We start from the raw sequence: 56,253 nt of genomic DNA, 5'->3' as shown, positions 1-56,253 counted from the left end.
AGAGCGCCGTACGCAACTGGCAGGAACCTTGTCGGGCGGTGAACAGCAGATGCTCGCCATGGCGCGCGCGGTGATGTTGAACCCTGAGGTTGTGCTGCTCGACGAGCCGTCGATGGGGCTCGCACCCATCCTGGTGGCCGAAGTGTTCCGAATCATCGAGCGGCTCAAGCAAGAGGGCGTGACGATGCTGCTGGTCGAACAGTTCGCGGCTGCCGCGCTTGGCGTGGCCGACTATGGCTACGTGCTGGAGAACGGCCGGATTTCGCTGCACGGGCCGGCCGAGAAGCTGAGGAATGATCCCGGAGTGAAGGCAGCGTATCTTGGAGGCGGGCACTGAGGATCCGGCGGTCTTGCCAATTTTTGCCAAAACTCGTAGGCTCTTCTGATGAGCACTATGAACGTATCGCTCCCGGACGCCATGAAGTCGTTCGTCGATGAGCAAGTGGTGGAGCGCGGCTATGGCACGAGCAGTGAATATGTTCGCGAGCTCATCCGCAAGGATCAACAAAAGCTTCAGTTGCGGACTCTTCTTCTCCAGGGAGGGCTCTCCGCGCCCGCCGCCACTGCGGACAAGGCCTACTTCGACGGTTTGCGCGAGAGAGTGCGCAGCGCCGGAAAAAAGGCGTCCCGGGCCGGCGGTAAGAGGTGAGGGCGAAAGCGGTCGTCCCCCGAGAACAGGCAAACCGCGACATTGACGACGTCATCGCGTACTACATGAAAGAGGGCGCGGAAAGCGCCGCCTTCGGCTTCATCGACGAGCTCGAGAGTGCCTACATCCACATCAGCCGAAACCCCGGAACGGGCTCTACACGCTACGCCATTGAGCTCGACTTGCCCGGCCTGCGTTTCTGGTCTTTGACCCGCTTTTCGTACCTTGTTCTTTACTTTGAGCAGACAGACTGCATCGACGTCTGGCGGGTCCTGCACGGCCACAGGCATATACCTGCGTGGATGCAGGAGCCGGCTTCCGGCGGACCATGAGCCGCTTTTCAGCAAATACGGCTCAGCGCAGCGTACGCGCCAGCAGCGACTCCAGCGTTTCCTCAGCGCCTTTCAGCAGCAACGCCTCTGTCGCCTGAGCCGCGGCGGTGGCATCCGCATAGCGCGCAAAGGCAAGCTGCTTGTCCAGCGGCGGCAGCATCACCGGCAGCGATTTCAGATCCTGCTGATTCAGGCTCGCTTGGTTGATCGCGCGCTTGGCGCGGGTCTGAAAATGCCGAGAGGTTCGGCGCGTCTGCAGCGCGGCGATCAGGTATTGCGGCAAAGCACGTTCGGTGTTCGGCACCAGCCGCATCATGTTCGATTCGAAGACCGTCGGTTCGGCCACGGTGCGGATCAAGACGCTCTTGCCGAGGTGCTCCGGGCTGTTGACGCGGTTGATCAGGATGTCTCCAGAGTCCAGCGCATAGCGCCTCGCTTCGTCGTCCTCGATCTGAAGGCGCTTGAGCGAGCCGGGTTCGCGCAGTTCGCCGTCGCGAAAGCTGTCGATGCGAACGATCGGCGTACCGGCGCCGTATGCGGACTTGTGCTTGTAGAGCCCGTTCTGCGGACCGGTCTTCAAAAGGCTTTCGAGAGGCACGACGGGCCACTGCCTGGGATTGCCGATCGAATCGCCGAATACGTCGGCATAGAGCGCCGGCACCATCTGGACGGTCCGCTCGCGGATTTCGCGACGCAGGCGGACGGCGCTCTGCGCGCACGACAGCAGGTCGACGATCCGGCGCTGTTCATTCAAGTCGGGCAGCGGGATCTTCTGGTCGAGGACGTGCGCATCCGACACCGCCGGATACAGCGCGCCGGTCGCGAGCTTGCACACGCCATTGACGAACAGCCTCGACCGCACGAAGAAGTAGATGTATTCGGGCAGCACGCGCGGGGTCGCACGCAATATGCAGAAGGCGGTGCTTGCAATTTCTCCGTCGAGTTCCGGCGGTACCAGCGCGACGGCGTTGAGCTTCGGCCGGACGGTTGAAACCAGCACGTCGCCAGTGCGGATCTGCCTGCGCGCGCGGCTGGGCGCTTCGGCGCCCATCATCTTGCGAGCGCCGGTGATGGTTTTCTTCTTGTTGTCGACGGCGGCGACATCGACGTAGGTGAATGGATCGCCCGGCCAGGCCGACGGGTTCATCGTGCCCGTCTTTGCCTCGACCACCTCCCGCAGCGCGATCCGTGGCGCCGTCATTCTTCTTCCCGCTCCGTGAGCAGGATTCGCAGGTTTTCCATTTCCTTGGCGAACTCCAGTTCGAGCGCGATGACCTCGTCGACCAGTTCGCGCGGGTTGCGATGCTCGGCTTGCGCTTCGGTCAGGGGTCGGTAGCGCGCCGCCGAGAGATTGAAGTCGTTGGCGCGCAGCGTGGCGGCGTCTGCGAACCACCATTTCTCGCCCCATTCGACTTCGGGTTCGCGCGCTTCCCAGCGGGCCAGCGACGTTTCGCGCTGCGCATAGGCTTGCGCCAGGCGCGGCAGGTCGTCGGCTTCGATGGGCCGGTCGTGATTGGCATCGGGTGCATAGCCGTCATCTTCGACATGCAGGAAGAGCACATGCTCGGTGTTGCCGCACTTGCGAAAGAAGAGCACCGAAGTCTTGACGCCCGAGTAGGGCTGGAACACGCCGCCCGGAAGGCTCAGTACCGCATCGACCTGGTTGTTCTCGACGAGCTGGCGGCGCAATTCCTTGTGCGCCGTGGTCGAGCCGAACAAGACGCCTTCCGGCACCACCACGGCGGCCCGGCCCTCGGCGCGGAGGCTGTCCATCATGTACTTGAGAAAGAGCAGTTCGGTGCTGCTGGTGGTGCCCACTCGCACGTCATCGATGATGCGGTCCTTGTCGACGCGCCCGGAGAAAGGCGGATTCGCCAGGACCACGTGAAAGCCTTCGGGCGGCAGGTCGAGCTCGGCCTTCTTTGAATGGTCGAGCGCCGAGGTCAACACGTTCCGCTGGAGGATGCGCACGTTGGCGAGGCCGCGCAGCGTGAGGTTCATCGTCGCGAGGCGGACCATCTTCGGGTCGACGTCGTTGCCGTAGAAGGTCTTGTCCTGGAGGATCGCGAGCTCTTCGTCCGTGAGCTTGTCGCCGAGGCCGCGCCTCAGGAGCTTGCCGTCGGCTTCGGCCTCCACGATGGCACCGGGCGATGAATGAGCGAGGCGGATGTGGTTGTAGGCCGCCACCAGGAACCCCGCAGTGCCGGCCGCCGGGTCGTAGATGGTTTCGCCGATGGTCGGGTCGACCATCTCGACGATGCGGCGGATGATGTGGCGCGGTGTGCGGAACTGGCCCAGTTCGCCCGCCTGCCTGATCTGCCGCAAGACGTGCTCGAAAAGGTCGCCCTTGGTGTCGGAGTCCGCGTCGGCCAGCCCGAGGCCATCCACGAGCCGAACGACCTGCGACAGCACGGTCGGCTCGCTGATGCCCAGGCGCGCACCGCGCATGAAGTCGTGCGCGCCGGCCGCGCCAATTTCGGAGAAGAACGGAAAGACCTCGTCGCGCACGAAGTGCACGAGCGCATCGCCCGTCAAGTCGGTCGCCCAGGCGGACCACCTGAAGCGCGAGCGCGGGATCACGGACGTGCCGGTCTGGAGGACCGTTGCCGTCAGCACGCCCTCGCGCGCGGAGGGCAGAGAAGCGTTGGACGCATTCCTGAGGGGCCAATCGCCGCTGAACATGCTGGTGTAGGGCTCGTTCAGCGTCTTGGCACGCAGGGCGTTTTCGTCGTCGATGGTCTCCAGCAGATAGAAGAAGAACAGGAACGACAGTTGTTCGGCGTTGCTGACAGGATCGGGGTAGCCGCCGCCAAAGAGATAGTCGCGAATCTGGTCGATGGACCGTCGCATTTCAGCGGTCAAAGGCATGGGGACAGGGCTTGGGCGATTCGCATGATGAGCCCACGAGTCTAAGAGGCAAATTGGAGCAAACTCCGGGGACCCGGCGAATGCCGCCATGACCAGAGAAACGCAGGAAACGCAGCCTCATGACCCAGGATCTCCCCGCATTCGAAGTGCTCCCGCGCGACATTTCCGCCTATCGCCACGGCAACACCGGCATTGACTACGTCCACCGCTTCGAATCCGGCCAGCCCGGTCCGCACGTGCTGATCAATGCGCTGACGCACGGCAACGAGATTTGCGGCATGGTCGCGGCCACGCATCTGCTGGACACCGGCGTCCGCCCCAAGATCGGCACGCTGACCGTGAGCTTCGCGCACGTGGAGGCCTACAACGCCTTCGCGATCGAACGGCCCTTCGACAACCGCCAGATCGTGCACAACCTGAATCGCGTGTGGTCCGATGAGTGGCTGGACGGGCCTGAGGACAGCCCCGAACTGCGCCGCGCCCGCGAATTGCGGCCGGTGGTCGCGGCGGCGGACCACATCCTGGACATCCATTCGACGAGCCAGGACGTGGTGCCTTTCTGGGTCTATCCGGCATTCGAGCGCAATGCCAGCGTGGCGATGGCGATCGGGTTGCCGCCCGTTCACCTCGCGATGCCGAGTGGGCTGGGTTCGGGCACGCCGCTGATCCAGCATGGCCTGCATGCCGGAGCGGATGCGCCCGGCGCGGCGGTGGTCGTCGAATGCGGCCAGCATTTCAAGAAGGCTGCGGCGGACCTCGCGACCGAAGTGTCGCTGCGCTTTCTGGCGCATTTCGGGCTGATCGAGAGAGAACCGGTCGCCGCGCCCGAGCCGCAGCGGCGCTTTGAATTGCTGCAGACGCACGTCATCCAGTCGGAGGACTTCCATTTCGTGCGCCCGCTGATCGGCTTCGAGACTTTTGCGAAAGGCGAGCTGATAGCAATCAATGGCCCGGACGAAATTCGCGCGCCATGCGACGAATGCACCGTGTTCATGCCGGCGCAACGGGTGATCGTGGGGCGAGAGGCCGTCTACCTGACGAAGCCTCTCTGAAAGCGGGCAGCCGCGCGGCTACTTGCCCCAACTGTCGCGCATGCCGGCTGCGCGATTGAATACACGCCCGCCCGATGCGTTCGCGCGGGAGTCCAGCACGAAATAGCCGTGACGCTCGAACTGATAGGGCGCGCCTTGCACCGACACGCCAAGTGAGGGCTCGGCATACGCCTGCGTCGTCTGCAGGCTCGCTTTGTTGAGTTCTTCCAGCAACTCGCCGCTGCCCGGCTGGGACGCGGCGAACAGGCGCTCGTAAAGCCGAACTTCGACCGGCACCGCGTCGGCCACCGCAACCCACGTGATGTTGCCCTTCACCTTGATGGCATCTGCGCCTGGTGTGCCGCTCTTGGTGTCCGGCACCAGCCTGGCCTGCACTTCGACCAGTTTGCCGTCCGCGTCGCGGGTGCCGCCGGTGCATTCGACGACATGCCCGTACTTGAGCCGCACCTTGTTGCCCGGGAAGAGCCTGAAGAAGCCCTTTGGCTGCACGTCTTCGTAGTCCGTGCGCTCGATCCACACTTCGCGCCCCAGCTTGAAGTCGCGTCGGCCCATCTCCGGGTGGTGTGGATGCACGGGCGCCGAGCAGTCGTCGAGGACGTCGTCACCGCCCATCAGCTCACCCCAGTTGGTAATGACCAGCTTGACCGGGTCGAGCACCGCCATGGCCCGCGGCGCGATCGGATCGAGCGTGTCACGCAGCGCGGCTTCGAGACTGGCGTAGTCGATCCATCCGCCCGACTTGGTGACGCCCGAACGCTCGCAGAACAGCCTGAGCGCCTCGGGTGTGTAGCCGCGGCGGCGCAGCCCGGCAAGCGTCGGCATGCGGGGGTCGTCCCAGCCGTCGACGTGGCCTTCCTCCACCAACTGGCGCAGCTTGCGCTTGCTGGTGATGACGTGGGTCACATTCAGCCGCGCAAATTCATACTGGCGCGGATGCGGCGAGGCGATCAGGCCCCCTTCGGCGAGGCGGTCAAGCAGCCAGTCGTAGAAGGGCCGCTGGTCTTCGAATTCGAGCGTGCAGATGCTGTGGGTGATCTGTTCCAGCGCATCCTCGATCGGGTGCGCGAAGGTGTACATCGGATAGATGCACCACTTGTCGCCGGTGTTGTGGTGCGTGGCGCGGCGAATGCGGTAGAGCGCAGGGTCGCGCATGTTGATGTTGGGGCTCGCCATGTCGATCCTGGCGCGCAGCACGGCGGCGCCGTCTTCGAGCCGGCCGTCGCGCATGGCGCGGAAGCGCAGCAGGTTCTCCTCGGGCGTGCGGTCGCGGAAAGGGCTGTCGGTGCCGGGCGTGTTGAAGTCGCCGCGAGTCGCGCGGATTTCGTCGGCGCTCTGTTCGTCCACATAGGCAAGGCCGGCGCCGATGAGGTATTCGGCCGCGCGATACATGAAATCGAAGTAGTTGCTTGCGAAGTACACGTGATCGTTCGGTGCGCCGGGGTGGGCGGGATCGTCCGTCATCGTGGTGCTGTAGCCCATCCACTTCACGGCGTCCCGGATGGCGTCGACGTATTCCTGTTCTTCTTTTTCGGGATTGGTGTCGTCGAAGCGCAGGTGGCAAATGCCGCCGTATTCCTTGGCAAGCTCGAAGTTCAGCCAGATGCTCTTGGCATGGCCGATGTGCAGGTAGCCGTTGGGTTCGGGCGGAAAGCGCATGCGGACCTTGGCCGGGTCCTGCATGCCCTGGCCGTGGTGTGCGGCATCGCCTGGGGTGCCGCCCCATTTACGGGTCGAATAGGTGCCCTGTTCGAGGTCGTTTTCGATCACGTGGCGCAGGAAATTGCTTGGCTTGGCGGTGTCGTTGTCGGCTGCAGGGGAGGTCATTCGCCCATTCTAGGGGGCGGTCTGCGGGCGTTACTTTTGGCAACTTTCTTCACAGTGCGGCGTACACCACATTGACACTTGCCGCGTTCAATACCTACATGGCGGCCAACACCGCTTCAACAGGAGATCCAGAGATGACCACGACCCGATCCACTCTCTTCAAATGGGCTGCTGCCGGTGCGGTTGCCGCAGGTGCGCTTTTTGGCATGGCTTCGGCCAATGCAGCCAACTGGTCCGTCGGCGTGAACGTCCCCGGCATCGCCGTGGGTGTTGCGTCGCCGCAACCCTATTACGCGCCGCCGCCGGTCTACTACGCACCGGCCCCCGCGTACGTCGCGCCCGCACCTGTGTATTACCGGCCCGCACCGGTGTACATGGCACCCCCGCCGGTCTACTACCGTCCGGCGCCTGGGTACTACCATCGTCACCACCGCGGACCGTACTATCGCTATTGAGCGCGGTTGAAAGTTAATGAGCGTTAGCCGTCAGCAATTTGCCTGCTGTCACATGAAAAGCCGGCCTCTGTCACAGGGGGTCGGTTTTTTCATGGACGGCTACATCGCGCGGAAGAGGTGAGCGTAGAGCCGGCTGACCGGGATCCTTTCCGGGCGGCCCCGCAAGGTGAGGTGCTGCCTGCCGGCGTCGTCGCGGCAAACCGATTCGATCGCGTCGCTGCGCACCACCACGGCCCGGTGTACCTGCCAGAAGACGTTGGAATCGAGTTGAGGCAGCAATTGCTTGAGCGGCGTGCGGATCAGGTATTCATTCCGGACGGTCAGCACCCGCACGTATTTGTCGGCAGCCTCGAAATATTGCACTTCGTCGATGGGCACCATGCGCACGCTGTTGCCCGACGAGCCCGCTTCGCTGGCCGGAATTAGCTTGAGCGGTGCTCCGGCTGTCGCGCCTGAGGGCAGGATGCCTTCGCTGGCTGCGGCCAGAACCTTGTGCCACTGCGCCAACGTGCTGGCGAGCGCATCGGCCGGCGCCGCGGCGGGCGATGGGGTGGATTGCAGGGTCTTCCGCAGTCGTTCCACGGTGCGCCGCAGGCGGTCGGGCTGCACGGGCTTGAGCACGTAGTCGATGGCTTGCGCATCGAATGCGCGCGCAGCGTATTCGTCGTAGGCCGTGACGAAGACCAGCTGCGGAATCGGCGCCTCGTCGCCGGGCCATGTATCGGCCAGTTCGGCGGCGACACCGAGGCCGTCCATTCCCGGCATGCGGATGTCGAGAAAAAGCACTTGCGGCAACTTCGCCAGAGCCTCGCGCACCGCGCTGCGCCCGTCGCCCACGACAGCGATGATTTCGAGCTCGGGCCATGCGGCGGCCAGCTCGGCCCGCAGGGCCTGTGCCAGCAACGGTTCATCTTCGGCAATCAGGGCAGTCGTCTTCATGTCGGCGAGGGAAAGCTGATGACGGCGCGCGTGCCGCCGGTGTCGAGAGGGGTCAGGATCATCGTGCTTTTAGGGCCATACACCGTATGGAGCCGCTCGCGCACCTGGGCCAGCCCGAAGCCGCCGGTTCCATCAGAAGCGCTATCGCCGTCGATGCCGACACCAGAATCGGTCACCTCGATGACGAGCTGCGCGCCTTCGCGCTTGGCCCGCACGGTGATTTCGCCGCCTTCCACCTGGGGCTCCAGGCCGTGGCGGATGCTGTTTTCAATCAGGGGCTGAAGCATCAGCGGCGGCACGGGCACATCGCGGAGGTCGGCGGGCAGATCGAGCCTGTAGCGCAGGCGCTCGCCCATGCGCACGGACATCAGTTCGAGGTAGTCGCCGAGCCGGTCGAATTCGGCGGACAGCGGATGCGAGAGCGCCCGTGAGCCGGTGAGCGTGACGCGCAGGTAGCTGTTGAGATGGTCGAGCATGGCCACGGCGCGTGGCGGATCGGTGGTGATGAGCGCGCGCAGATTGGCGAGCGTGTTGAAGAGCATGTGCGGCTCAAGCTGCGTTTCGAGCAGCTTCAGCTTGGCCTCCGTCGCATCGCGTTCCGCTGCGCTGATCTGGGCGGCCAGCGCCGCGGTTTGTCCGCGGGCATGAAAGAAGAAGCTGGCAATGGCGCCTGCGAAGATGGTGATGGCGAGGCTGATCGAGCTGTCGCGCGGCGTGCCGACGCCGCCGTCACCGAGGAAGAAATCCGCCAACCGGTCGCCAAACAGGAATCCGCAGGCGATGCCGACAGCGGTCAACACCACGCCGCGCCAGCCTTTGGGCCACCCATGTCCGCCGCTGCTGCTGTGGTGGCAGTTGCGCTCGTCGACGAAATAGCGGCCGAACTCGATCACGATCCACGACACGAAGCCGATCGTCAGCGAATATCCCAGCTGCACCAGATAGGTCTTGCGCGGCCAGATCAGCGTCGTCAACACAGCGACCGCGCAACAAAACGCCGCCACTTGAAGGCCGTGGCGGGCGGCGTCGCTCCATCGGATGTTCATCGCTGCAGATTCTGGACGAAGAATTGCGTGATCGCCGCGTAGACGCCTGGCAGCGTTGCTCGGTCGAAGCCCGGCGGGTCATCCAGCAGGGCAGCCAGGCGCGGGGGCAGATCGGGCACCTGGGGCGACAGTGTCGAGCCGTGGCCGCCGCCCGGCATGTCCGCGACCAGCACGCACCGCTTGCACGCGGCACGCACCGCGTCGATGTGCCATTGGGGCGCCAGCCACGCATCCTTGCCGCCTCGCACCAGACCGAGCGGAATTCCCGGCGTCGCGAGAGAAGCCATGTCGATGGCCGCGGCCATGGGCACCGCGGCCACGGCGGCGGTGATGCGCGGATCGGTCCAGCCTTCGAGGGTGGTCTGGCTGCCCAGCTTGAAATCGATCACGCGGCGGGAAACCGCGAGGCGCAACGGGTCGAGCACGCCGCCGGTGAGGGACGTCGCCAAGCCCACGCAGGATGGAAAGTCTTCCGCCAGATGCGCCTGGCAATGCGCGTTCAGCAAGGCCGGCGACCAGCGCGCACCTGCCAGGGTCAGCGCGGTGAGGCCGCCTGCCGACATGCCGTAGATGCCGACATGCTGAAAGTCGAGCAGCGGCGCGAATCGGGCATCCCCGGCCATCGCGTCGATGGTTTGCGACACCTCTTTGGGACGGCGGCGCCAGGTCCTGGGGCCGACGTCGCTCATGTCGTGAAAATTGTCGCCAGCATGTTCCGGCATGGCGACGGTGAAGCCTGCGTTCACCAGCGTGATCGCCAGATCGGCCTGCGGCCAGGCGGAGCCGCCCGAGCCGTGCGACACCACGATCAAATGGCCGTTGCCCGCGACAGGAGCGGCGTCGACGGCGGCGCTCAGCGTGAAGGGGCCGCGATGCACCGTCTTAGGAGGCGCATCGGTCGGATAGAACACCGTGATCGGCCCCGAACCTGCGGGCGCCGCGAGCACTGCCAGTCCCGTGGCTGCTTGCGCAGCCGAAGCGAGCGCGCAGACCGCGACGAGCGCCAGGGCGCGGAGGTACCGGGCGCTCACCACCGGTCTCCCTTGGCACCGGACAGCCTGGCGCGTTCGCGTTCGACCATGCGCTCGAGCATGTTGCTTCCCGGCGCAAAGAGCCACACCGCTGCGCCGTGCAAGGCCAGACCCACCCCCCAGCCCAGGAGCGGAAAAATCGCCCAGCGATGGCCGCTTGCGAACGAGAGCACGACGAGCATCAAGTTGACCGCCAGATAAGCGGCGAGATGGATGAACCAGCCGATCTTGGCCTTGGCGCGTCGGCGGGCCAGTCGTTCGATGTCATTTGAGTCCATGGCGAATATCTCCGGATGTATGGGTGGATTTATGGGTAAATGGAATGTCAGATGGCGATGGTTGCAGTGCGGTCGGCATGGATTGCCAGGCGCCAGAGGCGGATCGCCCGGCCGGCAAATATGCCCGTGAAAGCGCCATAGAGCGCGCTGATGCCGATCTCGAAAGTGGCTTGGTGTCCGAGTTCCGGATGCATGGCGAGCAGTACACCCACGACGTATTTGGTGAAGAAGATGCCCATCATGAGCATCAGCGGCACGGCCGTGCCTGCGAGATGAAAGCGGCGCGCCGCGGCGTCATAGCGCGTGCTCGCCGGCACGGGCCGCTGCACCACAAGGGCTAGCACGGCAAGCGCCGCTGCGGCCCAGGCCGGCAGAGCCATCAAGGATTCACCGAAAGCCGAAGCGACGCCGAAGAGCGACAGGCAGATCATCACGGCGGGCACGATGGTGACGCGGGTCAGGCTCACGCTGCTTGCGAGCAACTGCTTGGCGCCGAACCAAAGCAGGAGAGCAAAGGAGACGAACACCCACTTGGGCGTGTGGATCAGGATCTGGGTCAGCATCGTGTTTCTCCGTAAGGATGGGGGATGAGGGGTCAGGGATGAATGTCGATGGGCGGACTGTGCCGATCGATTCACGGACTCGCCATCGCTGTGCGACGAAACGCAAGCTGGCGGCGCCAATTGCGATCGGGCGGCGCCAGACGCAGACGTCAACCTGTGCTTTACCGTCCCTTTACGGTTCGTCGCGGTGGAGCGCTACGATTCGGCGATCAACTACAGGCAACCTGCATTTCTGCATACCTGCCCAAAAGCACCGATGTCGTCACCCTCCGCCGCCGAGCCCGTTCCCGCCCCCCAGCCCAACCATCGCGCTCCCTCCCGCAAGCGGCGCTGGCTTGGCAGCCTGTTGGCCGTTCTGGTGACGCTCGCGCTGATCGGCGGCGCCGTCTATCTCATCAAGCGCCCGCCCGCGCCCACAGGCGGTGCCGGCGCTTTCGGTGCTGCTTCGACCGTCGGCCACGCGGTGGCACGGCGCGCCGACCTGCCGATCCTCATCGACGCGCTCGGCACGGTGACGCCGCTGGCGACGATCACTCTCCGGCCGCAGGTCGGCGGTGTGCTGACCGAGGTTCACTACACCGAAGGACAGATGGTTGCCAAGGAGCAACTTCTGGCGCGCATCGATCCGCGCCCTTACGAGCAGGCGCTGGCGCAGGCCCAGGGCACGCGGGTGCGCGACGAGGCGCAACTGGAAGCGGCGCGCGTCACGCTGTCGCGCTACCGGACGCTGCTCACGCAGGATTCGATCGCGCGGCAGGACGTCGACACGCAGGCCGCGCTGGTCAAGCAACTCGAAGGGGCCGTGATTACCGACCGCGCGGCCGAGGCCGCTGCCAAGCTCAACCTCGAATACACGCGAATCGTCGCGCCGGTTGCCGGACGCATCGGACTGCGCACTGTGGATCCCGGCAATACCGTGACCGCCAACGCGACCACGGGCATCGCGATGATCACGCAGATGAACCCGATCGATGTGCAGTTCGCCGTGCCGCAGGACCGCATTCCCGACATTCAGGCGCAACTCTCCAAGGGAGAGAAGCTGCCCGTGAAGGCGCTGGACCGCGTTCGCAGTTCGACACTCGACACCGGCTTTTTCTCGACGCTCGACAACGTGGTCGACACCAGCACAGGCACGGTCAGGGCCAAGGCGCGTTTTGCGAATGCCGGAACACCGCTCTTTCCCAACCAGTTCGTCAATGTGCAGATGACGCTGCGCACCGTGAGCGCCATCGTCGTGCCCGTGACTGCCGTGCGCACCGGCCCCAACGGCACCTTCGTCTATATCGTGAACGACGACCGCACGGTGTCGATGCGCGCTGTGAAGCGGGGCGACGCGACCGTCGACCTGGTGTCGATCGTCGATGGCGTCAAGGAAGGCGACATCGTCGTGACCGAAGGTGGCGATCGCCTGAAGGACGGCGCGCGCGTGCAATTGCAGGGCGACAAGCCCGCCGCGGCAAAGCCTCCGGGTCAGAAGGGCCCGCGCGGCGAAGGCCAGGGCCAGGGCCGTCGCCAGCGTCCGCCGCCGCAGTGAGGGGACCGAGATGATGAGTCCGTCGCGCGCTTTCATCGAGCGGCCGGTCGCGACCGCGCTGCTCATGGTGGCGATCGTCCTCGCGGGGCTGGTGGGTTTTCGCTTCCTGCCGCTTGCCGCGTTGCCCCAAGTCGACTACCCGACGATCCAGGTCCAGACGCTCTATCCGGGCGCCAGTCCGGAGGTCATGAGCCGCACGGTGACGGCGCCGCTCGAGCGCCAGTTCGGGCAGATGGCCGGACTCGACCGCATGAGTTCGACCAGCGCGACGGGCGTGTCGATCATCACGCTGCAATTCGCGCTCGACCAGACGCTCGATGTCGCCGAACAGCAGGTGCAGGCCGCGATCAACGCTGGTGGCTCGCTGCTGCCGGCAGACCTCCCGGCGCCACCGGTGTATGCCAAGGTGAATCCGGCGGACGCGCCCATTCTCACGCTGGCGGTGAGTTCGGAGACGATGCCGCTGACCGAGGTGCAGAACCTCGTGAACACGCGCCTTGCGCAGAAGATCAGCCAGGTCAGCGGGGTGGGGCTGGTGTCGCTCTCGGGCGGCCAGCGGCCAGCCGTGCGTATCCAGGCGAACACCGATGCGTTGGCATCGGTAGGCATCGGTCTCGATACGTTGCGCACGGCCATCGCGGCGGCCAATTCGAACAGCGCCAAAGGCAGCTTCGACGGGCCGAAGCGCGCCTACACCATCAACGCAAACGACCAGCTTGCAACCGCCGCCGACTACAAAAACCTGATCATCGCGTGGAAGAACGGCGCGCCTGTGCGCATGAGCGATGTCGCGCGCGTGGTCGACGGCGCCGAGAACACGCAGCTCGGCGCCTGGGCGGCGCTGCGTTCGGATGCGAAGCCGACTGGTACGACGCCAGGGGCGCAAGAGACCCAGGAGGCCCAGGAGGCGCAACCCAAGCTCTATCCGGCGATCATCCTGAACGTCCAGCGGCAGCCGGGTGCCAATGTGATCGGCACGGTCGACGCGATCAAGCGGCAGTTGCCTGAGCTCGAGGCATCGCTGCCCGGCTCGATCAAGGTGGAGGTACTGAGCGATCGCACGACGGGCATTCGCGCGTCGGTGAGCCATGTGCAACTCGAACTCGCGCTGGCGGTGGTGCTGGTCGTGCTGGTGATCTTCTTCTTCCTGCACAGCCTGCGCGCGACGGTGATCGCGAGCATCGCGGTACCGATCTCGTTGATCGGCACTTTCGGGCTGATGTATCTGCTCGGCTACAGCCTCAACAACCTGAGCCTGATGGCGCTGACCATTGCGACAGGCTTCGTGGTGGACGACGCGATCGTCATGATCGAGAACATCGCCCGCTATCTGGAGAAGGGCGAACCGCCGTTCCAGGCAGCACTCAAAGGCGCGACGCAGATCGGGTTCACGATCATTTCGCTGACGGTTTCGCTCATCGCGGTGCTGATTCCGCTGCTCTTCATGGGCGATGTGGTGGGGCGGCTTTTCCGCGAGTTCGCGGTGACGCTGGCAATCACGATCCTGATTTCGGCGGTGGTCTCGTTGACGCTGGTGCCAATGATGTCGGCGCGCTGGTTGAAGCCCGAATCGGAAGAGGGTGGCCGTTTCGGCGTGAGCGTGCAGCGATTCTTCGACCGGGTGATCGCACGCTACGACCAATGGCTGCAGTGGGTGTTCCGGCATCAGCCGCTGACGCTCCTGGTCGCGGCGCTGACGCTGGCGCTGACAGTGCTGCTTTACGTCGTCATTCCGAAGGGGCTCTTTCCGACGCAGGATACGGGTCAGCTCCAGGCGCGCATCCGGGCGGCGCAGGAGGTGTCGTATGTGCGAATGGCCGAGCTGCAGCAATCGGCGGCGAATGCGATCCTGGCGGACCCTGACGTCCAAAGCCTGAGTTCTGTGGTGGGTGTGGATGCTGCCAACAACACGGCGCTCAACGCCGGAAGCATGCTGGTCAACTTGCGCAAGGGCCACGATTCGCAGAGCACTGTGATGCAGCGTCTGCGCGACCGCGTCAATGAAAGCGTGGCGGGCGTGAGTCTGTATCTGCAGCCGACGCAAGACTTGACGATCGATGCGGAGACGGGGCCGACGGAGTTCCGCCTGTCGCTCGAAGGCGTGGACACGGCGACGGTGAACGACTGGGCGCGCAAGCTGGTCGAGCGTCTGCGCACTGTGCCGGAGGTGCGCAATCCGACGACGGATGCAGGGGCGCAGGGGCTGGCCGCTTATGTGGACATCGACCGCAATACCGCATCGCGGCTGTCGGTGACGGCAAGCTCGGTGGACGACGCGCTCTACAGTGCCTTCGGGCAGCGGATCGTATCGACGATTTTCACGGAGACGAATCAATACCGGGTGATCCTCGAAGCGCAGCGCGATGCCTTGTCTTCGCCGGAGCTGCTGGGGAACCTGCAATTGCGCACGGGCACGGGCGCGCCGACGCCGCTGTCTTCATTGGCGACGGTGCGCGAGCAGTACGCGCCACTGCAGGTGACGCGGGTGGCGCAGTATCCGGGCGCGACGGTGGGCTTCGATACGGCGCCAAACCTGGCGCTCGGAAAATCGGTGGCGGCGATCCGCACGGCGGCCAAGGAGATCGGCCTGCCGCCGAGCGTGACGATGACTTTCCTCGGCGCGGCTGGAGCCTATGAGAAGTCGCTCACCAATCAGTTGTGGCTGATTCTTGCGGCGGTGGTGTGCGTGTACATCGTGCTGGGGGTGCTGTATGAGAGCTACATCCATCCACTGACGATTTTGTCGACGCTGCCTTCGGCGGGTGTGGGTGCGTTGCTGGCGCTGATGGTGACGGGCAACGACCTGGGGGTGATCGGGATCATCGGGATCATCCTGCTGATCGGGATCGTGAAGAAGAACGCGATCATGATGATCGACTTCGCGATCGATGCGGAGCGCCATCAGGGCAAGTCGCCTGAGGAGGCGATTCACCAGGCCGCGCTGCTGCGCTTTCGGCCTATCTTGATGACTACGTTGGCTGCGCTGTTTGCGGCTGTGCCTCTGATGTTCGGATGGGGCGAGGGGGCTGAGCTGCGGCGGCCCTTGGGGCTGGCGATATTTGGTGGGCTGGTGGTGAGCCAGGTGTTGACGCTGTTCACTACGCCTGTGATTTATCTTGGGTTTGATCGGTTGGGGCGGCGGTTTGGGCGGGGGGCTGAGGTGTGACTGTCTTGGTTTGCGGTCCGCTGGTTTGGTGGGTCCGCCCGGTATGCGGTGCGGGCTGCACAACCCCGCTGCGCCGGCCCTTCGGGCTTCCCTGCAGTGCTCACGTCAGGCGGGGTCCGCGTGAAACTCGCTGCGCTCAAACACACGCGGCCCTGATCCGCCTGACGCTCCGCGCTTCGGCGGTGCAGAGGGGTTGTGCAGCCCGCACCGCATACCGGGCTGCGTTGTTTTGCGAAGGCGGCTGGTGCTTCGACGGGCTTTCGGGGGGCGTGCTTTGAATCTCTCCAAGCCATTCGTCGAGCGGCCGATCGCTACGGTGCTGCTGACCATTGGGGTGGCACTGGCGGGGATCGTCGCGTTTCTGGTGCTGCCTGTTTCACCGCTTCCGCAAGTCGACTTTCCGACGATTTCGGTGCAGGCTCAGCTGGCCGGGGCCAGTCCCAGCACGATGGCTTCAAGTGTGGCGACGCCGCTGGAGCGCAGGTTGGGGATTATTCCGGGGGTCAACGAGCTGACTTCGACGAGTTCCAACGGGTCGGCTCGGGTGACGTTGCAGTTCGATCTGAGCCGCAATATCGACAGTGCGGCGCGCGAGGTGCAGGCGGCCATCAATGCGGCCCGTGTCGATTTGCCGGCGACGCTGCGGAGCAATCCGACTTATCGAAAACGCAATCCGACGGCAGCGCCGGTGATGATTCTTGCGCTGACGTCGAAGACGCGTACGCCGGGGCAGATCTACGAAGAGGTTTCGAACATCGTCAGTCAGCGCCTGTCGCAGGTCGAAGGCGTGGGCGAGGTGGAGATCGGTGGCGGCTCGCTGCCGGCGGTGCGGGTGGAACTGGAGCCTTTCTCGCTGAACAGGCTGGGCATCAGTACGGAGGACGTGCGCGCGGCGATCCAGGCCAACAACGCGAATCGGCCGAAGGGCGCGATCGAAAGCGGCGATCGCAAGCTGCAGATTTACACGCCTTCGCCCGGAAGGCGCGCGGCGGACTACAAGGATCTGGTGATCGCCTGGCGCAACAACGCGGCGGTGCGCCTGGGCGATGTGGCGCGTGTGATCGATGGGGTCGAGAACACGCGCACGCTGGGTCTGTTCAATGGCGCGCCGGCGGTGATCGTGCTGGTGACGCAGGCGCCGGGTGCGAACATCATCGAGACGGTGGACGGCGTGCGAAAGCTGCTGCCGGAGTTGCGCGCGCAGTTGCCGCAGGACATCGACATCCAGGTCGCCTCTGATCGCACGAACTCGATCCGCGCGTCGCTGCGCGAGATCGAGGGCACGTTGATGATTTCGATCGTGCTTGTGGTGCTGGTGGTCGGGCTGTTCTTGCGAAAGGCACGCGCCACGATCATTCCGGCGGTGGCGACGGTGGTTTCGCTGCTCGGCACCTTTGGGGTGATGCATCTGCTGGGCTATAGCCTGAACAATCTGAGCCTGATGGCGCTCACGGTTGCGACGGGCTTCGTGGTGGACGACGCGATCGTGGTGCTCGAAAACACGATGCGGCATGTCGAGAAGGGCATGAATCGTGTCGAAGCGGCACTGCGCGGGGCGCGCGAGGTGGGCTTCACGGTCTTGTCGATCAGCATTTCTCTCGTGGCGGTGTTCATTCCGCTGCTCTTCATGGGCGGGCAGGTCGGGCGGCTGTTCCGCGAGTTCGCGGTGACGCTGTCGGTGTCGGTGCTGATTTCGCTGGTCATTTCGCTGACCACCACGCCGATGCTGTGCGCGTTGTTGCTGCGCAGCGAATCCGAAGAAGCCGGCAAGCCGCCGGGCAAGGTGCGCGCGTGGTTCATCCGGGTCTCGGAGCGCATGTGGGACAGCACGCTGCGCACCTATGCGCACAGCCTTGACTGGGCGCTCGCGAGCAAGGGGATCGTGATCCTGGTGCTGTTGGCGGTGATCGGGCTGAATGTCTATCTCTTCGGCGCAATTCCGAAGGGCTACTTTCCGCAGCAGGACAACGGGCAGCTCAATGCGGGCTTGCGGGCCGACCAGAGCATCTCGTCGGAGGCCATCAACGAGAAGCTGCGGCAGGCGGTGGACATCATCAACAAGGACCCGGCGGTCGACAGCGTCGTCGGCTTTGCGGGCGGCAGCCGCGCGGGTGGCGGGTTCATGTTCGTCAACCTGAAGCCAGTGTCCGAACGCACGGAGCGCACCCAGGCAGTCATCGATCGCCTGCGGCCGCAGCTCAACCAGCTGACGGGACTGCGGGTGTTCCTCAGTCCGGTTCAGGATCTGCGCATGGGCGGCCGGTCGAGCAATTCCACCTACCAATACACGCTCAAGAGCGACAACCTTGCCGATCTGCGGGCGTGGTCGACCAAGCTGGCCGACCGCTTGCGGCAGGAGACCTTGCTGACGGACGTCGACAGCGACGATGCGGACAACGGCGTCGAAACCTTCGTCGACGTGGATCGCGAAGCCGCCGCTCGGCTGGGCGTGACGTCGAGCGCGGTGGACAACGCGCTCTACAACGCCTACGGCCAGCGCTCGGTGGCAACCATCTACGACGAGCTCAATCAGTACTCGGTGATCATGGAGTGGGCACCGCGATTCCAGCGCTCGCCGATCGTGCTGAAGGACCTCTACGTGCCATCGACGCTGGCGACCACCACGGCGGCGAACGGGGCGTCGATTGTCAGTTCGCTCGATGAAAACAGGGATGCGACCACAGGCACGTCGACCCTCACGTCGGCCAACCCTTCGTCGCGCACTGCCTCGACCGGCCAGCAGGTGGCGACCGACACGACGCTGATGGTGCCGCTGTCCGCCTTCGCGAAATTCAGCGAGCGCGCCGTGCCGACGTCGATCGATCACCAGGACACCGAGCTTGCCAGCACGGTGTCGTTCAACCTGGCCGATGGCGCCAGCCTGAGCGATGCGAAGCGCATCGTTGCGCAGGCCGAGGCGGACATCGCGATGCCGGTCAACGTGCGCGGGAGCTTTCAAGGCACTGCGCTGGCGGCGCAGCAATCGCAGGCGCAGCAATGGTTTCTCATCGTCGCCGCGCTGGTGGTGATCTACATCGTGCTCGGCGTGCTGTATGAAAGCCTGATTCACCCCATCACCGTGCTGACCACGCTTCCGTCCGCAGGGGTGGGGGCGGTGCTGGCGCTGCTGCTGTTCCGCATGGAGTTCTCGATCATTGCGCTGATCGGGGTCTTCTTGCTGATCGGCATCGTCAAGAAAAACGCCATCCTGATCATCGATTTCGCATTGGAGGCCGAGCGCTCGCGCGGCCTCACCGCGGTCGAGGCCGTGCGCGAGGCCTGCCTGCTGCGTTTCCGCCCCATTCTGATGACGACGCTGGCTGCGGCGCTCGGTGCGTTGCCGCTCGCCATCGGCTTCGGGCTGGGTGCGGAGTTGCGGCAGCCGCTGGGCGTCGCGATCATCGGCGGACTGATCGCGAGCCAACTGCTGACTTTGCTGACCACGCCGGTGGTCTACGTGCTGCTGGACAAGCTGCGCCGCCGTCCGGCCAACGAAAAATTCCTGAGCCGCGCCGCCGACGCGTCCCCGACATCATGACCGTATCGAACCGACTTTTCTTTCGTCGTTCTCAGCACCGCGCCGTTGTGCGCACCTGCCTGGCAGTGGCGATAGCTGCGGCCCTGGCCGGCTGCGCGGTAGGCCCTGCGTATGTGCAACCAACGACAGCGGCGCCGGCTGCCTGGAAGTCCGCGCCTGCCGCCGAGGGCTGGCTTCCCGCAGCACCCGCCGATGCGCTGGATCGTGGCGAATGGTGGAAGCTTTTTCAGGACCCTGTTCTCGACGACCTCGCCGCACGCGTGCAAGTGTCCAACCAGAACATCGCGACGTCGGTTGCCAACTACGCGCAAGCGCAGGCGTTGGTTCGGGGAGAGCGCGCGGCGCTGTTCCCCAGCATTTCGGCAGGTGCGGGCGCGGATCGCAGTGGCGCTCGCAACAAGTCGCCGGTGACGAGCACCACCGCATCGTTGAACGCGGATTGGGCGCCCGACGTCTGGGGCCGCCTGCGCGAGGCGGTCAACAGCGCGCAGGCGAATGCGCAGGCGAGCGAAGCCGATCTCGCGCTGGCGAGGCTGTCGGCTGTCGGCGCAGTGGCGACCAACTACTTCTCGTTGCGCGAAGCCGACGCCGGAATCCATATCCTCGACGTCACGATCGAAAGCTACAAGCGCAGCCTCGAGATCACGCGCAACCGCTATGCGGCCAGCATCGCCGCGCAGAGCGACGTCTTGCAGGCGGAGACGCTCTACGCGTCCACTCAGGCGGAGCGCCAGCAACTGCAGAGCACCCGCGACACGCTGGAGCATGCCATCGCCGTGCTGGTGGGCGTAGCGCCGGCGGACTTCTCGCTGCCCGTGGCCGAATGGAAGCCGGTCATCCCAGGCGTTCCAGCGGGCGTGCCGACGACGCTGCTGCAGCGTCGGCCGGACATCGCTGCGTCCGAGCGCGCAGTGGCTGCCGCCAATGCCCAGATCGGCATTGCGCGGGCTGCCTACTACCCGAACTTCACCCTCAACGGCGGAGTCAACAGCGCGGCGAGCAAGGTCGGCGATCTGTTCAATGCTTCGAACACGCTGTGGTCGCTGGGCCTGTCGGTGGCGCAGGTGGTGTTCGATGCGGGTGCGATCGGCGCGAGCGTCGATGCAGCCAAGGCGGGTCACGATTCGGCAGTGGCACGCTATCGGCAGACGGTGCTGGCCGCGTTCCAGGACGTCGAAGACCAGCTCACGTCGGGCAGCAGCCTCGCGCAGCAGGAAGTGAATCGCCGGGTATCGTCCGTCGCCGCCGATCGCACCGAACAGCAGTTCCTCAACCGCTACCGCGCAGGGACGATCGACTACACCAGTGTCGTGGTCGCCCAGGTTTCCGCGCTCAATGCGCGGCGAACGTTGCTCCAAGTGGAGTCGAACCGTCAGATCGCCGCAGTGGCGTTGATCCAGTCGCTGGGCGGCGGTTGGCAGGCCGAATGGATGGCGCAGGGCACCGCGCAGCCGGTCGCCAAGTCGGGCTCCTGAGTTGGCTGCAAGGGTTGGCAAAACGATGAAGACGCTGCTCGACAACCTCGCATGGCACACCCTGGCCGGGCCTCACGCAAAGTACGCCACCGGCACCGACCGAGCTCGCCGCTACGCGCAGGGCTTTTCGCCGATCGTCGGCTTTGCGGACACTCGCCATCCTGATTTCGACGCGCTGACGCCGTACTGCGATCCCGGCGAACACTTCTATTGCATGGACTGGTCAGGCGCGGCACCCGCCAACTGGCGGATCGAAGTGGATTCGACCATGTTCAGGATGGTGTGGGACGGCGCAATTCCCGATGAAGACGAATTGCTCGCTGCCGTTCCGCTGAGGCCGGAGCACGCCGCGCAAGCAGTCGAACTGGCGACGCTGACGCGCCCCGGCCCTTTCGGTCCGAGAACGCTCGAACTCGGTGATTACTTCGGTTGCTTTCAAGGAGATCGCCTGATCGCGATGGCAGGCGAGCGCATGTGCGCCGGGACCTTGCACGAGGTCAGCGGCATCTGCACGCATCCTGATTTTCAAGGACGGGGCCTTGCGCGCCGCTTGGCCGCAAAACTGATCCGCGGCCAGTTGCTTCGTGGCGAAACACCGTTTTTGCACGTCATGCACGACAACGACAGCGCGCATCGGCTCTACCTTCGCATGGGCTTTCGGGACCATTGCGAAACGGTGGTCCGGGTCATTTCGCCGTGCTGAAACTGACGAGGTCCTGAACGCGGGCATCGCGATAATCGACGCTCTTTCAAGGAGCGCGCGTGGATATCGTTTTGCTGGTCAAGGCCGCCATCATGGGCATCGTGGAGGGGCTGACCGAATTTCTTCCCATCTCATCGACCGGCCATCTGATCCTCGCGGGCTCGCTGCTCGGTTTCGACGACGACAAGGCCAAGGTATTCGACATCGCCATCCAGACCGGCGCCATCTTCGCGGTCGTCCTCGTCTACTGGCACAAGATCCACTCGACCATCGTGGCGCTGCCGCGGCAACCCAAGGCGAGGCGCTTTGCACTCAACGTACTGATCGCCTTCCTGCCCGCGGTGGTCCTCGGTTTGTTGTTCGGCAAGGCGATCAAGGCGCATCTGTTCATTCCGATCGTCGTCGCCAGCACTTTCATCATCGGCGGCTTCATCATCCTATGGGCCGAGAAGCGGCCGCCCGGATCGGTGCGCATCGAGAACGTCGACGACATGACGCCATGGGATGCGCTGAAAGTCGGGCTCGTTCAGTGCCTGGCGATGATTCCGGGGACCAGCCGAAGCGGAGCGACCATCATCGGCGGCATGCTGCTGGGGCTCTCGCGCAAGGCGGCGACGGATTTTTCGTTCTTTCTCGCGATTCCGACGCTCATCGGGGCGGCGGTCTACAGCCTCTACAAGGAACGTGCGCTGCTGTCGGCGGCGGACATTCCGTTGTTTGCGGTGGGCCTGGTGTTTTCGTTCATCAGCGCGTGGCTTTGCGTGCGGTGGTTGTTGAGGTACATCAGTACGCACGATTTCGTGCCGTTTGCGTGGTACCGGATCGCTTTCGGGATCGTTGTCCTGGCCACCGCGTGGAGCGGAATGGTGGTCTGGGCTGAATAAGGCTCGCCCCCAGGCTACGCGCACTTCGTGTCGCTTCGCCTACCCCCTACCGGGGGCAACACCGGCGGCCTGGCAAAGCCAGTTCCGCGGTGTTTCTGGAAGGGGGCGGGGCGTGCCGGGGGGCGGCGAGGATTAGGGGAGTAGGTTTCTCAGGGATGCTTCTACTGCGGCGGCGGTGGCTATGGGCTTTTCCATGGGGAAGAGGTGGGACCCGTCCAGCATCATGATGCGGCCCTTGGTGACCTGGTGGGTCATGGTCATGCCTACTCGGCGCATTTCTACGGACTGGCGGCCGCCGATGAAAGCTGCGGGGCACTTGAGGGGATGGGCGCGCAGGAGTGCGCTCAGGTTGTGCGGGATGGTGTCGTAGATGGCGGTTTCGACGTCGCGATCGAAGCTCAAGGCGCGGGCGTCCTCGATGTCGAAGGTGCCGTGCTCGATGTAGTCGCGCAGCACTCGCTCATCCCATTTCGCGAAGGCCTTCTTGCTGCGAAAGTGCTCGAAGACGGCCTCGCGATGCTCCCAGATGTTCTTGCGCTTGCGGCTGATCATGCCGGGCGACACGCTCTTCATGAGCGGCGTGCGCTTCATGAGGTTGATGGTGCCGGCGCGCCATCCGCCGATGATGGGGGAGTCGATGAGCACCACGCCGCGCGCGAGCTCGGGATGTCGCGCGGCGCACATGAGGCTCAGGAAGCCGCCGAGGGAATGGCCGACGAGAAATAACGGTTGCCCGGCCTGCTTCATGCGTTCGCGCGCGAAGTCGGCAAGCTGTTCCACCAGGTGCGGCCAGTTGTCGGTGACGGGATACTTCGAATCGTGGCCGAATTTCTCGATGGCATCGATGTCGAAGCCTCGATTGCGCAGGCTGTCGAGCATCACGCGATAGGTGCTCGCCGGAAAGCTGTTGCCGTGGGAGAAGATGACAGGAGGGAGCATGGGCATCACTGCCGCCGCATCGAGCGCGCGCGGCCAAGACCGGGAACCCCGCGGAACCGGCTTTGCCGGGCCGCAGGGGTTGCCCCCGGAAGGGGGGTGGCGGCCACACGAAGTGGGCAAGCCTGGGGGAGAGCTCTCACCTCAGATCAACTTTTCGTCGGGCGTGGAAATCTTGCGCAGCGCACCGTGCCGCGTGGCCGGCATCTTCAGCGGATGCTCGGTGTAGGCGTCATCCCAGACCGGGTCCTCGATGCTGTCGAAAACTTCGCGCAGCTTCTGTCCCCAGCTGTTGTGCATCATCCGGTAGTAGGGGTTGTCCGCGTCGATGCAGATCACCTTGTCGGTCTGCAACTGGTTGGCCTCGTACACGACGAGGTCGAGCGGCAGTCCCACCGACAGGTTCGACTTCATCGTTGAATCCATCGACACCAGCGCGCACTTGGCGGCTTCGTCGAGCGGGGTGTCGGGTGTGAGCACGCGGTCCAGCACTGGCTTGCCGTATTTCGATTCGCCGACCTGGAAGTAGGGCGTCTCGGTCGTCGCCTCGATGAAATTGCCGGCGGCGTAGACGAGGAATAGGCGCATGCCTTCGCCCTTGATCTGCCCGCCGAAGATAAAGGAGACGTTGAAGTCCAGCCCCGCATGCTTGAGCGCCTCGGCGTCGCGGTCGTACACGTGGCGCACGGCGGAGCCGAGAACGCGGGCCGCATCGAACATGCTCTTGGCGTTCCAGATGGTGATGGGCGTGCCGTCCTCGCCGTCTTCATGGGCTTCGCGCAACTCTTCGATCTGGAGGATTTCGCGTACCGATTGCGAGATGCTCAGGTTGCCGGCCGACAGCAGCACCATGACACGGTCGCCTGGCTTTTCGTAGACGATCATCTTGCGGAAGGTGCTGATGTGATCGACGCCCGCATTGGTGCGCGAATCCGAGAGGAACACCAGTCCGGCGTTGAGTTTGATGCCTACGCAGTAAGTCATGAGATGTTCTTGCACGAAACGGACCACGACGGCCTAGCCGTTTTCGCGCATCTGGAGTTTCTTCAAAGAGTAGAGCGCTTCGAGCGCCTCTCGCGGGCTCATCGCATCGGGATCGATCGCGGTCAGCGCGGATTCTACGGCGCTGATCGTCGGCGCCTCCTCCACCGGAGGGGGGGCAAAAAGGTCGACCTGAGCGCGCGCGTGGGTCTGCTGCGCCTCCAGCGCTTCGAGCGCCTGGCGGGCGTGATTGACCACCGCAGCGGGCATGCCGGCCAAGCGCGCCACCTGGATGCCGTAGCTCTTGCTGGCCGGCCCGGGCTGCATCTCGTGCAGAAAGACGATGTCCCGGCCGGCTTCAGTCGCGCTCACGTGCATGTTGACCGCGCCATGATGGGTCGCCGGGAACTCGGTCAGCTCGAAGTAGTGCGTGGCAAACAGCGTGAATGCGCGCGTGCGGTCATGCAGTTGCGCCGCAATGCCGGCCGCCAGCGCGAGGCCGTCGAAAGTGCTCGTGCCGCGGCCGATCTCGTCCATCAACACGAGCGAATGGGCACTCGCGCCATGCAATATCTGCGCGGCTTCGGTCATCTCGAGCATGAAGGTCGATTGCGCGTTCGCCAGGTCGTCGGCCGCCCCGATGCGCGTGTGAATCGCATCGATGGGGCCGAGTCGGCACGCCTGTGCCGGCACGTGCGAGCCGATCGAAGCCAGCAGCACGATGATCGCCACCTGCCGCATGTAGGTCGATTTGCCGCCCATGTTGGGGCCGGTGATGACCTGCATGCGCTGCTGCGGGCCCAGCCGCGTGTCGTTGGCGATGAATGCGCCTGACGACTTTTCGGCCAACCTCGCTTCGACCACTGGATGTCGTCCCTTCTCGATCTCGATGCACGGGTGCGCGACAAAGCTTGGCGCGCGCCAGTGGAGCGTGTGCGACCGTTCGGCAAGCGTACAGATGGCATCGAGTGTGGCCACGGCAGTGGCGAGCCCCGTCAGATCGGAAACAAAGGGCTGCAGGGCATCCAGCAGTTGCTCGTAGAGCCACTTTTCGCGGGCCAGCGCGCGGTCTTGCGCCGAGAGCGCCTTGTCCTCGAAAGCCTTGAGCTCGGGCGTGATGAAGCGCTCGGCATTCTTCAGCGTCTGGCGGCGACGGTAGTTGTCGGGTACGCGGTCGAGCGCACTCTGTGTGACTTCGATGTAGAAGCCATGCACCCGATTGAATTGCACGCGCAGATTCGTGATGCCCGTGCGTTCGCGTTCGCTGACTTCGAGCTTCAGGAGGAAATCGTCACAGTTCTCGCTGATGGCGCGCAGTTCGTCCAATTCGGCGTCGTGCCCCGTGGCGATCACTCCACCGTCGCGCACCAGCGCGGCCGGCTCGGGGTGGATGGCGGCGACGAGCAATTCGACGCAGCCCGTGGGCGGCGCAAGGCGCGATGCGATTTCGCCGAGCAGCGCTGCCGAAGCGGGCAAGGCGGGAGCAAGCTGCTCGGCCTTGGCGAGCGCCATGCGCAGCGCGACGAGCTCGCGCGGCCGCACCTGGCGCAGCGCGATGCGAGCGGCGATGCGTTCGACATCGCTCGTGTTCTTCAACTGCTCGCGCAAGGTGCGCCAGGGCGCCGCAGTGCTGCCGAAGGGTGCCTCTTGGAGCGCCGCGATGGCGTCCAGGCGCGCCTGCGCATCCGCACGTTCGCGGCGCGGTGCGAGCAGCCATCGCTTCAGCAAGCGGCTGCCCATGCCCGTCATGCAGGTGTCGAGCAGAGAAAACAGTGTGGGCGAGTCTTCGCCGCGCAAGGTCTGCACGAGTTCGAGATTGCGGCGCGTGGTCGGCGGAAGTTCGATCAGATCTCCGTCACGCTCCACCGAAAGCCGCTGCACGTGCGACAGCGCACGTCCCTGCGTGTGTTCGGCAAAGCCCAACAATGCGGCCGCGGCGGCGTGCGCGTTGGTCAGCGACTCGGCGTTCCAGGCGGCCAGATTGGTGCTGCCCATCTGCTCGCACAGCTTGCGCTCGCCAAGGCCGCCGTCGAATTGCCACGCCGGCCGGACAGAAAGCGTGAAAGGCGTGGTGCTGCGCGCGGCCTTCAGCCGGAGTTCGAAGGCGGGCGTGACTTCGGCGCTATAGAGCAGTTCGCTGGGTGCAATGCGGGCGATCCAGGCCTCGAGCGCATCGGCGGGACATTCGGCGAGGCGAAGCTCGGCGCCCGTGACGCTGAGCCACGCCAGACCGCAGAAGTTGCGAGATCCGGCGTGTACCGCGAGCAGCAGCGATTCGCTCTTGTCGTTCAGCAGTTCGGCGTCTGTCAGCGTGCCAGGCGTGACGACGCGGACGACCTTGCGCTCGACAGGGCCCTTGGCCGCGCCGACCTCACCGACTTGTTCGCAGATGGCGACCGATTCGCCAAGCTTGATCAACCGTGCGAGGTAGGCGTCGACCGAATGGAACGGCACGCCGCACATCGTGACGGGTTGCCCGGCAGATTGGCCGCGTTGCGTGAGGGTGATGTCGAGAAGGCGCGACGCCTTTTCCGCGTCGGCATAGAAGAGTTCGTAGAAATCGCCCATCCGGTAGAAGAGGAGGGTCTCGGGATGGTCTGCCTTGAGGCCCAAGTATTGGGTCATCATCGGCGTGTGGGGTGCGGTCGCGGGGAAGTTCATCGAAAGGAAAGCTGCGCGCGGCGATGCGCCGGCAAGTACGCATCATAAGGAACGCCCACCCGGCGCAGCCGTGCGGGACGTCCAATCGAAGCGGGGGTATCCGACCGCTCAATGCTCGCCGCGCCGGCGGCGCGCGACACGCACGGCTTCCACCCACGTGTCGACGTTGAAGCGCTGGCCCGAGTCCGCGATGCGCGCGGACGTGATCCGGTGCAGAGGCAGGCGCCTGATTTCGCCAGGCAGTTCGCAGTGGCCGAGGATGATTTTTTTCTGCAGATCGAGATGGTCGACCTGCATCACGGATTCAACCTTCTTGTCATGCGAATCCATGTAGCGGACGCGAATGCGCGGATGTTCGTCCACCACCGCGTGTTCGCCCTTGCCCTGGATGAACCATTCGGGGAGGGTGTCGGGAACCGAATCGCCCGACGTACTCACGCCGCCACGAACCGTGGGGATCTCGAGGGGAACATGCCCGGAGCGCACCCTGGCTGCTTCGATGCGGCGTTCCGCTTCGCGCCGTCCGGCCAAATGGCGCCAAGCCCACATCACACCGAAGAGCAGCAGTACGCCAGTCAACAATGAAATGAAGAACTGCCACTGCACCATGCTCATGCCCATTCCCCGATCTTTGTCTGGTCTTAGTGCCTAAGTATTCAAAAATCCAAGACAAGAATTTTCGACCCGGACCCTGGCAGCGTCAATCGCTACGCGCCATAGGCCTTTCGTTCAGGGGATGGCCGTATCAATCTTCGTGCGTGTCGTGGGTCGCGACCGCACCGCGGCGCCAGTAGCCTGAGGCCCGGGTCCACTTCGGGTTTGCGCCACGTCCGCCAACCAGGTGCGCGCGAAGGGACTTCGCAGCGCTCGATTCGCACGCCACCCAGGCGTGAAAGTCGCCGTGGGGCAAGGTCAGAGCTCGCAGCGCATCGAGCAGCGGCGTGCCTTCGCCAGGCTCGGCACCGGCGCGATGCACCCAGTGAAGTTCGACAAGGGCTGCCGATTCGAGCGGGATCTCGTCGGCTTTGCCGTCGACTTCCATCAGCACCACAGCGCGCGAACCGGCCGGTAGTTCAGCGAGCCGGCGCGAGATGGCTGGCAGGGCAGTGTCATCGCCAATCAGCAAGTGCCAATCGAATGCGGTCGGAATGATGAAGGACCCGCGCGGACCGCCCACGCCGAGGATGTCCCCGGGCTTTGCGGATTCAGCCCACTGCGTGGCGGGACCGGCGTCGTGCAGGGCGAAGTCGATCTCAAGCGTGCCGGCCGCGGCATCGTGCCTGCGCGGTGTGTAGTCACGCATCATTGGCTTCGGGCCCGGCCACTGTGGGCCATCGGGGCCGATCGTGGGGAGTGTGAGTTGGCCGGTGGTTGCGTCCGGAAAGAAGATTTTCGCATGATCGTCGAAGCCGGGGCTCGCGAAGCCGGTGAGTTCATCCCCGCCGAGGGTCACCCGGATGAGATGGGGTGTCACGCGCTCTACCGACTGCACCTGGAGCTTGCGAAAGCGCAGCTCATGGCGGACGCGGCGAGGAAGTCGATCGGGATGAATGTCGGACGCGGGCGAGTGAGTTGCCCCGGTTGTTTCGGTTGTTTCAGTCATGAGGCTAGATGCGTTCAAGTTGTTGAGCGGCGCCGTCGAGCACTGCGGCGAATTTGTGGGCTTGTTCTTCGGTGAGCGGTTCTCGCGCCAGACGCATGCGCATCGCGAGCTTGAGGTTCTCGAGGGCGCGAACCACTTGCGGCGGCCGCCCCGCGCGCAGTCCGGCGCCGTCGACGCCGCCACTCATGCGAGCCATCATTTCATCGGTCATCGCGCGGTTGGCCCCGAGGAATTCGCGCCCGGCATCGGTGACGCTATAGCGCTTGCGGCCACCGCTGTCGGCGGTGTCGACGTTCACGTAACCCAGCTCCTCCAGTAGCGTGAGCGTCGGGTAGACGGTGCCGGGGCTCGGGCTGTAGCGTCCGCCAAGGCGTTCCTCGATGCCCTTGATCAATTCGTAGCCGTGGCTGGGTTTGTCGGCGATCAGTTGGAGCAGCACGAAGCGCAGACCGCCGTGCCCGAAAACCCTTCCTCCGCCTCGACCGCCGCGCAGGCCGCCATGGTGGTCGTGGCCTTCGAAGCGCCCGCCGCCCAACCCGTCGCCGTGTTCGGCACGCGGCATGCCGTGAAGGAAGTGTCTGATATCTCGCATGGGTGACCTCTGTCTGGTTTATCGAAAGTCTAAAAGATATATCTAAATAGTGTCGAAGTCAATGTTCCGCGAAGGACGATGGACTCGCCTCGGATGGCGCTTTATCTGACGCTGAGCGAGTGGCGCCCACGCGATGCTGGCCGACGGCCGGAGACGGTCCTTCACCTTCAGGACGGCCCCGGGCAGACGCGCCAACTGGCATTCCCCTTCCACCCACATCAAGCCAAGGAGCCTGCATGGCGCCGCTTCCTGAGAAGCGTCTTTTTCATTCGCTCGACGCCGCAAGGGGAGTGGCGGCCATCGCGGTGGTCGTCTACCACAGTCATTTGCTGTTTGGCGCACAGTGGTTTCAAAGTGGCTTTCTCGCCGTTGACTTCTTCTTCGGCTTGAGCGGCTTCGTGATCGCGCACGCGTACGGAAGCAAATTGGTCACCGGACGGATGACCACGCGCGAATTCATGAGGGCCCGCTTCAATCGCCTGTACCCGATGTACCTGCTCGCACTGGCACTGATCGTGCTCACGCTGGTGATCATGTGGGCGCTGTCGATGAATTTGCCGTGGTCTCGGACGGCGCTCGCGGCCAAGCTGCCGTTCGCGGTGCTGATGCTGCCGTCACCTTCGCTGGACCCAGGCGGGTACCTCTATTCGTTCAACGTTCCGGCCTGGTCGATCTTTTTTGAAGTACTGGCCAATTTCCTGTTCGCCGTCTTTTGCCGGCCGCTCATGGACGCCCGGATACGCTGGACGGCAATCGCGGTCTCAGCGTCCATCCTGGTGTTTCAGGTCGCCGTACTCGGCATCGAGCAGGGCGGTGCCACATGGAGCGCCGCAATCGCTGGCATTCCGCGCGTCGTGTTCTCGTTTCTGGTCGGCGTTCAACTCTACGACTGGCACAAGCGCCGCGCGCCTGATGAGGGAGAGGGACGTCGCGCTCGGCAAAGCGCCTGGGCCTGGCTGGCACTCGTGGCTCTGCTGGCCTGCCTGGCGGCTCCCGCTCATCCAGCATTGCAACTCGAGAGCACGTTGCTGATCTTTCCGCTGCTCATCCTGCTGCTGGCCGAGTGCGACCTGCGCCTGTCCATCCCGGGACGGGCCCTGCGCCAGTTGGGTATCGTCTCGTATGCCGTCTACATGCTTCATGCCCCTGTCGGCACTGCCTATGCGGCGCTGACGACTTTCCTTGGCGTTTCACCCGACGGGGAGCCCGCGTGGGCGATTGCGTCGATCGCCTGTCTGATCCTGCTGAGCGTTGTCGCGGACCGGCTGTTCGACCGCCCTGTGCGTGCCTATCTGCAAAAAATCGGAGGTCAACGGTTCATTCGACCTCGCGCTGAAGTTCTGCGCCGGCGCTGAAGAACGACCTCGCGCGGAGCCTGCCGCGCAGCCTGCTAGCGCTCTTCCGGCATCGCCTCGAGCCGATCGCCGGACCGTTCGCGCATCGTGCCGCCGGAATCCTCGATGCGCATCTTCGGCAGGAACTGCGGGTACTCGCGCCGCATGAAATCGATCAGCCCTTCGCGCACCGTGCAGCGCAGGTCAAATGCCAGCGCCGACGATGCAGCGGTGCAGAGCACACGAATCTGCATCGTCCGCTCGGTCGCATCCGTCACGCGCAGGTTGAAGAAGCGCCCATCCCATTCGGGTGCCGCCTTGACGATGCGCTCCACCTCGGCCCGCAGCGGCGCAAGCGGCATGCCGTAGTCGGCATAGACGAAGACGGAGCCCAGCAGTTGCGAACTGTGGCGAGTCCAGTTCTGGAAAGGGTGTTCGATGAAGTAGGTGAGCGGCAGGATGAGGCGCCGGTCGTCCCAGATCCGCAGCACGACAAAGGTGCCGCTGATTTCCTCCACGCGGCCCCATTCGCCTTCGACCACCAGCACGTCGTCGAGCCGAATCGGTTGCGCCAGCGCGATCTGCAGGCCGGCAATGAGATTGCTGAAAACCGGCTTGGCGGCGAGGCCGGCCACGATGCCGATCACGCCCGCCGATGCCAGCAAGCTGGCACCGACCTGTCGCGCGCCCGGAAACGTCATCAGCATGAGCGCCGCGCCGGCCACCAGCAGCACCGAATTCGCGGTGCGCGCCAGTACGCGTGATTGCGTGAGCACGCGCCGCGCTTCCAGGTTGTCCCTCACGTCCGAAGGATGCTGCTTGACCATGCCTTCGGCAAACCCGCTGACCGCCTGGACCGCAAGCCACGTCGCCGCGGCGATCAGCAACAGGCCATTGAGATGCCGGATGTTGCCGATGAAGCGCAGGTCATCGGGCGCCGCCTGCCAAAGCAATTGCAGCCCGATCAGCGGGAGCACGATCTTGGCGATGCGCTTGATGTTGAGCAGCATCGTGTGCAGCACCGGCACGGAGCGGGTCACGCGCTCCAGCACCAGCCCGCCCAAACGATGGGCAATCAGGGCCAACGGCACGATCAGGAGCGCCGCAATCAGGAGGCCGACCCACGGATTGGCGAGCATGTCCTTGGTCATCGTCATCAGGCGGTTTCGGTCTTGGTTCCGGGTTCGTTGTCGGTTTCTTCGAGAGATTGCAGGATACGCGCCGCATCGTCGCGCAATTGCGCGGCGATGCCAGTGGCCATGTCGAGGCGCCGGAACATCCATGGCGTGATGTCGTTCTCGAAAGGATCCGGCAGCGGAATCGGGCCTGCAATCGTGCTTGAAGATGCGCTTTCCGGCATCGCCGGTCCGCCGCTGGGCGCCGAGCCGATGATCGCCTCGATGCGCTGCGCGGTGCGCGCCAGCGGCCCTTCGATGTCGGACAAGGTGAGCCGGTCGCGCCGCAGCACGAGCATCGACTTGACGGCGCTCAGTTGGGCCAGCAACTGGTAGCTGTGCGCTTGAAGGTGTTCGAGCGGCCCGACCGGCGGACGCACCGCGCGGGGTTCGGACAGAGAGCGTTGCGTCGCCTGCACCAGTGCTGAAAGGCTGTCGAAAGCCTCGCGGCGGGCGAGGCGCCATTCGAGTTCGGCGCTGGCGTCGACGGATCGCAACTGCCCGAGGCCAAGCGCCAGGCGTGCATGCCGGGCTTGCGCCGTGAGCACGCGGCTCACGAGTGCGGGCAACTGGTTGCGCTCCCATGAGGGCAGCACATAGCAGAAGGCCCACGCCAGCGCGGCGCCGATCAATGTGTCGGCAACGCGTTCGAACAGCGCGAAAGTCGTGCTGATGCCCACATTGAGCATGTGCGCCTGGATCAGCCCAAGCACCGTCGCCGCGACTGCGGTGATCAGGTAGCGGCGCACCGCAAATCCGTGTGCAATGGCCTGCGCCACCGTCATCGTGAACAGCAGTTCCAGCGGCCCAAGCTGGGCGGAGAGCAGCGCCACCGCAAAGATACAGCCCAGCAGGGTTCCGGCGACGCGGCTGTTGCGCCTGTCCAATGTTTGCGAGAGGCTCCCCCGCAGCACTACCACGATGGTCAGCAGGATCCAGTAGTCGTGTGAGCCCCAGGGCATGGCGAGCGCGACGCCGTAGCCCGCCGCGATGGCGAGCGACGCGCGAATCGCATGGCGCAGCGGCGGGGCGTCCCAACGCCAGAGCGCAAGAAACGGCCGCCACGACCATTCGGTAGGGCTGACGAACACCTGCCAGCTCGCGCGCACCACTGCCAGATCGGGTTCGCGGTCGCCGCGGGCGAGCGCCGACAGTCTCAGTACTTCGTCGTTGATATGGCCGATGCGGCTTGCCAGACCGCGCGCAAGCATGGCGGGCGTGGGACCGGTGTAGCCCTGGTTTGCCAAGGGGTCTTCATCGACCCTAATGCCCGCGAGACGCGCACGCCGGTCGGTCAGTTCAGCCGGTTGGCGGCCCAGCAACAGGGCATCGGCGAGTGCCGCGGTATCGTCGGCCAGCTCCTCGAGGATGCGCCGCATCTCGGCCAGGGCCGGCGCGTGGCTCGGCTGCGAACGGAGCATGTCCAAGTCCAGTTCGCTCGCCAGCAGCATGTCCCGCAATTCGAGCACCGTGATCAGCATGCCGGCCAGCCTTTGCCGGCGCGGCGTGCGCGGAGATTCGAGAACGATGTCGCGTGCAGCCTGCAGCTGGTCGGCGAGCGCCGCCTGTTCCCTCAGCAGTTGCCCAAGCAGCGACGCCGGCACTTCGCGCACGTCGCGCAGCTCGTCCTTGGACGTGAACTGCCGCGCTTCGGTGCGCATGAGAGCGGCGAGCGACAGCAGCAGATCGGCCATCACCTGGACGCGATAGCGTGCGTTCAGCGCCAGGTTCGCCAGCGTCGCGTAGATGACGTAGAGCCCCGCGCCGAATCCGAAGTAGAGCGTGCGCTCCAAGGCCTGGTGCATCCCGGTGGGCGTGGGCGTCGCCATCGAGAAGATCATCGAGAACATCACTGCGATGGCGATCGGGATGCCCCGCTTGCCCCAGGCCATCGCAAGAAATGCGAAGAACGTTGCCGGCACCAGCAACAGGCCCAGCCGGACGGGCGCCGCATGAAGCAGTTGGACGAGGAAGAACAACGGCAAACCGATCAGCGGTGCCGGGAGCATCTGCAGGAATTTGCCGCGCCGCGGGGCGGCGAGGTCGGGAGGTGCGGACACGATCACACCGACGGATGCGGCCGATGCCGCTATCGCCCCCAGCCACAGGTGCACGCCGCCGGAGATCAGAAGGAGGCCCACGGCGACGGAGATTCCGTTCGCGATGTAGTGGCTCAAGGCCACGCGCATTGCTGCGCGGCCTCTGTCGGCGGCGGCGCGCGGCGCCTGCATCACTTCGCGGAAGCGTCGCCCTTGCCGGGTGCGACGGACGCGTCACGGCGGATGCGCGTGAGCTTGCGTTGCGGTGGGGCGGCTTCAGCGGCCGGGTCGGCTGCGGCGCCTTCGCTCGATGGCGCCGCGAACTCGACCGTGCTGCGCGCGTAGGTGTCGGCCTTGGAGGCCGAGGGATCCACGGCACGGATGCGGTCGCTGGCGCGCAACTTGTCGTCCACGCCCGCGAACTTGGAGTATTTGGACAGCAGCGGCACGAGTTGCCCATAGATGCGCGGCGCACCGGCCAGGCATTCGCGTTGATCGAGAAAATTGGGTTCGCCCGTGAAATTGCCGATCAGGCCGCCCGCCTCGGTGACGATCAGCGAGCCTGCCGCGATGTCCCAGATGTTCAGGCCGGTCTCGAAGAAGGCATCGGTGAAGCCCGCGGCCACGTAGGCCAGGTCGAGCGCCGCGGAACCGGGGCGCCGCAGGCCGGCAGCCCGCGGCATCAGGTCGGCCATGATCGCCAGGTACTGCTTGAAATTGTCTCCAGTGCGGAAGGGAAAGCCCGTGGAGATCAGGCATTCGCTGAGCCGCGTGCGCTTGCTGACGCGCAACCGACGGTCGTTGACGAAGGCGCCTCGGCCCCTGGTCGATGTGAAGAGATCGTTGCGCGTCGGGTCGTAGATGACGGCCTGTTCGATCTTGCCCCGGACCGAGAGCGCGATGGAGACGCAGTAGACCGGAAAGCCGTGGATGAAGTTGGTGGTGCCGTCCAGCGGATCGATGATCCAGACGTAGTCCGAATCCTTGGCGCCGTGTTCGGTGCCCGATTCTTCGGCCAGGATGCCGTGCCCCGGGTACGCGGTGAGCAGCGTTTCGATGATGGCGTGCTCGCTCGCGTGGTCGACTTCGGTCACGAAGTCGTTGACCTGCTTTTGGGAGACGCGAACGGCTTCGACGTCGAGCGCGGCGCGATTGATGATGGCGCCGGCGGCGCGGGCGGCCTTGACGGCCACATTGAGCATGGGGTGCAGGTTGGGGGACGACATGAATTGTGTGAAGAACGTTAGAAGGGCGCCCTGTGCGTGTAGCCCCCTGAAATGCGGCCCGGCGATGCGGGCGGCGAGAATCGAGGGATTTTAGCGACTCCTCGCCGTCGTGCCTTGCGTTTGCAGTGGCGGCCCGAATCCAGTCTTCATGCCTACCCGATTCATCCTGATCCAGACCAGCCATGCCGGAAACGTCGGCGCCGCGGCCCGCGCCATGAAGACCATGGGTTTTGGCGACCTCGTGCTGGTCGCGCCCCGATGGGCCAACGTGCTGCGGCGCGAAGAAACCATCCAGCGGGCAAGCGGCGCGCTCGACGTGCTGGCCAACGCGCGCATCGTCGACACGCTCGAAGAGGCGCTGGACGGAGTCACGCACCTGTGCGCAACGGCGATGGTGCCCCGCGACTTCGGACCGCCGACGCGCACGCCGCGCGAGCATCTCGAACCGCTCGCCAGGGACGAGGCGCAGCACGTGGCGTTCCTGTTCGGCTCGGAGCGCTTCGGCATGCGCAACGAGGATGTCTATCGCTGCAATGTCGCCCTCAGTATCCCGACCGACCCGAATTTCGGATCGCTCAACCTCGGCGCGGCGGTCCAGGTGATCGCCTACGAATGGCGTCTTGCGCTGGGCGGCTATGCGGTGCGCGATGCGACTGCACCTGTTCGCGCGGCCGATGCGAAGGCGGTCGCCGGAATGCTCGATCACTGGGAACGTTCGCTCGTCGAGATCGGTTTTCTCGACCCGGAGGCGCCGAAGAAGCTCATGCCGAGGCTGCAGCAGTTGTTCAACCGGGCGCGGCCCACGCCGGAAGAGATCCATATCCTGCGCGGCATCGCCAAAGCCATGGCGGATGCCGCGCATGGGGGGCCCAAGACCCCTTCCGCGGTGCGCGAAGATCCTTCGCTATAGACTGCCTGCCCTCTATCGATATAACAACAACCGAGCATGTTTTCGCGGCTGCGTTCCGACATCCAGTGCATCCTCGACCGCGATCCCGCGGCGCGGACCCGCTGGGAAGTATTGACTCTTTATCCGGGCCTGCACGCGGTCGTGCTTCACCGGTTCGCGCATTGGTTCTGGACCCACGGCTTCAAGTGGGTCGGGCGCTTCATCTCGCAGGGCTCGCGCTGGTTGACCGGCATCGAGATCCATCCTGGCGCGATCGTCGGCAAGCGAGTCTTCTTCGATCATGCGATGGGCGTGGTCGTCGGCGAAACGGCTGAGATCGGCGACGGCTGCACGATCTATCAGGGCGTGACACTGGGCGGCACCTCGCTCTACAAGGGCGCCAAGCGGCATCCGACGCTCGGGCGCAATGTGGTGGTCAGCGCCGGCGCCAAGGTGCTGGGCGGCTTTGTGGTGGGCGATGGCGCCAAGATCGGCAGCAATGCCGTCGTGATCAAGCCGGTCCCCGCCGGCGCGACGGCGGTGGGCATTCCGGCACGGATCATTCCCTCGAAGGCTGGCGAGAGTGCCGATCTTGCCAAGCCTGTGACCAACTTCTCGGCCTATGGCGTCACCCAGGAAGACGATCCGCTCAGCCAGGCAATGAAGGGGCTGATCGACAGCGCGGCGGGCCAGGACCATCAAATCGCCTTGCTTTGGCAGGCCATCGAGGCACTGTCGGCGCAGCCCGGCAAGAAAGACTGCGTCCCTCGCGATGCCGCCAAGGACGAGTGCTTCGAAGCCGAGCGGCTGACTCAGCTGATCGGCAAGTGAATCACCTCATTGAATCGGTGAATCACATCCCCACGTAGTTCGGTCCGCCACCGCCTTCCGGCGTTACCCACACGATGTTCTGCGTCGGATCCTTGATGTCGCAGGTCTTGCAGTGCACGCAATTCTGGGCGTTGATCTGCAGCTTTTCCTTGCCTTCTGAATCGGGCACGAACTCGTAGACCCCGGCCGGGCAGTAGCGCTGTTCGGGGCCGGCGTACTCGGGCAGGTTGATGGTCGTCGGCACCGCCGCGTTCTTCAGCGTCAGGTGCGGGGGCTGGTTCTCTTCATGGTTGGTGTTGCTGATGAACACCGAAGAAAGCCGGTCGAAGGTCAGCTTGCCATCGGGCTTGGGATAGGCGATCTTCTTCGAGGCCGACGCGCGCTTGAGCCGCTCGTTGTCAGCCTGTGTCCGATGAATGGTCCAGGGCACGTTGCCGCGCAGCAGCAAATGCTCGATACCGGTCATGACCGTGCCGACCGCGAGGCCCTTCTTGAACCACTGCTTGAAATTGCGCGCCTTGTGGAGCTCGGTGTGCAGCCAGCTCTTTTCGAAGGCGGCCGGATAGGCCGTGAGTTCGTCATGCTGGCGACCGGAAGTGACCGCCTCGAAAGCAGCTTCTGCGGCCAGCATGCCGGTCTTGATGGCGGCATGACTGCCCTTGATGCGGCTGGCGTTGAGATAGCCGGCATCGCAACCGACCAGCACGCCACCGGGGAACACCGTCTTTGGCAGCGAGAGCAAACCGCCCGCCGTGATCGCACGTGCGCCGTAGCTCAGGCGCTTGGGTGCCTTGAGGCCCTTGTCCTGCCCTTCGAAATACCAGCGGATGTTGGGATGCGTCTTGAAGCGCTGGAATTCCTCGAAGGGGCTCAGGTATGGATTCTGGTAGTCGAGGCCGACCACGTAGCCGATGACGATCTGGTTGTTTTCGGCGTGGTAGAGGAACGAGCCGCCGTAGGTGTCCGAAGGCAGCGGCCACCCGGCGGTGTGCACGGCGAGCCCGGGTTCGTGGCGTGCGGGATCGATCTCCCACAGTTCCTTGATGCCAATGCCGTAGCTTTGCGGATCCTTGCCGGCGTCCAGCTTGTACTTGGAGATGAGTTGGCGGCCCAGATGTCCGCGCGAGCCTTCGGCGAACACGGTGTACTTGCCGAGCAGTTCCATGCCGAGCTGGAAGTTCTCGGTGGGTTCACCGTCCTTTCCGATGCCCATGTTGCCCGTGGCAACGCCGCGGACCTTGCCGTCTTCGGTGTAGAGCACTTCCGCTGCGGGAAAGCCCGGGAATATCTCGACCCCGAGTGCTTCGGCCTGTTGGGCGAGCCAGCGCACCACGTTGCCGAGGCTCACGATGTAGTTGCCATCGTTGTGGAAATTCTTGGGCAGCAGGAAGTTCGGCGTGCGCGTCGCGCCGGTCTCTGTCAGCATCAGGAAGGTGTCCTGAGTGACAGGCTGGTTGAGCGGTGCGCCCAGTTCTTCCCAGTCGGGAATCAATTCATAGAGCGCGCGTGGGTCCATGATCGCGCCCGACAGGATGTGCGCGCCGGGCTCCGAACCCTTTTCAAGCACGACGACCGAGATTTCCTTGCCGTGCAATGCGGCCAATTGCTTCAGACGGATGGCGGTTGAAAGGCCTGCCGGACCAGCGCCGACGACAACCACGTCGTATTCCATGGCTTCGCGGGGGCCAAACTGGGCAAGTATTTCGTCATGCGTCATTTTGTGGGTCTCGTCGATAATGATTCGGGGGTGCGAGGCACCGCTTAGGCCGGACCATTTTATGCGGCGGTTGCGCGGGTCCCGGGCCGTCGCGTCGGCGACTCCAAGAGGATCTTCCATGGCTTACAGCATCGATCTTTCCGGCCGGGTGGCCTTCGTCACGGGTGCGTCCAGCGGACTCGGCGCGCAGTTCTCCAAGACCCTGGCGCGCGCCGGTGCGGCAGTGGTCCTGGCCAGCCGCAGCACCGACAAGCTCAAGGAGCTTCGCGCGCGCATCGAAGGCGAGGGCGGCGACGCCCATGTGGTCGACCTCGACGTCACCGACATCGACAGCATCAAGGCCGCCGTGGCGCGCGCCGAAACCGAAGTCGGCCCGATCGACATCCTGGTCAACAACTCCGGCGTCAGCACCACGCAGCGCCTCCAGGAAGTGTCGAGCAAGGACTACGACTTCATCTTCGACACCAACGTCAAAGGCACTTTCTTCGTCGCGCAGGAGGTGGGCAAGCGCATGCTCGCGCGCGCCAAGGGATCGGCGCCGGGCACCTATATCGGCGGGCGCATCATCAACATCGCTTCGGTCGCCGCGCTCAAGGTGCTGCCTCAGATCGGCGTCTATTGCATGAGCAAGGCGGCCGTGGTGCAGATGACGAAGGCAATGGCGCTCGAATGGGGGCGCTTCGGCATCAACGTCAACGCCCTGTGCCCGGGCTACATCGCGACGGAGCTCAACGAAGAACACTGGGTGACCGATGGCGGCCAGAAGCTCGTGGGCATGCTGCCGCGAAAGCGCGTCGGCAAGCCGGAAGATCTCGACGGATTGATCGTCCTGCTTGCGAGCGGGCAAAGCCATTTCGTCAATGGCGCGGTGATTGCGGCGGACGACGGCTTCGCGCTCTGAGTCCGTTACGCGCTGGTCGGCTCACACCGGCTTCAGGACGATGCGAGCCTCGAAGCCCGTCGTCGCGCCCACGGCCGGTGAACTCAGCTCGAGCCGCCCGCTGAGCTTCTCGACGATGGTTGCGACGATCGACAGGCCCAGTCCGTAGCCTGCATGCCCCAGGTCGTGACGGACATGCCGCTGCCGCAGGGTGCGCAGTTGCTCCGGGCTCACGCCCGGTCCGGCGTCGCGCACGGAAAGCGTGCAGGGCGCCATCACTTCGATGACGACGCGGCCGCGGCCGTACCGCAATGCGTTCTCCACCAGATTGCGCAGCGCGATCGCCAGCGCATCCACGTCGCCGAGCGCGGTGGGCGGCTCCGTGTCGGGCACCTTCAGTGCCAGGCGCTCGTTGGCATCGGCGCTCTGCCAGAACTCCTGTGCCACCGCGCCTGAGAGTTGCACGAGATCGATGCGCTCACGCGCCAGCGAAGCGGCCGATTCGGCTCTTGAAAGCTGCAGCAGCTTTTCGGTGCGGTGGCCGAGCACCTGAAGCGCTTCGAGCGCAGCCAGCACTTCGTCGCGCTGCAAGTCGTGCTCCAGCGCGGTCTGCAGCCGCAATCGGGCGGCGGCAAGCGGTGTGCGCAGCTCGTGCGCCGCATTCGCCGCCAGCGCGCGTTCGACGTCGAGCGATTGCGAGAGCCGTTCGAGCAGCTGATTGACGTGATCACCGACCGCCCGGAGTTCCCTGGGCAGCCCTGGCAGCCGGATCGGCCGCAGGTCGGCCCCGCTGCGCTGCTCGATCTCGGCCGCGAGCATCTCCAGCGCACGCAGTTCGCTCCGCGCCACATTGCGAAGCACCAGCGCCAGCAGCGGCAGAACGGCGCCCAGCGGAATGATCAGCCCGAAGAGCGTGTGGTTGAGTGCCTTCTGCCTTTCGGTCAGCGGATCGGCGACCTGCAGAAACAGCTCGCGCGTCGGATGCCGCACGGTGTAGACCCGCCACGGTCCGATGCTCGCGAAGCCGGGCGTGAGCGGCACATCGAACGAGGTGCCCGTGGCTTCGGCGGATCGCAGAAGAACGCCTTCGTGCAGATCGACCAGTTGGTACTTCACCGCATCGCTCGGAAACATCGTCTGAGGCGCCGCGATCAGCGGCTTCTTCGCGCCGGAATCAGGTTGCTGCCGTTCGCCGAGTTCGTGCAGGGCCATGGCGAATATGCGATGCGAGACCTCCACCAGCTCGTGGTCGAAGTTGTGATTGATCTCGCGATTCACATACCAGACGACGCCCAGCACGCCCATCAGCCAGACGCCGCCGATCCAGACGATGAGCGTGCGCGTCAGCCGGCCCGCGAGCGAATCGCGCTTGCCGGAGGAATCGGCACCGCCCGAAGGCGGAAGCCTGGGGTTCATTCGTCCTCTTCTTCGACTTCAGGCGCAAAGGACAGCCGATAGCCCAGGCCGCGAAGCGTCTGGATGTGGCTGCGGCCGAGCTTGCGTCGCAGACGGCTGATGAACACCTCCAGCGTATTGCTGTCGGCCTCGTCGCCAAAGCCATAGAGTGCGTCGGCGAGGTTGTCGCGCGTGTGAATGCGATCGGGCCGGGTGGCCATCACGCGCAGCAGCGCCCATTCCTTCTGCGTCAGCAGGACGGGCATTCCGTCCTTGAGGACCAAGTCGCGGGCGAGATCGATCTCCAGCGTGCCGAGCCGCACCACCGGCGAGCTGCTCGTGCTGCGCCGGCGTTCGACCGCCCGCAGTCGCGCGAGCAGTTCCGCGGGATCGTAGGGCTTGATGAGGTAGTCGTCCGCGCCGGCGTCGAGGCCGCGGATCCGATCCGTCACCTGGTCGCGCGCCGTCAACACGATCACGATGGGACGGTCGCGCAACGCACGAACATTGGGCAGCAGCGAAAGCCCGTCCCCATCCGGCAGATGCAGGTCGAGCAGAACCGCTGCGTACTGCACTGTCAGCAGCGCGGCGCGTGCTTGCGCAAGTCCGGGCGCGACATCGACGATGAACGCCTTCGCCACGAGGTAGCTGCAGACGGCATCCGCGAGGGCCGAGTCATCTTCAACCAGCAATATGCGCACTTCGCTGTCCCCTCGATTCACTTCTTGTCACGTGGCAGCCGGCCCATCAGGTAGAACTCCGGATTCGGCTGCATGCCGCTGAAGCTTGCCATCCGGTTTGAAAGACCAAAGAACGCGGTGATTGCGGCAATGTCCCAGATGTCTTCGTCGCTGAAGCCGTGCGCGTGCAACGGCGGAAAGTCGCTGTCGCCGATCTCGTGCGAATGCTCGCAGACCTTCATCGCGAATTCGAGCATCGCGTACTGGCGCGGTGTGATGTCCGCCTTGCGCCAGTTGACTGCGACCTGATCGGCCACCAGCGGCTTCTTCTCGTAGATGCGCAACAGCGCGCCGTGCGCCACCACGCAATAGAGGCACCGGTTGGCCGCACTCGTCGCGGTCACGATCATTTCGCGGTCGCCTTTGGTGAGCGAGCCTTCTTCTTTGAGCATCAATGCGTCGTGATAGGCGAAGAAGGCGCGCCACTCGGCCGGGCGGCGAGCGAGCGCGAGGAACACGTTGGGTACGAAGCCGGCCTTTTCCTGCACTTGGAGAATCGAGGCGCGAATGTCGTCGGGCAAATCCTTGAGTTCGGCCAGCGGATAGCGTTGGGTCATGAGGTCTCCTGATAGGCTGGTATGAGGCTCATCATAAGGAGCTACCGAGCGCTCCCGGATGGCCGTCCGCGTCGAGCACCGCCAGGTGGCTTTCATCCTTCAACCCGATGCCCGTCAGGCCGCGTCGCAATGACTCGCGCACCAGCCAGGCCAGCTTGTTCGCAGCCGCGCCGTAGGCGAGGCCCTCGGGACGTATGTTCGAAATGCAATTGCGCTCGGCGTCGTTGCGCCCGCGGCGGGGTGCGTGCGTGATGTAGGCCCCGAGGCTGTCGGGCGAACTGAGGCCCGGGCGCTCGCCGATCAGCATGATTGACAACCGGGCGCCGAGCGCTTCAGCGATCTCGTCCGCCAGGGCCACGCGCGCCTGCGACGCAATCACCACGGGCGTGAGGGTGAGGCCTTTGGGCAACTGCTGCAACTGCTGCCGGAACGCAGTCACCAGCGGCACGGCATGCCGATCGACCGCGAGCGAAGACAAGCCGTCGCCAATGACGATGCAGATGTCCTTCGGCGTCCCGGCCATGGCGCGCATGCGCGATGCGTCGTCGTCTTCGAGCTGCCGGCCGAGATCGGGGCGGCGCAGATAGGTCGTGCGATCGGCCGCGCGGCTTCGGACTTGGGCGGTTTCCCAACCCTGCGCATTCAACGATGCCGCGAGCGCATTGGTGTCGAGCTCGGCGTGAATGGCGTCGCGCGCCATCGCGTGCGCCCATCCGAAGCGCAGTATTTCGTCGGTCGGCATGCCCGCCCCGGCTCGGCCGAGCGCAATGCGCGCTGGCGTCGCCTTGCGCCAATCGCTCCACGGGCTGGGGCTGACGAGGTCGTTCGTCATCGGCCGAGAGCGCTCAAGGCGCGCATGTCGGTGAGCAGGTGGTTGGAAGAGGGCGGCAGGAGCCGGCCGGCCATGTCCGTGATCTGCATGCGCTCGAGCCAGGCTTCGAACTCCGGTGCGCGCTTCAAGCCCATCGTCTCGCGCATGAACAACGCGTCGTGAAACGAAGTGCTCTGGTAGTTGAGCATCACGTCATCCGCACCCGGCACGCCCATGATGAAGTTGATGCCCGCGGTACCGAGCAGCACCAGCAGCGTGTCCATGTCGTCCTGGTCGGCTTCCGCGTGGTTGGTGTAGCAGACGTCGCAACCCAGGGGCAGGCCGAGCAGCTTGCCGCAGAAGTGATCCTCCAGGCCCGCGCGGACGATCTGCTTGCCGTCGTAGAGATATTCAGGCCCGATGAAGCCGACGACGGTGTTGATCAGCAGCGGCTTGTAGCGCCGCGCGAGCGCATAGGCGCGGGCTTCGCAGGTCTGCTGGTCGACGCCGAAGTTGGCATTGGCCGACAGGGCGCTGCCCTGGCCGGTCTCGAAGTACATCACGTTGTCTCCGATCGTTCCGCGCTTCGTTGCCAATGCGGCGGCGTACGCCTCGTCGAGAAGTTCGGGCGTCACACCGAAAGATCGATTGGTTTTCTCGGTGCCGCCGATCGACTGGAACACCAGATCGACCGGGCCGCCCGATTCGATCAGCTTCAACGCGTGGGTGACATGCGTCAGCACGCAGCTCTGGGTCGGAATCTCGAAGCGCTGGATCACCTCATCCAGCATCCGCAACAGGTCTCCGAGCACCTGCATGCTGTCCGATGCCGGATTGATGCCGATCACCGCATCGCCCGCGCCCATGAGCAGGCCGTCGAGCGTGGATGCGGCCACCCCCTGCAGATCGTCGGTCGGATGATTGGGCTGCAGCCGCACCGAGAGATGGCCGGGCAGGCCGATCGTGTCGCGGAACCGCGTTATCACGCTGCACTTGCGCGCGACCGCGACGAGATCCTGGTTGCGCATGAGCTTGGACGCCGCGGCCACCATCTCTGGTGTGAGTCCCGGCGCGAGCGCAGTCAATGTCTCGGTGCTCGCCTGTTCGGACAAGAGCCAGTTGCGAAAGTCGCCCACCGTGAGGTGCGACACCGGCGCAAAGGCCTGGGCGTCGTGCTCGTCGATGATGATCCGCGTGATGTTGTCGTCCTCATAAGGCACCAGCGCTTCCGTGAGGAACTGCTTGAGCGGTGTCTCGGCCAGCACATGGCGTGCGGCCATGCGCTGCTGAGCCGTGGCTGCGGCGATCTGGGCGAGATAGTCCCCGGAGCGCGCCGGACTCGCGAACGCCATGACCTGCTTCAAGTCGATGAACTCGAAGACCTGCGAATCGATGGTGGTTCGGTAGCGCATGAGCGTCGGTGAGAAGGTGAGAAGGCCCGAAGGCAGTGCCGAATGGACTCGGCCACCCGGCAATAATGGGCCCGTTCATTCATTCGACCAAGGGGTAAATCGTGCGATCCATTCTTGTTGCAGCCGCTGTTTCGATGTTCGTCCTGCCGTCAGCCTTTGCGCAGTCGGCGCCCGTCACCAAGCCGAGCGGCCTCATCTTCCAGTCGCTGGTCGACGGCAAGGGAGCCTCGCCCGCCGCCACCGATGTCGTGAAAGTCAACTACCGCGGCACCTTCCCCGACGGCAAGGAATTCGACAGCTCCTACAAGCGCGGCGAGGCTGCCGAATTTCCCCTGAATGGCGTAATCCCCTGCTGGACCGAAGGCGTCCAGCTCATGAAAGTCGGCGGCAAAGCCAAGCTGACCTGCCCACCCGCCATCGCCTACGGCACCCGCGGCGCAGGCGGCGTCATCCCCCCCAACGCCACCCTCGACTTCGAGATCGAACTGATCTCGATCAAAGGCAAGTAACCGAAACAGCTCCGGCCTCGTCCCGGCCTCCATTCCCTTGCCAGAAATACCGCGGAACCGGCTCAGCCGGGCCGCTGGTATTGCCCCCGGTCAGGGGGTAGGCGAAGCGACACGAAGTGCGCGAAGCCTGGGGGCGAGCAACCGCTAAAACGGCTGGAACTGGTAGAGCCAGGTTTCTGACAGCGTCTGGTCGCCAGTCTTCAGGAACAGGCGCATGTCCACCGGATCCGTTCCCTCCGCCGTGAAATCGAACTGCGCGCGCCAATGACCGGGCACGCCATCCGGCACGGCTTCGGCAAAGATGTACGAGAACTTGCCGCGCGAGGCCGTCAACACCAGTTCGGGCTTGGTGCCGAAAGGCAGTGACTCCAGCGGCTTGCCGATGAATTCGACCATGAACTTGCGGATGCCCGCGGGTCTCGGCTGGCCGGGCTGACCCCCGCGGCCAATGCGTGTGGCCAGCACGCGCGCCAGCGGCGAAGGAAAGGGCTCGTCGGCCGCCCAATGCAGGCGGTACTTGAGGGTGTAGCTCGACCCCGCCGTGGCCGGCGCCTTGGGCACCCAGCAGGCGAGCACGTTGTCGTGAATTTCGTCATCCGTGGGAATCTCGATGAGCTGCACGGTGCCTTCACCCCAGTTGCCGAGCGGCTCGACCCAGAGGCTGGGGCGCTTGTCGTAGTAGACGCCATCCTGGTAGTGATCGAAGGAGCGATCGCGCTGCAGCAGCCCGAACCCACGTGGATTGGTGTCCGTGAATGCCGATGCGCGGGTTTGCGTCGGGTTGTTCAGGGGCCGCCAGATGCGCTCGCCGGCGCCGTTCCACATGGCCAGGCCGTCGGAGTCATGCACCTCCGGCCGCCAGTCGATGCCGGTGGGCTTCACGGTTTCGGAATACCAGTACATCGACGTCAACGGCGCAAGGCCGAAGCGGGCGACGTCCCGGCGCAGGAACAGCCGCGAATCGATGTCCATCAAGACTGCCTTGTCGCGCGTGAGCACGAACTTGTAGGCGCCGGTGATGCTGGGCCCTTCGAGCAGGGCGTAGATCGTCATGGAGTTGGCGCTGTCCGACGGGGGCGGCTCGAAGTAGAAGCGCGTGAAGGTCGGAAACTCCTCGGCGCGATCGGGCATGGCCGCGTCGAGCGCGATGCCGCGCGCGGACAAGCCGTACTGGTACAGCTCTCCGATCGCGCGAAAGTACGACGCGCCAAGGAAAGCCGCCCAATCGTTGGTCTGCCAAGGCAACTTCTTCTGATCGCCGAGGCGGCTTTCCTGAAGGCGAAATCCAGCGAATCCGGCACCGTCGGGCAGTTTTCGCGCCGGGCTGTCCGCAGGCATGGTGAAGTAGGCGCTGTCGTAGACGATTTCGCGGGCGAAGCCGTCATCGCCCGCGTTTTCCAGCACGTACATGTGCACCGGCACCTGAAAGAATCGGCCGAGGTGGAAGAAGGTCACCGGAAACTGGCCGGGACCATCCCGGAATAGCGCGTTGTCGGTGTTGAACTTGATCTTGCCGTGTGCGTCGTAGTCGATGCGCTCGAGCACGTCCGCCGGAAGCGATTTATCGGGCGCATAGGGCTGGGCGCCGAGCGACTTCGCGAGTGCAACAAGACGTTCGAAGGAAAAGGGCCGAGGCTGGCTCAGTGTGAGTCCGGCGGCGGCCATTGCTTCGGCAGGAATGCCGAGCGCGGCGAGTACCAGCGATGCTCCGCTGGCCGTGAGGAGTGAACGTCGATCGATCATGTGGCCCAAATGGTAACGAGGCCGCCAGGCAGCCCCCGTAGGCCGAGGGCTGAAGAAAGCACGGTGATGTCGGCATCGTCCTACGATCTGAGGAACGGCCCTGCGTCGAATTCGAAAGCAAGAGCCGGAGTGCGGCGCGCGGCGACGATCCCTACAGTGGACGCATCGACAACGACATGACTGAAGGATGCAAATGAACATGCGCAATCCCAACGAGATGCGGGCCCTCGCCACAGTAAGCGACCCGCGCTGGGCCGCCGTCATGGCCCGTGATGCGGCGGCGGACGGCAGCTTTTTCTATTCGGTCCGCACGACGGGGGTGTATTGCCGGCCTTCCTGCGGCGCACGCCAGGCACGGCCCGAGAACGTGGCCTTTCATGCGAGCGCGGCCGAAGCGGAGCGCGCCGGCTTTCGGCCGTGCAGGCGCTGCAAGCCTGACGCGCCTGCGCAGGCTGCGCAGCAGGCGGACATGGTGGCCGAGTCGTGCCGCTTCATCGAAGCCGCCGAGCAGACGCCGACGCTGGACGAACTCGCGCAAAGGGCGAAGCTCAGCAGCTCGCACTTTCACCGGCTCTTCAAGCAAGTGACCGGCGTCACGCCCAAAGCCTATGCAGCGGCGCATCGCGCGGCTCGCGTACGCCGAGAGCTGTTGCGCAGCGACACGGTGACCGATGCGATCTACGGGTCCGGCTACAACTCCAACGGCCGCTTCTATGAAAGCTCGAACGACATGCTCGGCATGACGCCGACGGCATGGAGGGCAGGCGGCGCCGACACGGACATTCGCTTTGCGATCGGCGAATGCGCACTGGGCGCGATCCTGGTTGCGCAAAGCGAACGCGGCGTCTGCGCCATCGCATTGGGTGATGACGCTGAAGCCTTGGCGCGCGATCTGCAGGACCAGTTTCCGCGGGCTCGGCTGATCGGTGGCGACGCGGAATTCGAAGCACTGGTCGCGAAGGTCGTTGGCTTTGTGGAGGCGCCGGGGGTGGGGCTCGACCTCCCGCTCGACGTTCGCGGCACGGCCTTCCAGCAGCGCGTCTGGCGTGCGCTCCGCGAGATCCCACTGGGCCAGACCGCGAGCTACAGCGAGATCGCGAAACGCATCGGTGCACCGAAGTCGGTGCGTGCGGTGGCGCAAGCCTGCGGCGCCAACGCGCTGGCGGTGGCGATTCCATGCCACCGCGTAGTGCGCAGCGACGGCAGCCTGTCGGGCTATCGCTGGGGCGTGGAGCGCAAGAGTGCGTTGCTTGAACGCGAAGCGAAGACGGCATGAACGCACGAGACAAAATGCCGCTGCGCGACGAGACCGGGCCTCGCGTCGCGGCCATCGATTGGGCACAGGTGGCCGACGAACTCGATGACCAGGGCAACGCCGTGATCGGGGGTCTGCTCACGCCGGCCGAGTGCCGATCCCTGGCGACGATGTATCCGGCCGATGCGCTCTTCCGCAGCCGCGTGGTGATGGAGCGGCACGGCTTCGGGCGAGGCGAATACAAGTACTTCGCCTATCCCTTGCCGGAGTTGATCGGGGACCTGCGCGCGCACATCTATCCACACCTCGCGCCGATCGCGAACCGATGGAATCAGGCGATGGGCATCGACGTGCGCTTTCCGCCGGCGCATGCCGAATTCATCGCGCGCTGCCATGCCGGTGGCCAGCTGCGACCCACGCCGCTGCTCCTGCAATATGGGGCCGACGACTACAACTGCCTGCATCAGGACTTGTACGGCGAGCACGTCTTTCCGCTGCAAGTCGTGGTTCTCCTGTCAGAGCCCGAACGCGATTTCACGGGCGGCGAATTCGTGATGACCGAGCAGCGACCACGCATGCAATCGCGGCCGATGGTGCTGCCGCTGCGGCAAGGCGATGCGGCGGTGATCGCGGTGCACCACCGGCCGGTGCAAGGCACGCGGGGGGTGTATCGGGTCAACCTGCGCCATGGGGTGAGCCGGGTCCGGTCCGGTCGCCGCCACACGCTGGGCATCATCTTTCATGATGCGGCTTGAGCCGGAAAATGAGCATGAGCCAGAGGATTGCATGACGCTGGACCTGTTCGAAGACACCGCTGAATCCGATGTGCCCACCGCGGAGCCATTGGAGCCGGGTGCGGTCGTGTTGCGACGCCATGCGATCGAGCGCGAGACCGAGTTGCTCGCCGCCGTTCAGCAAGTGATTGACCGAGCGCCGCTGCGCCACATGGTCACGCCGGGCGGCTTCCGCATGTCCGTGGCGATGACCAACTGCGGCGAGCTCGGCTGGGTGACCGACCGCACCGGATACCGCTACGACCCGATCGACCCCGACAGCGAACGGCCATGGCCGCGCATGCCGGCGGCCTTCACACGGCTGGCGGCGGATGCGGCTTCGCAAGCCGGGTTCGCCGATTTCGTGCCCGATGCGTGCCTCATCAATCGCTACGAACCCGGCACGCGGCTTTCGCTTCATCAAGACCGCGACGAGCGCGACTACGGCCAGCCCATCGTCTCCGTGTCGCTGGGCATTCCGGCCGTCTTCCTGTTCGGCGGCGCGAAACGGGCCGACAAGGCGCGCCGCGTGCCGCTCGGGCATGGCGACGTGGTGGTCTGGGGAGGGCCGGCGCGTCTGCGTTTCCACGGCGTGCTGCCGTTGAAGGAGGGCACGCATCCGCTTCTGGGCGATTGCCGGATCAATCTCACTTTTCGCAAAGCCGGCTGAATCCGTTGAATCCGTTCGGGAAGCGTTCGGGAAAACCAGTATCTCCATCGGATGGCGAGTGCCTACGCTGGCCTCGTGCGTACAACAGGAGCGATCCATGGAAATCCGCAATCCCTCACCCGGGCTCTACAACGAGGACCTGGCACCCGCCAAGGAACGGAACTGGGGCGCTTTCAGCATCTTCAACGTCTGGACTTCCGACGTTCACAGCCTGTGGGGCTACTACCTCGCGGCCAGCCTGTTCCTGCTGTGCGGCAGCTTCGTCAACTTCCTCATCGCCATCGGACTCAGCTCCCTGGTGATCTTCGGGCTGATGAACCTGATCGGCTATGCCGGTGAAAAGACGGGCGTGCCGTATCCGGTGCTCGCGCGAGCTTCCTTCGGCGTCTGGGGCGCCAATCTGGCGGCGATGGTGCGGGCGGTGGTGGCCTGCTTCTGGTATGGCGCGCAAACAGCGGCGGCTTCAGGCGCCGTGGTCGCGCTATTGATCCGCAGCGATGCGATGCTCGAATTCCACAAGGGCACGCACATCCTCGGGCACTCGGCACTGGAGGTGATCTGCTATCTGGTGATCTGGGCATTGCAACTGCTCATCATCCAGAAAGGCATGGAAACCGTGCGGCGGTTCCAGGACTGGGCGGGCCCCGCAGTGTGGATCGCGATGCTGCTGCTTGCGGTCGGACTGTGCGTCAAGGCCGGCGCTATCTCGTTCGACCATGGCATCCCGATGGACGCGCTGATCCAGAAGACCCAGGACGCTGGCGTCCCTGGCGAACCGGGCTCGTTCTGGGCGTTGATGGCGGTCGGTGCGACATGGATCACCTACTTCGCGGCGCTGTACCTCAACTTCTGCGACTTCTCGCGCTACGCCAAGGACAAGGACGCGGTAAGAAGGGGCAACCTCTGGGGCCTGCCGATCAACCTCGTCGCGTTCTCGCTGGTTGCCGGCGTCACGACGCTCGCAGCCTTCAAGGTCTACGGAGAAGTGTTGCTGCATCCCGAGCAGATCTCCGCCAAGTTCGACAGCTGGGTGCTGGCGCTGATTGCCGCAATCACCTTCGCCGTCGCGACCCTGGGCATCAACGTGGTGGCCAATTTCGTGTCGGCGGCGTTCGACATTTCAAACACCTTCCCGAGGCAGATCAGCTTCAAGAAGGGGGGCCTGATCGCAGCTGCGATTGCGCTGGTGCTCTATCCGTTCGCACCGTGGGAAGGCAACGCCGCGCATTTCGTGAACGCCATCGGGTCCACCATGGGGCCGCTGCTCGGGGTCATCCTGGTCGACTACTACCTGGTCGCGAAGGGCAACATCAATGTGGCGGCGCTCTATCAGGAATACGGCGAGTACCGCTACGAGGGTGGCTGGAACGTCAACGCCCTGGTCGCCGCAGGCATCGGCAGCGTGTTCTCGACCTTGCTGCCTACCTTCACGACCTTGCTGCCTACCTGGTGGAACATCTACGGCTGGTTCTTCGGCGTGGTGATCGGCGGCGGTGTCTATTTCGTCATGGCGACGCTGCGTCCGCGCGCAGCGGTCGCGGCAGCGAGTGCCTGAGCCTCGCGCCCGAAGCCTTGCCCGAACCGGAAGCTACTTTCTGCAGATGCCGAGTACCAGCTCCTGGTCAGAGCACGGTCTGGCTTGGGGTGGCGCCGCCTTCACCGGCGTCGCCCGGGCTGTGGCGGCCGCCTGCTGGCCAGCGATGCAGGCTCGCATCCGCTTCTCCATCGGAGCGTAGTAGCGCCATCCCTGGCTGAGGGGAGGCAGTTCGAATTTCACCTGCTTCCACTTCGGATGTCCGTTGGCCTGGAGCTTGTCGAAGTTGGTACACAGCGAGTCCGCGAAGCGGATGAGATTTCCGACGGTCGATTGAAGGTTGTATTCGTAGGTGACCAGGTAGGCCTTCACCGTCAGCGTCGGGATGTCGGCGGACAGCCATGCCGGGTAGCTGCTGGCGCGGATCACGGCCGGAAAGTAGGTCTTCTTCGCGCGCGCTGTCTCGGGCGCCGCATTGTCCAGCTTCAGGATCTTGATGTAGTTGCGCGCCTCCGGCTTCATGTCCGCGAAAAGCTTGGCGGGCTGCCCGGCGACGATGATCGCGACGTCGATCGTCTTGTCGACCGTGAGCTTCACGAGTGCATCCTCGTTGCCCAGGTACTCGATGTTGGCGGCAGGGATCTGTTCGCCGAACATCAGGTTGTAGATGGTTCGCGAAGTGAGCGCCGTGCCGCTGCCCAGGGGGCCGACGCTGATCCTCTTGTTCTTGATCTCGTTGATGGAGTTCATCGGCGCGTCTGCGCGGGCGACGAAGTAGATCTCCTCGTCATACAGCGGCATGATGAGCCGCAGCGGACGAATGATGTTTCCGGCCTCTGCGTTGCCTGCCTTCGCTTCGTCCAGGAAAGCCTGGTAGACGTCCGACTGCACCAGGGCCAGCTTGACCCCGGGCTCGAAGCGCATGCGCTGAACGTTCTCCGCCGACCCTTTGGACTCGAGCACTTCGAGGTCGATGCCCGCGGGCTCGGCGATCCACTTGGCAATGTCGTTGCCGATCTGGATGTAGGTGCCCGTCTTCGATGCGGTGACGATCTTGTACGCCGCCCGGTTCTGCGCCAGCGCAGGGGACAGGAAGACCATCATCAACAACGCGGTCAGGAAGGTTCTGATTGGCATGCTGGCTCCTTGAAGTCGATCGGTTGTGATTGTTATCGGTGTCTCGTTGCTTCTACTTTTGGCAGAGGCCCAGCGCCGTCAGCGTGGTGGTGCAATCCTTTTCAGTCGATTTCGCCGCGCCCGCCGCTTGCGCAGGGGATGAAGAGGGAGGGGGCGGGGCGCTTGTGTTTGCCGGAGCACGGGGAGCCGCGGGCTCGCCGAGTCCGAGCGCATTGGTTGTTTGACGGGCGGCGTCATTGACCGGCGCCGGTGCCTGGACGCGGCTCTGGGCTTGGACCGGCGCCGACTGCGCCGGCGGCGGAAGACCGATCGCCTTCGATGCCTTCAGCGCGGCCTCCCTGAGTTGCTCGCGCTTCGCGACCTGCTCCTGTAATCTTCGATCGAACGCCTGTCGGAGGGCCTGAACGCCTGCATCGTCCGCATGTTCGGTCTCGAGTCCTTCGAGGATGCGCGCCGCGCCGCCGAGGTCGCCGCGATCCATCGCACTGTGCACTTGCTCCAGGTTCGCCTTGAACTCCCGCTGCCTGCCGGCCTCGCTGCCGTTGTCGAGGTACAGGTTGTCGATCAACAGGGCGATCGCCACGAGGGCCAGCGCAGCCACGACGCTGATGACGAGGCGTATCGGCAATAGTGAACTGCCGGCCCAATGCCGCGGCATTCCGCGGCCCCCCAGCACTTCCTTCTGCCAGTAGCCTCCGGGGCGCACGAGTCCGATTTCAGGGTCCGTTTCGTCGTTGGCTGCTGCGGTCGTCGGGACAGGGTAGCCAAGCGATTCGGAGGTCTGTGCGTCCGGCTGCACGGTGTCGGCGAAGTCCACGACATCCATGGGTGCCGGCGCTGCGCGCCTGACCGGAGAAACATGATCGGGAAATTGGTCTCTGCCGCAATACGGACAAAACTGAACCCCTTTCTGCAGCAGTGCAGCGCAGTGCTTGCAAGGCACTGACATCGACGGGTCCGGATCGGCCATGTTCATCATTACTTAAATCGAATGTATTACACGATGACGGCGGCATTTTGATTATTGACCTACGTTTGCGTCAATCCAACGCTTTGGGGGTTCGCAATGTGAGTTTGCGTGTCTCGCCTACGGCAAGAACGAAGAATTCGTCTTCGGGCATGCCCTGTGCGGCACGCAGCTCGGCCAGCTTTCTGGGGGGCTCGTCGAGAGCCTCGTCAGTCAGATTGAATACTCCCCAGTGAATGCCCAGCGAGCGCTTGGCAGCCACATCACGATGAATCCGCAGTGCTTCTTCGACGTCCACGTGCTGTGTCTGCATGAACCAGCGCGGCGCATAGGCGCCGATCGGTATCAACGCAATGTCGAAGCCGCCGCCTTGCTCGGGCGTTTGCCGATCGGCAAAGTGACGGCGAATGTCGGCGAAGTCGCGCGAATAGCCCGTGTCTCCGGTGAAGAGCAGATGGCAGTCCGGCGCCAGCACCACAAAGCCGCCCCATAGCGTCGCCATGGCGTCTCTCGGACTCCTGGAGGACCAATGCTGCGCGGGCACCAGAGCCACTTCGACAGCGCCTTGCGGCCCCGCTACCGGATGCCGTTCCCACCAATCGAGTTCGACTGCGTTGTGCACGTGGTGCGCAGCCAGCCAGGCCTTGAGCCCCAACGGAACGATGAAGAGGGGCGGACCCCCGCGCTGCCCGTTCAGAGCGGCCACGGAAGCCAGGTCGAGGTGGTCATAGTGGTTGTGCGAGACCAGCACCAGATCGATGTGCGGCAAGTCGGCGAGCGCAATGCCCGGCGGCGTCTGCCGCGTGGGGCCGACCAGTGGCACGGGAGACGCCCGCTGCGAGAACATCGGATCGGTCAGCATCGTGAGGCCGCCGAGTTGGGCCAGCACGGTGGCATGGCCGATCCAGTTCACGGCCGGCAGCATTGCAACGCCCGCGCTGCCGTTGGCGCGCAGCCAGGGCAGGTCGGCCGCCACGCGCGGCGTGGGCGCGAGCGGCGGTGGCGGCAGGTGATTGCGGATCGCATCCCTGCGCCAGCGCAGAAGCTCCGAGAGGCTCTTCGGCTGAAACTCGATGTAGTTGTTCTGGAATCCGCGTGCGCGGTGGTGGGGTTTTTCGGGGTCGTGCGAAGAGGCCATCGTTGGCCGGAATCTATCCTGCGATCAGCTTTTGCACCAATTCGGCGGTCGTCGCCGCCGCGTACTTGCGCATCAGCCGCGCGCGATGAATCTCGACCGTGCGGTGGCTGATCGCGAGCGCCTTGCCGATTTCCTTGGAGGTGCGGCCCTGCATCACCTGCGCGGCGACTTCGCGTTCGCGCGGCGTGAGTTCGGCCTTGGCCGAGCGCCGCGATCCCAGGTCCTCGAAGGTCCAGATGCCCGCCTCGTGCGGCGCGGCTCGATTCAGCGCCTGGCCGCTCACGTGGCACCAGAAGGTCTCGCCTGCGAATGCGCCGTGCAGGTTGCCCAGCCTTTTCATCATCCGGTTGTCGGCATAACGGCCGCTGGCGTTCAGGATCGGCTCCATCCGCTTGCCGATCCGTTCGAATTCGGCGACGCTCGGGTAGAGCACCTGAAAGGATTGACCGACCAGCGCATCGCGCGTGGTGCCGAACATCTCGCAAACGCGCGCATTGCAGCCGACGATGTTGCGATGACGGGAGAGCACCATGCCGACCGGCGCGAGCTCGAAGGCGAGCCGGTAGTCGACGGTCTGCCATTCCTTGGCGGGGGCCTTGTCGGGTGTCTCCATTACGAAATACTACGTATGCCTCTACGTAGTATCGTCGAAGGCGATTCACGGTCAACATCCATCACCACCATCACCACCATCATCACCAACGAGGAACCATGGCGAACAAGATCTACCCCTCCGCCGATGCGGCACTCAAGGGCGTCGTGGCCGACGGCCAGACTCTCGCCGTCGGTGGCTTCGGCCTCTGCGGCATTCCCGAAGCGCTGATCGATGCCCTGCACGACTCCGGCGTCAAGAACCTCACCTGCATCTCCAACAACGCGGGGGTCGACGGTTTCGGCCTCGGCAAGCTGCTGGGGACGCGCCAGATCAAGAAGATGATCGCGAGCTACGTGGGCGAGAACAAGGAGTTCGAGCGCCAATACCTGGCGGGCGAACTGGAGCTCGAATTCACGCCGCAAGGCACGCTGGCCGAAAAGCTGCGTGCGGGCGGTGCCGGCATCCCGGCCTTCTTCACCAAGACCGGCGTCGGCACGCAGGTCGCCGAGGGCAAGGAGCTTCGCGAATTCGATGGTGAAACCTACGTGATGGAACGCTCGCTGGTGCCAGACGTGGCATTGGTCAAGGCCGACGTCGCGGACAAGTCGGGCAACCTGCGCTTTCGCCTGACGGCGCGCAACTTCAATCCCGCCGCGGCCATGGCCGGCAAGGTCTGCATCGTCGAAGTCGAGAAGATCGTCGAAGTCGGCGAGATCGCACCGGACGATGTTCATCTGCCGGGCATCTACGTGCATCGCATCGTCCTCAACAGCAACCCCGAGAAGCGCATCGAGAAGCGCACCGTGAGCGCTGCGGCCCCGGTCGATGCGGTCGCCGCGAAGGTCGAGGCGCAAGCCGCCATCGCGCAAGCAGCCGCCGGCAGCGAAGTGCCGGCCCCCATCAAAAGCAACAACGGCAAGGGAGCTTGACATGCCTTGGACCCAGGACCAGATGGCCGCACGCGCGGCACAAGAACTCGAAGACGGCTTCTACGTGAACCTCGGCATCGGCATCCCGACGCTGGTCGCGAACTTCGTCGGCGACAAGGAGGTGTGGCTGCAGAGCGAGAACGGCATGCTGGGCATCGGCCCTTTCCCGACCGAAGACCAGGTCGACGCCGACCTTATCAACGCCGGCAAGCAGACCGTGACGACCATTCCCGGCTCGGCCATCTTCGGCAGCCACGACAGCTTTGCGATGATCCGCGGCGGCAAGATCAACCTGTCCATCCTCGGCGCCATGCAAGTGAGCAGCAAGGGCGATCTCGCCAACTGGATGATCCCGGGCAAGATGGTCAAGGGCATGGGCGGTGCCATGGACCTCGTCGCCGGCGTGAAGCGCGTGATCGTGCTGATGGAACACGTCGCAAAGAAGAAGGACGGCACCGAGGACCTCAAGATCCTCGAGAAGTGCTCGCTGCCGCTGACGGGCGTGGGCGTGGTCGACCGCATCATCACGGATCTGGCTGTCATCGACGTCGTGCCCGAAGGCTTGAAGGTGGTCGAACTCGCGCCGGGCGTGACCTTCGACGCCCTGCAGTCGAAGACCGGTGCCAAGCTGATCCAGTAGCGAGGTCACCGGCAGCGCTGTCTGGTGCGCAAGGACAGGAGCACGAACATGGACGGGGCGGAAGCTCTCAAGGACATCTGGCAACTGTCAGGCTTGCCGCTGGATGCGCTGGCCTTTGCGCGCCTCGGCGGCGCTGACCCCGTGCTGCCTTCCTCTTTTGCCGTCGGCGTGGCGGCGCAGAGCACGATTGCCGCCGCAGCACTTGCCGCCTGCGAATTGGGGCACGTGCGAGGCGTGCCGCGCCAGC

At 64.7% G+C, this 56,253-nt stretch carries 51 protein-coding genes (2 of these 51 running past the window's edge); 23 read left to right on the top strand and 28 right to left on the bottom strand.

Translation table 11 applies throughout. From position 1 onward, the window contains the following. The 3 genes in view from AC1DSF_RS07905 to AC1DSF_RS07895 are tightly spaced (at most 48 nt apart) and all read left to right on the top strand, a layout consistent with a single transcriptional unit that may run on beyond the window. Window positions 1-337 carry the final stretch of an ABC transporter ATP-binding protein gene (locus tag AC1DSF_RS07905; RefSeq protein ID WP_478126673.1) on the top strand. Its footprint begins 386 nt before the window's first position, so only the last 337 of its 723 coding nucleotides appear in the window; its start codon lies off the left edge, out of view; the stop codon is at window positions 335-337. Between the two features lie 48 nt (window positions 338-385). Further along, the gene (locus AC1DSF_RS07900) at window positions 386-649 is read left to right on the top strand and encodes a ribbon-helix-helix domain-containing protein (RefSeq protein ID WP_478126672.1); all 264 of its coding nucleotides are present in this window, start codon (window positions 386-388) and stop codon (window positions 647-649) included. Further along, window positions 646-981 carry a type II toxin-antitoxin system RelE/ParE family toxin gene (locus tag AC1DSF_RS07895; protein ID WP_478126671.1) on the top strand — a complete coding sequence of 112 codons (336 nt, stop codon included), beginning with the start codon at window positions 646-648 and terminating at the stop codon, window positions 979-981. Before AC1DSF_RS07900 ends, AC1DSF_RS07895 begins: the two co-directional genes overlap by 4 nt. A gap of 22 nt (window positions 982-1,003) precedes the next feature. On the opposite strand, the gene AC1DSF_RS07890 is transcribed toward AC1DSF_RS07895, so the two are convergent. Further along, entirely contained in the window at window positions 1,004-2,182 is a 1,179-nt protein-coding gene (locus AC1DSF_RS07890; protein ID WP_478182566.1) for a restriction endonuclease subunit S, read from the bottom strand. Then, entirely contained in the window at window positions 2,179-3,831 is a 1,653-nt protein-coding gene (locus AC1DSF_RS07885; RefSeq protein WP_478126669.1) for an HsdM family class I SAM-dependent methyltransferase, read from the bottom strand. The genes AC1DSF_RS07890 and AC1DSF_RS07885 overlap by 4 nt, the downstream gene beginning before the upstream one ends. Before the next feature lie 137 nt (window positions 3,832-3,968). On the opposite strand from AC1DSF_RS07885, the gene AC1DSF_RS07880 reads away from it, so the two are divergent. Further along, window positions 3,969-4,901: a M14 family metallopeptidase gene (locus tag AC1DSF_RS07880; protein WP_478126668.1), complete on the top strand. Its 933-nt coding sequence runs from the start codon at window positions 3,969-3,971 to the stop codon at window positions 4,899-4,901. 18 nt (window positions 4,902-4,919) lie between these two features. Here the strand turns inward: AC1DSF_RS07880 and AC1DSF_RS07875 are convergent, their stop codons facing one another. Next, window positions 4,920-6,725: a glutamine--tRNA ligase/YqeY domain fusion protein gene (locus AC1DSF_RS07875; protein WP_478126667.1), complete on the bottom strand. Its 1,806-nt coding sequence runs from the start codon at window positions 6,723-6,725 to the stop codon at window positions 4,920-4,922. A gap of 134 nt (window positions 6,726-6,859) precedes the next feature. Between AC1DSF_RS07875 and AC1DSF_RS07870 the strand changes: the two genes are divergently transcribed. Next, complete coding sequence (locus AC1DSF_RS07870; RefSeq protein ID WP_478126666.1) at window positions 6,860-7,180, top strand: hypothetical protein; 321 nt, start codon at window positions 6,860-6,862, stop codon at window positions 7,178-7,180. 99 nt (window positions 7,181-7,279) lie between these two features. Here the strand turns inward: AC1DSF_RS07870 and AC1DSF_RS07865 are convergent, their stop codons facing one another. The 5 genes from AC1DSF_RS07865 to AC1DSF_RS07845 are packed head-to-tail and all read right to left on the bottom strand — an operon-like array spanning window position 7,280 to window position 11,037. Continuing rightward, window positions 7,280-8,119: a LytR/AlgR family response regulator transcription factor gene (locus AC1DSF_RS07865; protein WP_478126665.1), complete on the bottom strand. Its 840-nt coding sequence runs from the start codon at window positions 8,117-8,119 to the stop codon at window positions 7,280-7,282. Next, window positions 8,116-9,165, bottom strand: a complete 1,050-nt coding sequence (locus tag AC1DSF_RS07860) for a sensor histidine kinase (protein WP_478126664.1) — start codon at window positions 9,163-9,165, stop codon at window positions 8,116-8,118. The genes AC1DSF_RS07865 and AC1DSF_RS07860 overlap by 4 nt, the downstream gene beginning before the upstream one ends. Next, complete coding sequence (locus AC1DSF_RS07855) at window positions 9,162-10,196, bottom strand: alpha/beta hydrolase family protein (RefSeq protein ID WP_478126663.1); 1,035 nt, start codon at window positions 10,194-10,196, stop codon at window positions 9,162-9,164. Before AC1DSF_RS07855 ends, AC1DSF_RS07860 begins: the two co-directional genes overlap by 4 nt. Beyond that, window positions 10,193-10,474: a 2TM domain-containing protein gene (locus tag AC1DSF_RS07850; protein WP_478126662.1), complete on the bottom strand. Its 282-nt coding sequence runs from the start codon at window positions 10,472-10,474 to the stop codon at window positions 10,193-10,195. The genes AC1DSF_RS07855 and AC1DSF_RS07850 overlap by 4 nt, the downstream gene beginning before the upstream one ends. A gap of 47 nt (window positions 10,475-10,521) precedes the next feature. Then, window positions 10,522-11,037, bottom strand: a complete 516-nt coding sequence (locus tag AC1DSF_RS07845; RefSeq protein WP_478126661.1) for a DUF6622 family protein — start codon at window positions 11,035-11,037, stop codon at window positions 10,522-10,524. A 256-nt stretch (window positions 11,038-11,293) separates the two neighbouring features. On the opposite strand from AC1DSF_RS07845, the gene AC1DSF_RS07840 reads away from it, so the two are divergent. From AC1DSF_RS07840 to AC1DSF_RS07815, 6 genes are all read left to right on the top strand, one after another. Further along, the gene (locus AC1DSF_RS07840) at window positions 11,294-12,571 is read left to right on the top strand and encodes an efflux RND transporter periplasmic adaptor subunit (protein ID WP_478126660.1); all 1,278 of its coding nucleotides are present in this window, start codon (window positions 11,294-11,296) and stop codon (window positions 12,569-12,571) included. Between the two features lie 13 nt (window positions 12,572-12,584). After that, window positions 12,585-15,737: an efflux RND transporter permease subunit gene (locus AC1DSF_RS07835; RefSeq protein WP_478126758.1), complete on the top strand. Its 3,153-nt coding sequence runs from the start codon at window positions 12,585-12,587 to the stop codon at window positions 15,735-15,737. Window positions 15,738-16,011: 274 nt separating this feature from the next. Then, window positions 16,012-19,275 (top strand): efflux RND transporter permease subunit, encoded by a 3,264-nt coding sequence (locus AC1DSF_RS07830; RefSeq protein WP_478126659.1) that lies wholly within the window; start codon window positions 16,012-16,014, stop codon window positions 19,273-19,275. Next, complete coding sequence (locus tag AC1DSF_RS07825) at window positions 19,272-20,750, top strand: efflux transporter outer membrane subunit (protein WP_478126658.1); 1,479 nt, start codon at window positions 19,272-19,274, stop codon at window positions 20,748-20,750. Before AC1DSF_RS07830 ends, AC1DSF_RS07825 begins: the two co-directional genes overlap by 4 nt. A 25-nt stretch (window positions 20,751-20,775) precedes the next feature. Then, window positions 20,776-21,453: a GNAT family N-acetyltransferase gene (locus AC1DSF_RS07820; RefSeq protein ID WP_478126657.1), complete on the top strand. Its 678-nt coding sequence runs from the start codon at window positions 20,776-20,778 to the stop codon at window positions 21,451-21,453. Window positions 21,454-21,512: 59 nt separating this feature from the next. Beyond that, window positions 21,513-22,337: an undecaprenyl-diphosphate phosphatase gene (locus tag AC1DSF_RS07815; protein WP_478126656.1), complete on the top strand. Its 825-nt coding sequence runs from the start codon at window positions 21,513-21,515 to the stop codon at window positions 22,335-22,337. Window positions 22,338-22,469: 132 nt separating this feature from the next. On the opposite strand, the gene AC1DSF_RS07810 is transcribed toward AC1DSF_RS07815, so the two are convergent. From AC1DSF_RS07810 to AC1DSF_RS07785, 6 genes are all read right to left on the bottom strand, one after another. Continuing rightward, the gene (locus AC1DSF_RS07810; protein WP_478126655.1) at window positions 22,470-23,282 is read right to left on the bottom strand and encodes an alpha/beta fold hydrolase; all 813 of its coding nucleotides are present in this window, start codon (window positions 23,280-23,282) and stop codon (window positions 22,470-22,472) included. A gap of 135 nt (window positions 23,283-23,417) precedes the next feature. Continuing rightward, window positions 23,418-24,257 carry a proteasome-type protease gene (locus AC1DSF_RS07805; RefSeq protein ID WP_478126654.1) on the bottom strand — a complete coding sequence of 280 codons (840 nt, stop codon included), beginning with the start codon at window positions 24,255-24,257 and terminating at the stop codon, window positions 23,418-23,420. A gap of 33 nt (window positions 24,258-24,290) precedes the next feature. Then, window positions 24,291-26,915: a DNA mismatch repair protein MutS gene (mutS, locus tag AC1DSF_RS07800; protein ID WP_478126653.1), complete on the bottom strand. Its 2,625-nt coding sequence runs from the start codon at window positions 26,913-26,915 to the stop codon at window positions 24,291-24,293. 108 nt (window positions 26,916-27,023) lie between these two features. After that, the gene (locus AC1DSF_RS07795) at window positions 27,024-27,530 is read right to left on the bottom strand and encodes a hypothetical protein (protein ID WP_478182565.1); all 507 of its coding nucleotides are present in this window, start codon (window positions 27,528-27,530) and stop codon (window positions 27,024-27,026) included. A gap of 130 nt (window positions 27,531-27,660) precedes the next feature. Further along, complete coding sequence (locus tag AC1DSF_RS07790; RefSeq protein ID WP_478126651.1) at window positions 27,661-28,518, bottom strand: siderophore-interacting protein; 858 nt, start codon at window positions 28,516-28,518, stop codon at window positions 27,661-27,663. 4 nt (window positions 28,519-28,522) lie between these two features. Further along, window positions 28,523-29,110 carry a PadR family transcriptional regulator gene (locus AC1DSF_RS07785; RefSeq protein ID WP_478126650.1) on the bottom strand — a complete coding sequence of 196 codons (588 nt, stop codon included), beginning with the start codon at window positions 29,108-29,110 and terminating at the stop codon, window positions 28,523-28,525. 236 nt (window positions 29,111-29,346) lie between these two features. Here AC1DSF_RS07785 and AC1DSF_RS07780 point away from each other — a divergent pair, with 236 nt between their 5' ends. Next, complete coding sequence (locus AC1DSF_RS07780; protein ID WP_478126649.1) at window positions 29,347-30,465, top strand: acyltransferase family protein; 1,119 nt, start codon at window positions 29,347-29,349, stop codon at window positions 30,463-30,465. A 35-nt stretch (window positions 30,466-30,500) separates the two neighbouring features. Here the strand turns inward: AC1DSF_RS07780 and AC1DSF_RS07775 are convergent, their stop codons facing one another. The 3 genes from AC1DSF_RS07775 to AC1DSF_RS07765 are packed head-to-tail and all read right to left on the bottom strand — an operon-like array spanning window position 30,501 to window position 34,884. Next, on the bottom strand, window positions 30,501-31,595 hold the full coding sequence (locus tag AC1DSF_RS07775) for a mechanosensitive ion channel family protein (RefSeq protein WP_478143353.1): 1,095 nt from the start codon (window positions 31,593-31,595) through the stop codon (window positions 30,501-30,503). Window positions 31,596-31,600: 5 nt separating this feature from the next. Continuing rightward, the gene (locus AC1DSF_RS07770; protein WP_478126648.1) at window positions 31,601-33,850 is read right to left on the bottom strand and encodes an FUSC family protein; all 2,250 of its coding nucleotides are present in this window, start codon (window positions 33,848-33,850) and stop codon (window positions 31,601-31,603) included. Continuing rightward, entirely contained in the window at window positions 33,850-34,884 is a 1,035-nt protein-coding gene (locus tag AC1DSF_RS07765) for an inositol monophosphatase family protein (RefSeq protein WP_478126647.1), read from the bottom strand. Before AC1DSF_RS07765 ends, AC1DSF_RS07770 begins: the two co-directional genes overlap by 1 nt. Before the next feature lie 148 nt (window positions 34,885-35,032). Here AC1DSF_RS07765 and AC1DSF_RS07760 point away from each other — a divergent pair, with 148 nt between their 5' ends. After that, a complete protein-coding gene (locus tag AC1DSF_RS07760; RefSeq protein ID WP_478126646.1) occupies window positions 35,033-35,794 on the top strand; it encodes an RNA methyltransferase in 762 nt (253 codons plus the stop codon). A gap of 36 nt (window positions 35,795-35,830) precedes the next feature. After that, window positions 35,831-36,604, top strand: coding sequence for a serine O-acetyltransferase (gene cysE, locus AC1DSF_RS07755; RefSeq protein ID WP_478126645.1), 774 nt, complete (start codon window positions 35,831-35,833; stop codon window positions 36,602-36,604). 22 nt (window positions 36,605-36,626) lie between these two features. Here the strand turns inward: cysE and AC1DSF_RS07750 are convergent, their stop codons facing one another. Next, a complete protein-coding gene (locus AC1DSF_RS07750) occupies window positions 36,627-38,321 on the bottom strand; it encodes an electron transfer flavoprotein-ubiquinone oxidoreductase (RefSeq protein WP_478126644.1) in 1,695 nt (564 codons plus the stop codon). 118 nt (window positions 38,322-38,439) lie between these two features. Here AC1DSF_RS07750 and AC1DSF_RS07745 point away from each other — a divergent pair, with 118 nt between their 5' ends. Next, complete coding sequence (locus tag AC1DSF_RS07745; protein ID WP_478126643.1) at window positions 38,440-39,222, top strand: SDR family oxidoreductase; 783 nt, start codon at window positions 38,440-38,442, stop codon at window positions 39,220-39,222. A 21-nt stretch (window positions 39,223-39,243) separates the two neighbouring features. On the opposite strand, the gene AC1DSF_RS07740 is transcribed toward AC1DSF_RS07745, so the two are convergent. From AC1DSF_RS07740 to AC1DSF_RS07720, 5 genes are read right to left on the bottom strand one after another with little or no spacing between them, the layout of a single operon-like run. After that, window positions 39,244-40,617 carry a sensor histidine kinase gene (locus AC1DSF_RS07740; RefSeq protein ID WP_478126642.1) on the bottom strand — a complete coding sequence of 458 codons (1,374 nt, stop codon included), beginning with the start codon at window positions 40,615-40,617 and terminating at the stop codon, window positions 39,244-39,246. Next, the gene (locus tag AC1DSF_RS07735; protein ID WP_478126756.1) at window positions 40,614-41,297 is read right to left on the bottom strand and encodes a response regulator; all 684 of its coding nucleotides are present in this window, start codon (window positions 41,295-41,297) and stop codon (window positions 40,614-40,616) included. Before AC1DSF_RS07735 ends, AC1DSF_RS07740 begins: the two co-directional genes overlap by 4 nt. Before the next feature lie 17 nt (window positions 41,298-41,314). Beyond that, a complete protein-coding gene (locus AC1DSF_RS07730; RefSeq protein WP_478126641.1) occupies window positions 41,315-41,893 on the bottom strand; it encodes a peroxidase-related enzyme in 579 nt (192 codons plus the stop codon). 31 nt (window positions 41,894-41,924) lie between these two features. Further along, window positions 41,925-42,725 carry an ethanolamine ammonia-lyase subunit EutC gene (gene eutC / locus AC1DSF_RS07725; protein ID WP_478126640.1) on the bottom strand — a complete coding sequence of 267 codons (801 nt, stop codon included), beginning with the start codon at window positions 42,723-42,725 and terminating at the stop codon, window positions 41,925-41,927. After that, window positions 42,722-44,116, bottom strand: coding sequence for an ethanolamine ammonia-lyase subunit EutB (locus AC1DSF_RS07720; protein WP_478126639.1), 1,395 nt, complete (start codon window positions 44,114-44,116; stop codon window positions 42,722-42,724). The genes eutC and AC1DSF_RS07720 overlap by 4 nt, the downstream gene beginning before the upstream one ends. A 134-nt stretch (window positions 44,117-44,250) precedes the next feature. On the opposite strand from AC1DSF_RS07720, the gene AC1DSF_RS07715 reads away from it, so the two are divergent. After that, window positions 44,251-44,625, top strand: a complete 375-nt coding sequence (locus AC1DSF_RS07715; RefSeq protein ID WP_478126755.1) for an FKBP-type peptidyl-prolyl cis-trans isomerase — start codon at window positions 44,251-44,253, stop codon at window positions 44,623-44,625. A gap of 144 nt (window positions 44,626-44,769) precedes the next feature. Here the strand turns inward: AC1DSF_RS07715 and AC1DSF_RS07710 are convergent, their stop codons facing one another. After that, window positions 44,770-46,368, bottom strand: a complete 1,599-nt coding sequence (locus AC1DSF_RS07710) for an OpgD/OpgG family glucan biosynthesis protein (protein ID WP_478126638.1) — start codon at window positions 46,366-46,368, stop codon at window positions 44,770-44,772. Window positions 46,369-46,561: 193 nt separating this feature from the next. On the opposite strand from AC1DSF_RS07710, the gene ada reads away from it, so the two are divergent. The 4 genes from ada (at window position 46,562) to AC1DSF_RS07690 (ending at window position 50,621) form a co-directional block, all read left to right on the top strand. Next, window positions 46,562-47,644 carry a bifunctional DNA-binding transcriptional regulator/O6-methylguanine-DNA methyltransferase Ada gene (gene ada / locus AC1DSF_RS07705; RefSeq protein WP_478126637.1) on the top strand — a complete coding sequence of 361 codons (1,083 nt, stop codon included), beginning with the start codon at window positions 46,562-46,564 and terminating at the stop codon, window positions 47,642-47,644. After that, window positions 47,641-48,378, top strand: coding sequence for a 2OG-Fe(II) oxygenase (locus AC1DSF_RS07700; RefSeq protein WP_478126636.1), 738 nt, complete (start codon window positions 47,641-47,643; stop codon window positions 48,376-48,378). Before ada ends, AC1DSF_RS07700 begins: the two co-directional genes overlap by 4 nt. Window positions 48,379-48,409: 31 nt before the next feature. Beyond that, window positions 48,410-49,066 carry a DNA oxidative demethylase AlkB gene (gene alkB, locus AC1DSF_RS07695; protein ID WP_478126635.1) on the top strand — a complete coding sequence of 219 codons (657 nt, stop codon included), beginning with the start codon at window positions 48,410-48,412 and terminating at the stop codon, window positions 49,064-49,066. 97 nt (window positions 49,067-49,163) lie between these two features. Continuing rightward, the gene (locus AC1DSF_RS07690) at window positions 49,164-50,621 is read left to right on the top strand and encodes an NCS1 family nucleobase:cation symporter-1 (protein ID WP_478126634.1); all 1,458 of its coding nucleotides are present in this window, start codon (window positions 49,164-49,166) and stop codon (window positions 50,619-50,621) included. A 33-nt stretch (window positions 50,622-50,654) separates the two neighbouring features. Here the strand turns inward: AC1DSF_RS07690 and AC1DSF_RS07685 are convergent, their stop codons facing one another. The 4 genes from AC1DSF_RS07685 to AC1DSF_RS07670 all read right to left on the bottom strand — a co-directional run bounded on the left by AC1DSF_RS07685 (window position 50,655) and on the right by AC1DSF_RS07670 (window position 54,455). Then, window positions 50,655-51,737, bottom strand: a complete 1,083-nt coding sequence (locus tag AC1DSF_RS07685) for a TAXI family TRAP transporter solute-binding subunit (RefSeq protein WP_478126633.1) — start codon at window positions 51,735-51,737, stop codon at window positions 50,655-50,657. A gap of 52 nt (window positions 51,738-51,789) precedes the next feature. Continuing rightward, window positions 51,790-52,563, bottom strand: a complete 774-nt coding sequence (locus AC1DSF_RS07680) for a hypothetical protein (RefSeq protein ID WP_478126632.1) — start codon at window positions 52,561-52,563, stop codon at window positions 51,790-51,792. A 214-nt stretch (window positions 52,564-52,777) separates the two neighbouring features. After that, entirely contained in the window at window positions 52,778-53,842 is a 1,065-nt protein-coding gene (locus AC1DSF_RS07675; protein WP_478126631.1) for an MBL fold metallo-hydrolase, read from the bottom strand. Between the two features lie 13 nt (window positions 53,843-53,855). Then, window positions 53,856-54,455 (bottom strand): LuxR C-terminal-related transcriptional regulator, encoded by a 600-nt coding sequence (locus tag AC1DSF_RS07670; protein ID WP_478126630.1) that lies wholly within the window; start codon window positions 54,453-54,455, stop codon window positions 53,856-53,858. Between the two features lie 98 nt (window positions 54,456-54,553). On the opposite strand from AC1DSF_RS07670, the gene AC1DSF_RS07665 reads away from it, so the two are divergent. The 3 genes in view from AC1DSF_RS07665 to AC1DSF_RS07655 are tightly spaced (at most 48 nt apart) and all read left to right on the top strand, a layout consistent with a single transcriptional unit that may run on beyond the window. Beyond that, window positions 54,554-55,366, top strand: coding sequence for a CoA transferase subunit A (locus tag AC1DSF_RS07665; RefSeq protein WP_478126629.1), 813 nt, complete (start codon window positions 54,554-54,556; stop codon window positions 55,364-55,366). A gap of 1 nt (window position 55,367) precedes the next feature. Beyond that, a complete protein-coding gene (locus AC1DSF_RS07660) occupies window positions 55,368-56,006 on the top strand; it encodes a 3-oxoacid CoA-transferase subunit B (protein ID WP_478126628.1) in 639 nt (212 codons plus the stop codon). 48 nt (window positions 56,007-56,054) lie between these two features. After that, window positions 56,055-56,253 carry the start of a CoA transferase gene (locus AC1DSF_RS07655; protein WP_478182564.1) on the top strand. It continues 1,181 nt past the right edge of the window, so 199 of the gene's 1,380 nt are visible here — the first part of the coding sequence; it begins with the start codon at window positions 56,055-56,057; the stop codon falls past the right edge of the window.

Source organism: Variovorax sp. 01N429, from assembly GCF_056399425.1.
Note: the sequence above shows the minus strand (reverse complement) of the source record. Positions and strands in the feature narration are given on the sequence as shown.

Coding starts and splice junctions, on each gene's coding strand:
- AC1DSF_RS07900 (WP_478126672.1), top strand. CDS start 386: ATGAGCACTATGAACGTATCGCTCCCGGACGCCATGAAGTCGTTCGTC.
- AC1DSF_RS07890 (WP_478182566.1), bottom strand. CDS start 2,182: ATGACGGCGCCACGGATCGCGCTGCGGGAGGTGGTCGAGGCAAAGACG.
- AC1DSF_RS07885 (WP_478126669.1), bottom strand. CDS start 3,831: ATGCGACGGTCCATCGACCAGATTCGCGACTATCTCTTTGGCGGCGGC.
- AC1DSF_RS07880 (WP_478126668.1), top strand. CDS start 3,969: ATGACCCAGGATCTCCCCGCATTCGAAGTGCTCCCGCGCGACATTTCC.
- AC1DSF_RS07875 (WP_478126667.1), bottom strand. CDS start 6,725: ATGACCTCCCCTGCAGCCGACAACGACACCGCCAAGCCAAGCAATTTC.
- AC1DSF_RS07870 (WP_478126666.1), top strand. CDS start 6,860: ATGACCACGACCCGATCCACTCTCTTCAAATGGGCTGCTGCCGGTGCG.
- AC1DSF_RS07865 (WP_478126665.1), bottom strand. CDS start 8,119: ATGAAGACGACTGCCCTGATTGCCGAAGATGAACCGTTGCTGGCACAG.
- AC1DSF_RS07860 (WP_478126664.1), bottom strand. CDS start 9,165: ATGAACATCCGATGGAGCGACGCCGCCCGCCACGGCCTTCAAGTGGCG.
- AC1DSF_RS07850 (WP_478126662.1), bottom strand. CDS start 10,474: ATGGACTCAAATGACATCGAACGACTGGCCCGCCGACGCGCCAAGGCC.
- AC1DSF_RS07845 (WP_478126661.1), bottom strand. CDS start 11,037: ATGCTGACCCAGATCCTGATCCACACGCCCAAGTGGGTGTTCGTCTCC.
- AC1DSF_RS07840 (WP_478126660.1), top strand. CDS start 11,294: ATGTCGTCACCCTCCGCCGCCGAGCCCGTTCCCGCCCCCCAGCCCAAC.
- AC1DSF_RS07835 (WP_478126758.1), top strand. CDS start 12,585: ATGAGTCCGTCGCGCGCTTTCATCGAGCGGCCGGTCGCGACCGCGCTG.
- AC1DSF_RS07825 (WP_478126658.1), top strand. CDS start 19,272: ATGACCGTATCGAACCGACTTTTCTTTCGTCGTTCTCAGCACCGCGCC.
- AC1DSF_RS07820 (WP_478126657.1), top strand. CDS start 20,776: ATGAAGACGCTGCTCGACAACCTCGCATGGCACACCCTGGCCGGGCCT.
- AC1DSF_RS07810 (WP_478126655.1), bottom strand. CDS start 23,282: ATGCCCATGCTCCCTCCTGTCATCTTCTCCCACGGCAACAGCTTTCCG.
- AC1DSF_RS07805 (WP_478126654.1), bottom strand. CDS start 24,257: ATGACTTACTGCGTAGGCATCAAACTCAACGCCGGACTGGTGTTCCTC.
- mutS (WP_478126653.1), bottom strand. CDS start 26,915: ATGAACTTCCCCGCGACCGCACCCCACACGCCGATGATGACCCAATAC.
- AC1DSF_RS07795 (WP_478182565.1), bottom strand. CDS start 27,530: ATGAGCATGGTGCAGTGGCAGTTCTTCATTTCATTGTTGACTGGCGTA.
- AC1DSF_RS07790 (WP_478126651.1), bottom strand. CDS start 28,518: ATGACTGAAACAACCGAAACAACCGGGGCAACTCACTCGCCCGCGTCC.
- AC1DSF_RS07785 (WP_478126650.1), bottom strand. CDS start 29,110: ATGCGAGATATCAGACACTTCCTTCACGGCATGCCGCGTGCCGAACAC.
- AC1DSF_RS07780 (WP_478126649.1), top strand. CDS start 29,347: ATGGCGCCGCTTCCTGAGAAGCGTCTTTTTCATTCGCTCGACGCCGCA.
- AC1DSF_RS07775 (WP_478143353.1), bottom strand. CDS start 31,595: ATGACCAAGGACATGCTCGCCAATCCGTGGGTCGGCCTCCTGATTGCG.
- AC1DSF_RS07770 (WP_478126648.1), bottom strand. CDS start 33,850: ATGCAGGCGCCGCGCGCCGCCGCCGACAGAGGCCGCGCAGCAATGCGC.
- AC1DSF_RS07765 (WP_478126647.1), bottom strand. CDS start 34,884: ATGTCGTCCCCCAACCTGCACCCCATGCTCAATGTGGCCGTCAAGGCC.
- AC1DSF_RS07760 (WP_478126646.1), top strand. CDS start 35,033: ATGCCTACCCGATTCATCCTGATCCAGACCAGCCATGCCGGAAACGTC.
- cysE (WP_478126645.1), top strand. CDS start 35,831: ATGTTTTCGCGGCTGCGTTCCGACATCCAGTGCATCCTCGACCGCGAT.
- AC1DSF_RS07750 (WP_478126644.1), bottom strand. CDS start 38,321: ATGACGCATGACGAAATACTTGCCCAGTTTGGCCCCCGCGAAGCCATG.
- AC1DSF_RS07745 (WP_478126643.1), top strand. CDS start 38,440: ATGGCTTACAGCATCGATCTTTCCGGCCGGGTGGCCTTCGTCACGGGT.
- AC1DSF_RS07740 (WP_478126642.1), bottom strand. CDS start 40,617: ATGAACCCCAGGCTTCCGCCTTCGGGCGGTGCCGATTCCTCCGGCAAG.
- AC1DSF_RS07730 (WP_478126641.1), bottom strand. CDS start 41,893: ATGACCCAACGCTATCCGCTGGCCGAACTCAAGGATTTGCCCGACGAC.
- eutC (WP_478126640.1), bottom strand. CDS start 42,725: ATGACGAACGACCTCGTCAGCCCCAGCCCGTGGAGCGATTGGCGCAAG.
- AC1DSF_RS07720 (WP_478126639.1), bottom strand. CDS start 44,116: ATGCGCTACCGAACCACCATCGATTCGCAGGTCTTCGAGTTCATCGAC.
- AC1DSF_RS07715 (WP_478126755.1), top strand. CDS start 44,251: ATGTTCGTCCTGCCGTCAGCCTTTGCGCAGTCGGCGCCCGTCACCAAG.
- AC1DSF_RS07710 (WP_478126638.1), bottom strand. CDS start 46,368: ATGATCGATCGACGTTCACTCCTCACGGCCAGCGGAGCATCGCTGGTA.
- ada (WP_478126637.1), top strand. CDS start 46,562: ATGAACATGCGCAATCCCAACGAGATGCGGGCCCTCGCCACAGTAAGC.
- AC1DSF_RS07700 (WP_478126636.1), top strand. CDS start 47,641: ATGAACGCACGAGACAAAATGCCGCTGCGCGACGAGACCGGGCCTCGC.
- alkB (WP_478126635.1), top strand. CDS start 48,410: ATGACGCTGGACCTGTTCGAAGACACCGCTGAATCCGATGTGCCCACC.
- AC1DSF_RS07690 (WP_478126634.1), top strand. CDS start 49,164: ATGGAAATCCGCAATCCCTCACCCGGGCTCTACAACGAGGACCTGGCA.
- AC1DSF_RS07685 (WP_478126633.1), bottom strand. CDS start 51,737: ATGCCAATCAGAACCTTCCTGACCGCGTTGTTGATGATGGTCTTCCTG.
- AC1DSF_RS07680 (WP_478126632.1), bottom strand. CDS start 52,563: ATGGATGTCGTGGACTTCGCCGACACCGTGCAGCCGGACGCACAGACC.
- AC1DSF_RS07675 (WP_478126631.1), bottom strand. CDS start 53,842: ATGGCCTCTTCGCACGACCCCGAAAAACCCCACCACCGCGCACGCGGA.
- AC1DSF_RS07670 (WP_478126630.1), bottom strand. CDS start 54,455: ATGGAGACACCCGACAAGGCCCCCGCCAAGGAATGGCAGACCGTCGAC.
- AC1DSF_RS07665 (WP_478126629.1), top strand. CDS start 54,554: ATGGCGAACAAGATCTACCCCTCCGCCGATGCGGCACTCAAGGGCGTC.
- AC1DSF_RS07660 (WP_478126628.1), top strand. CDS start 55,368: ATGCCTTGGACCCAGGACCAGATGGCCGCACGCGCGGCACAAGAACTC.